The organism is Mycolicibacterium sp. XJ1819, assembly GCF_053483675.1.
The window spans coordinates 1-57,211 of the sequence record NZ_JBEFST010000006.1; the positions used below are offsets into that span (position 1 = coordinate 1).

The 57,211-nt window shown below is 66.9% G+C and carries 53 protein-coding genes and 3 pseudogenes (1 of these 56 cut by a window edge); 32 read left to right on the forward strand and 24 right to left on the reverse strand.

Translation table 11 applies throughout. The features are described from left to right. Positions 1 to 1,205: NAD(P)/FAD-dependent oxidoreductase (locus ABQE89_RS07675; protein WP_448415929.1), on the reverse strand; the 1,205-nt coding region annotated here is incomplete at its 3' end. Between the two features lie 592 nt (positions 1,206 to 1,797). Between ABQE89_RS07675 and ABQE89_RS07680 the strand changes: the two genes are divergently transcribed. Next, a complete protein-coding gene (locus ABQE89_RS07680) occupies positions 1,798 to 3,045 on the forward strand; it encodes a hypothetical protein (protein WP_448415712.1) in 1,248 nt (415 codons plus the stop codon). Here the strand turns inward: ABQE89_RS07680 and ABQE89_RS07685 are convergent. Further along, complete coding sequence (locus tag ABQE89_RS07685; protein ID WP_448415713.1) at positions 3,042 to 3,962, reverse strand: NAD(P)H-dependent flavin oxidoreductase; 921 nt, start codon at positions 3,960 to 3,962, stop codon at positions 3,042 to 3,044. The genes ABQE89_RS07680 and ABQE89_RS07685 overlap by 4 nt on opposite strands. Positions 3,963 to 4,034: 72 nt before the next feature. On the opposite strand from ABQE89_RS07685, the gene ABQE89_RS07690 reads away from it, so the two are divergent. Next, positions 4,035 to 5,069: an aromatic ring-hydroxylating dioxygenase subunit alpha gene (locus tag ABQE89_RS07690; protein ID WP_448415714.1), complete on the forward strand. Its 1,035-nt coding sequence runs from the start codon at positions 4,035 to 4,037 to the stop codon at positions 5,067 to 5,069. Between the two features lie 59 nt (positions 5,070 to 5,128). Further along, positions 5,129 to 6,154, forward strand: coding sequence for an NAD(P)H-dependent amine dehydrogenase family protein (locus ABQE89_RS07695; protein WP_448415930.1), 1,026 nt, complete (start codon positions 5,129 to 5,131; stop codon positions 6,152 to 6,154). Between the two features lie 4 nt (positions 6,155 to 6,158). Here ABQE89_RS07695 and ABQE89_RS07700 read toward each other — a convergent pair whose 3' ends face one another. Then, positions 6,159 to 7,376, reverse strand: a complete 1,218-nt coding sequence (locus ABQE89_RS07700; RefSeq protein ID WP_448415715.1) for a cytochrome P450 — start codon at positions 7,374 to 7,376, stop codon at positions 6,159 to 6,161. A gap of 155 nt (positions 7,377 to 7,531) precedes the next feature. On the opposite strand from ABQE89_RS07700, the gene ABQE89_RS07705 reads away from it, so the two are divergent. Both ABQE89_RS07705 and ABQE89_RS07710 read left to right on the forward strand, forming a co-directional pair. Beyond that, on the forward strand, positions 7,532 to 8,137 hold the full coding sequence (locus tag ABQE89_RS07705) for a TetR/AcrR family transcriptional regulator (RefSeq protein WP_448415716.1): 606 nt from the start codon (positions 7,532 to 7,534) through the stop codon (positions 8,135 to 8,137). Further along, positions 8,134 to 8,754, forward strand: a complete 621-nt coding sequence (locus tag ABQE89_RS07710) for a TetR/AcrR family transcriptional regulator (RefSeq protein WP_448415717.1) — start codon at positions 8,134 to 8,136, stop codon at positions 8,752 to 8,754. Before ABQE89_RS07705 ends, ABQE89_RS07710 begins: the two co-directional genes overlap by 4 nt. A 10-nt stretch (positions 8,755 to 8,764) precedes the next feature. On the opposite strand, the gene ABQE89_RS07715 is transcribed toward ABQE89_RS07710, so the two are convergent. The 4 genes from ABQE89_RS07715 to ABQE89_RS07730 are packed head-to-tail and all read right to left on the reverse strand — an operon-like array spanning position 8,765 to position 12,569. Further along, on the reverse strand, positions 8,765 to 9,901 hold the full coding sequence (locus ABQE89_RS07715) for an acyl-CoA dehydrogenase family protein (RefSeq protein ID WP_448415718.1): 1,137 nt from the start codon (positions 9,899 to 9,901) through the stop codon (positions 8,765 to 8,767). Between the two features lie 13 nt (positions 9,902 to 9,914). Then, positions 9,915 to 11,153 (reverse strand): acyl-CoA dehydrogenase family protein, encoded by a 1,239-nt coding sequence (locus ABQE89_RS07720; RefSeq protein WP_448415719.1) that lies wholly within the window; start codon positions 11,151 to 11,153, stop codon positions 9,915 to 9,917. 42 nt (positions 11,154 to 11,195) lie between these two features. Beyond that, entirely contained in the window at positions 11,196 to 11,882 is a 687-nt protein-coding gene (locus tag ABQE89_RS07725; RefSeq protein WP_448415720.1) for a ScbR family autoregulator-binding transcription factor, read from the reverse strand. An 18-nt stretch (positions 11,883 to 11,900) separates the two neighbouring features. Further along, positions 11,901 to 12,569: a TetR family transcriptional regulator gene (locus ABQE89_RS07730; RefSeq protein ID WP_448415721.1), complete on the reverse strand. Its 669-nt coding sequence runs from the start codon at positions 12,567 to 12,569 to the stop codon at positions 11,901 to 11,903. A 518-nt stretch (positions 12,570 to 13,087) separates the two neighbouring features. Between ABQE89_RS07730 and ABQE89_RS07735 the strand changes: the two genes are divergently transcribed. From ABQE89_RS07735 to ABQE89_RS07745, 3 genes are read left to right on the forward strand one after another with little or no spacing between them, the layout of a single operon-like run. Beyond that, positions 13,088 to 13,981 (forward strand): FAD-dependent oxidoreductase, encoded by an 894-nt coding sequence (locus ABQE89_RS07735; RefSeq protein ID WP_448415931.1) that lies wholly within the window; start codon positions 13,088 to 13,090, stop codon positions 13,979 to 13,981. 19 nt (positions 13,982 to 14,000) lie between these two features. Then, complete coding sequence (gene purU / locus ABQE89_RS07740; RefSeq protein ID WP_448415722.1) at positions 14,001 to 14,897, forward strand: formyltetrahydrofolate deformylase; 897 nt, start codon at positions 14,001 to 14,003, stop codon at positions 14,895 to 14,897. 9 nt (positions 14,898 to 14,906) lie between these two features. Continuing rightward, complete coding sequence (locus tag ABQE89_RS07745) at positions 14,907 to 15,359, forward strand: MaoC family dehydratase (RefSeq protein ID WP_448415723.1); 453 nt, start codon at positions 14,907 to 14,909, stop codon at positions 15,357 to 15,359. Positions 15,360 to 15,366: 7 nt separating this feature from the next. On the opposite strand, the gene ABQE89_RS07750 is transcribed toward ABQE89_RS07745, so the two are convergent. Beyond that, positions 15,367 to 16,188 carry a mycofactocin-coupled SDR family oxidoreductase gene (locus ABQE89_RS07750; RefSeq protein WP_448415724.1) on the reverse strand — a complete coding sequence of 274 codons (822 nt, stop codon included), beginning with the start codon at positions 16,186 to 16,188 and terminating at the stop codon, positions 15,367 to 15,369. Then, the gene (locus ABQE89_RS07755) at positions 16,185 to 17,357 is read right to left on the reverse strand and encodes an acyl-CoA dehydrogenase family protein (RefSeq protein ID WP_448415725.1); all 1,173 of its coding nucleotides are present in this window, start codon (positions 17,355 to 17,357) and stop codon (positions 16,185 to 16,187) included. Before ABQE89_RS07755 ends, ABQE89_RS07750 begins: the two co-directional genes overlap by 4 nt. A 135-nt stretch (positions 17,358 to 17,492) precedes the next feature. Here ABQE89_RS07755 and fabG point away from each other — a divergent pair, with 135 nt between their 5' ends. From fabG to ABQE89_RS07775, 4 genes are all read left to right on the forward strand, one after another. Further along, entirely contained in the window at positions 17,493 to 18,233 is a 741-nt protein-coding gene (fabG, locus tag ABQE89_RS07760; RefSeq protein ID WP_448415726.1) for a 3-oxoacyl-ACP reductase FabG, read from the forward strand. Between the two features lie 85 nt (positions 18,234 to 18,318). Then, the gene (locus tag ABQE89_RS07765; protein WP_448415727.1) at positions 18,319 to 19,533 is read left to right on the forward strand and encodes an acetyl-CoA C-acetyltransferase; all 1,215 of its coding nucleotides are present in this window, start codon (positions 18,319 to 18,321) and stop codon (positions 19,531 to 19,533) included. Further along, a complete protein-coding gene (locus ABQE89_RS07770; protein WP_448415728.1) occupies positions 19,530 to 20,723 on the forward strand; it encodes an acyl-CoA dehydrogenase family protein in 1,194 nt (397 codons plus the stop codon). The genes ABQE89_RS07765 and ABQE89_RS07770 overlap by 4 nt, the downstream gene beginning before the upstream one ends. Before the next feature lie 3 nt (positions 20,724 to 20,726). Then, the gene (locus ABQE89_RS07775; RefSeq protein ID WP_448415729.1) at positions 20,727 to 21,404 is read left to right on the forward strand and encodes a GntR family transcriptional regulator; all 678 of its coding nucleotides are present in this window, start codon (positions 20,727 to 20,729) and stop codon (positions 21,402 to 21,404) included. On the opposite strand, the gene ABQE89_RS07780 is transcribed toward ABQE89_RS07775, so the two are convergent. From ABQE89_RS07780 to ABQE89_RS07800, 5 genes are read right to left on the reverse strand one after another with little or no spacing between them, the layout of a single operon-like run. Beyond that, positions 21,401 to 22,885 (reverse strand): class I adenylate-forming enzyme family protein, encoded by a 1,485-nt coding sequence (locus ABQE89_RS07780; protein WP_448415730.1) that lies wholly within the window; start codon positions 22,883 to 22,885, stop codon positions 21,401 to 21,403. The genes ABQE89_RS07775 and ABQE89_RS07780 overlap by 4 nt on opposite strands. After that, positions 22,878 to 24,395, reverse strand: a complete 1,518-nt coding sequence (locus ABQE89_RS07785) for a class I adenylate-forming enzyme family protein (RefSeq protein ID WP_448415731.1) — start codon at positions 24,393 to 24,395, stop codon at positions 22,878 to 22,880. The genes ABQE89_RS07780 and ABQE89_RS07785 overlap by 8 nt, the downstream gene beginning before the upstream one ends. Next, complete coding sequence (locus ABQE89_RS07790; RefSeq protein WP_448415732.1) at positions 24,388 to 25,854, reverse strand: class I adenylate-forming enzyme family protein; 1,467 nt, start codon at positions 25,852 to 25,854, stop codon at positions 24,388 to 24,390. Before ABQE89_RS07790 ends, ABQE89_RS07785 begins: the two co-directional genes overlap by 8 nt. Then, positions 25,854 to 26,645, reverse strand: a complete 792-nt coding sequence (locus ABQE89_RS07795; RefSeq protein ID WP_448415733.1) for an enoyl-CoA hydratase/isomerase family protein — start codon at positions 26,643 to 26,645, stop codon at positions 25,854 to 25,856. The genes ABQE89_RS07790 and ABQE89_RS07795 overlap by 1 nt, the downstream gene beginning before the upstream one ends. Beyond that, on the reverse strand, positions 26,642 to 27,445 hold the full coding sequence (locus ABQE89_RS07800) for an enoyl-CoA hydratase/isomerase family protein (RefSeq protein ID WP_448415734.1): 804 nt from the start codon (positions 27,443 to 27,445) through the stop codon (positions 26,642 to 26,644). Before ABQE89_RS07800 ends, ABQE89_RS07795 begins: the two co-directional genes overlap by 4 nt. A gap of 179 nt (positions 27,446 to 27,624) precedes the next feature. On the opposite strand from ABQE89_RS07800, the gene ABQE89_RS07805 reads away from it, so the two are divergent. From ABQE89_RS07805 to ABQE89_RS07820, 4 genes are all read left to right on the forward strand, one after another. After that, entirely contained in the window at positions 27,625 to 28,281 is a 657-nt protein-coding gene (locus ABQE89_RS07805; RefSeq protein WP_448415735.1) for a hotdog family protein, read from the forward strand. Next, positions 28,278 to 29,057, forward strand: a complete 780-nt coding sequence (locus ABQE89_RS07810; RefSeq protein WP_448415736.1) for a FadR/GntR family transcriptional regulator — start codon at positions 28,278 to 28,280, stop codon at positions 29,055 to 29,057. The genes ABQE89_RS07805 and ABQE89_RS07810 overlap by 4 nt, the downstream gene beginning before the upstream one ends. A 10-nt stretch (positions 29,058 to 29,067) precedes the next feature. Further along, on the forward strand, positions 29,068 to 29,946 hold the full coding sequence (locus ABQE89_RS07815; RefSeq protein WP_448415737.1) for an enoyl-CoA hydratase/isomerase family protein: 879 nt from the start codon (positions 29,068 to 29,070) through the stop codon (positions 29,944 to 29,946). Between the two features lie 74 nt (positions 29,947 to 30,020). After that, positions 30,021 to 31,196, forward strand: a complete 1,176-nt coding sequence (locus ABQE89_RS07820) for a thiolase family protein (protein ID WP_448415738.1) — start codon at positions 30,021 to 30,023, stop codon at positions 31,194 to 31,196. 66 nt (positions 31,197 to 31,262) lie between these two features. Here the strand turns inward: ABQE89_RS07820 and ABQE89_RS07825 are convergent, their stop codons facing one another. Then, positions 31,263 to 31,988 (reverse strand): TetR/AcrR family transcriptional regulator, encoded by a 726-nt coding sequence (locus ABQE89_RS07825; RefSeq protein WP_448415739.1) that lies wholly within the window; start codon positions 31,986 to 31,988, stop codon positions 31,263 to 31,265. Positions 31,989 to 32,185: 197 nt separating this feature from the next. On the opposite strand from ABQE89_RS07825, the gene ABQE89_RS07830 reads away from it, so the two are divergent. Genes ABQE89_RS07830 through ABQE89_RS07840 form a run of 3 tightly spaced genes read left to right on the forward strand, consistent with a single transcriptional unit; the run spans position 32,186 to position 34,783 of the window. Continuing rightward, the gene (locus ABQE89_RS07830) at positions 32,186 to 32,947 is read left to right on the forward strand and encodes a crotonase/enoyl-CoA hydratase family protein (protein WP_448415740.1); all 762 of its coding nucleotides are present in this window, start codon (positions 32,186 to 32,188) and stop codon (positions 32,945 to 32,947) included. A gap of 1 nt (position 32,948) precedes the next feature. Beyond that, complete coding sequence (locus tag ABQE89_RS07835) at positions 32,949 to 33,746, forward strand: SDR family NAD(P)-dependent oxidoreductase (RefSeq protein ID WP_448415741.1); 798 nt, start codon at positions 32,949 to 32,951, stop codon at positions 33,744 to 33,746. Positions 33,747 to 33,778: 32 nt separating this feature from the next. After that, entirely contained in the window at positions 33,779 to 34,783 is a 1,005-nt protein-coding gene (locus tag ABQE89_RS07840; protein WP_448415742.1) for a dihydrodipicolinate synthase family protein, read from the forward strand. Between the two features lie 63 nt (positions 34,784 to 34,846). Here the strand turns inward: ABQE89_RS07840 and ABQE89_RS07845 are convergent, their stop codons facing one another. Continuing rightward, complete coding sequence (locus ABQE89_RS07845) at positions 34,847 to 36,292, reverse strand: hypothetical protein (RefSeq protein ID WP_448415743.1); 1,446 nt, start codon at positions 36,290 to 36,292, stop codon at positions 34,847 to 34,849. A 309-nt stretch (positions 36,293 to 36,601) separates the two neighbouring features. Here ABQE89_RS07845 and ABQE89_RS07850 point away from each other — a divergent pair, with 309 nt between their 5' ends. The 7 genes from ABQE89_RS07850 to ABQE89_RS07880 are packed head-to-tail and all read left to right on the forward strand — an operon-like array spanning position 36,602 to position 44,450. Continuing rightward, entirely contained in the window at positions 36,602 to 37,450 is an 849-nt protein-coding gene (locus tag ABQE89_RS07850) for an enoyl-CoA hydratase (RefSeq protein ID WP_448415744.1), read from the forward strand. 13 nt (positions 37,451 to 37,463) lie between these two features. Beyond that, positions 37,464 to 38,663, forward strand: a complete 1,200-nt coding sequence (locus ABQE89_RS07855; protein ID WP_448415745.1) for an amidohydrolase family protein — start codon at positions 37,464 to 37,466, stop codon at positions 38,661 to 38,663. A gap of 2 nt (positions 38,664 to 38,665) precedes the next feature. Further along, positions 38,666 to 40,279 (forward strand): acyl-CoA synthetase, encoded by a 1,614-nt coding sequence (locus ABQE89_RS07860; RefSeq protein WP_448415746.1) that lies wholly within the window; start codon positions 38,666 to 38,668, stop codon positions 40,277 to 40,279. Between the two features lie 2 nt (positions 40,280 to 40,281). Further along, entirely contained in the window at positions 40,282 to 41,106 is an 825-nt protein-coding gene (locus ABQE89_RS07865) for an amidohydrolase family protein (protein WP_448415932.1), read from the forward strand. Between the two features lie 3 nt (positions 41,107 to 41,109). Further along, positions 41,110 to 42,153, forward strand: coding sequence for an acyl-CoA dehydrogenase family protein (locus ABQE89_RS07870; RefSeq protein WP_448415747.1), 1,044 nt, complete (start codon positions 41,110 to 41,112; stop codon positions 42,151 to 42,153). Next, entirely contained in the window at positions 42,153 to 43,361 is a 1,209-nt protein-coding gene (locus tag ABQE89_RS07875) for an acyl-CoA dehydrogenase family protein (protein ID WP_448415748.1), read from the forward strand. The genes ABQE89_RS07870 and ABQE89_RS07875 overlap by 1 nt, the downstream gene beginning before the upstream one ends. A 54-nt stretch (positions 43,362 to 43,415) precedes the next feature. Then, the gene (locus ABQE89_RS07880; RefSeq protein WP_448415749.1) at positions 43,416 to 44,450 is read left to right on the forward strand and encodes an NAD-dependent epimerase/dehydratase family protein; all 1,035 of its coding nucleotides are present in this window, start codon (positions 43,416 to 43,418) and stop codon (positions 44,448 to 44,450) included. A gap of 12 nt (positions 44,451 to 44,462) precedes the next feature. Here ABQE89_RS07880 and ABQE89_RS07885 read toward each other — a convergent pair whose 3' ends face one another. Together ABQE89_RS07885 and ABQE89_RS07890 are read right to left on the reverse strand one after the other, a co-directional pair. After that, on the reverse strand, positions 44,463 to 45,287 hold the full coding sequence (locus tag ABQE89_RS07885) for an alpha/beta fold hydrolase (RefSeq protein WP_448415750.1): 825 nt from the start codon (positions 45,285 to 45,287) through the stop codon (positions 44,463 to 44,465). An 80-nt stretch (positions 45,288 to 45,367) separates the two neighbouring features. Beyond that, positions 45,368 to 46,123, reverse strand: coding sequence for a FadR/GntR family transcriptional regulator (locus tag ABQE89_RS07890; protein ID WP_448415751.1), 756 nt, complete (start codon positions 46,121 to 46,123; stop codon positions 45,368 to 45,370). An 86-nt stretch (positions 46,124 to 46,209) separates the two neighbouring features. Here ABQE89_RS07890 and ABQE89_RS07895 point away from each other — a divergent pair, with 86 nt between their 5' ends. Genes ABQE89_RS07895 through ABQE89_RS07915 form a run of 5 tightly spaced genes read left to right on the forward strand, consistent with a single transcriptional unit; the run spans position 46,210 to position 51,435 of the window. Further along, positions 46,210 to 47,424 (forward strand): cytochrome P450, encoded by a 1,215-nt coding sequence (locus ABQE89_RS07895; RefSeq protein ID WP_448415752.1) that lies wholly within the window; start codon positions 46,210 to 46,212, stop codon positions 47,422 to 47,424. Continuing rightward, positions 47,421 to 48,479: an NAD(P)H-dependent amine dehydrogenase family protein gene (locus ABQE89_RS07900; protein ID WP_448415753.1), complete on the forward strand. Its 1,059-nt coding sequence runs from the start codon at positions 47,421 to 47,423 to the stop codon at positions 48,477 to 48,479. Before ABQE89_RS07895 ends, ABQE89_RS07900 begins: the two co-directional genes overlap by 4 nt. After that, positions 48,463 to 49,587, forward strand: a complete 1,125-nt coding sequence (locus ABQE89_RS07905) for an ABC transporter substrate-binding protein (RefSeq protein WP_448415754.1) — start codon at positions 48,463 to 48,465, stop codon at positions 49,585 to 49,587. Before ABQE89_RS07900 ends, ABQE89_RS07905 begins: the two co-directional genes overlap by 17 nt. Next, a complete protein-coding gene (locus ABQE89_RS07910) occupies positions 49,584 to 50,666 on the forward strand; it encodes an NAD(P)H-dependent amine dehydrogenase family protein (protein ID WP_448415755.1) in 1,083 nt (360 codons plus the stop codon). The genes ABQE89_RS07905 and ABQE89_RS07910 overlap by 4 nt, the downstream gene beginning before the upstream one ends. After that, the gene (locus ABQE89_RS07915) at positions 50,659 to 51,435 is read left to right on the forward strand and encodes an SDR family NAD(P)-dependent oxidoreductase (RefSeq protein ID WP_448415756.1); all 777 of its coding nucleotides are present in this window, start codon (positions 50,659 to 50,661) and stop codon (positions 51,433 to 51,435) included. Before ABQE89_RS07910 ends, ABQE89_RS07915 begins: the two co-directional genes overlap by 8 nt. Positions 51,436 to 51,540: 105 nt before the next feature. Here the strand turns inward: ABQE89_RS07915 and ABQE89_RS07920 are convergent, their stop codons facing one another. The 3 genes and pseudogenes from ABQE89_RS07920 to ABQE89_RS07930 form a co-directional block, all read right to left on the reverse strand. Beyond that, positions 51,541 to 52,686: a thiolase family protein gene (locus tag ABQE89_RS07920; RefSeq protein WP_448415933.1), complete on the reverse strand. Its 1,146-nt coding sequence runs from the start codon at positions 52,684 to 52,686 to the stop codon at positions 51,541 to 51,543. Positions 52,687 to 52,909: 223 nt separating this feature from the next. Further along, a pseudogene (locus tag ABQE89_RS07925) lies at positions 52,910 to 53,032 on the reverse strand (CoA transferase); the annotation flags it as partial. A gap of 14 nt (positions 53,033 to 53,046) precedes the next feature. Next, entirely contained in the window at positions 53,047 to 54,270 is a 1,224-nt protein-coding gene (locus tag ABQE89_RS07930; RefSeq protein WP_448415757.1) for a cytochrome P450, read from the reverse strand. A gap of 48 nt (positions 54,271 to 54,318) precedes the next feature. On the opposite strand from ABQE89_RS07930, the pseudogene ABQE89_RS07935 reads away from it, so the two are divergent. Further along, positions 54,319 to 54,735: pseudogene (locus ABQE89_RS07935) on the forward strand (coniferyl aldehyde dehydrogenase); the annotation flags it as partial. On the opposite strand, the gene ABQE89_RS07940 reads toward ABQE89_RS07935, so the two are convergent. From ABQE89_RS07940 to ABQE89_RS07950, 3 genes and pseudogenes are all read right to left on the reverse strand, one after another. Then, the gene (locus ABQE89_RS07940; protein ID WP_448415758.1) at positions 54,696 to 56,351 is read right to left on the reverse strand and encodes a medium-chain acyl-CoA ligase Mig; all 1,656 of its coding nucleotides are present in this window, start codon (positions 56,349 to 56,351) and stop codon (positions 54,696 to 54,698) included. The pseudogene ABQE89_RS07935 and the gene ABQE89_RS07940 sit on opposite strands and share 40 nt — an antisense overlap. An 8-nt stretch (positions 56,352 to 56,359) precedes the next feature. Then, a pseudogene (locus ABQE89_RS07945) lies at positions 56,360 to 56,975 on the reverse strand (PaaI family thioesterase). Next, positions 56,972 to 57,211 carry the end of an aromatic ring-hydroxylating oxygenase subunit alpha gene (locus tag ABQE89_RS07950; protein ID WP_448415759.1) on the reverse strand. Its footprint extends 759 nt past the window's final position, so only the last 240 of its 999 coding nucleotides appear in the window; its start codon lies beyond the right edge, outside the window; the stop codon is at positions 56,972 to 56,974. Before ABQE89_RS07950 ends, ABQE89_RS07945 begins: the two are co-directional and overlap by 4 nt.

A 57,211-nucleotide genomic window follows, 5' to 3' on the forward strand; every position in this document is an offset into this window, starting at 1 on the left:
GCAGCCTGCAACTGCGGTGGGGCCGCGGCGAGCAGCGCAGCCCGGTCTCCGTTGAGCGGGGGATAAATGCGCTCGCGGTTGATCACCTGTTTCGTCGCCTTGGCCGCCGCGCCGGCGCTCACCACCCGGCGATCCCAGCCCTGCGTGTAGACCGCGCCCGCCGGCCCGAGATCGAGAACCGTGACATACCAAGGGATTCGCAACCGCAGCATAGGAGCGCCGAACAAGTCGCTGATCACGTTGTAGCCGGCATAGCGGCCCATCGGTCTGCCGTGCTGACACGACATCACCGACAGATGCTCGTCGTCCATCCTCGCCGCGGCCACATCGCCGGCGGCGAACACCCCCGCAACCCCCTGCACCCGGAGAAAGTCGTCGACCGGCAGCCGCCCGAGCCGATCACACGGCACACCGAGTTGTGCCGTCAACGGGTTCGCCCGCATTCCCGCGCACCACACCACCGTCCGCGTCGGCACCACCTCACCCGACGACAGCGTCACGCTCGCAGCATCCACCGCGGTCACCCCGACCCCGGTCATGGTGTCAACGCCGTTCTGCGCCAACGCCTTCTCGATCACGGGTCGAGCCGACGAGCCCATGTCGGATCCGACGTGTGGATTGTGGTCGACGAGCAGCACTCTCGGGCTCGCCGAAGGTCCCAGCGCGGCCGCAAGCATCGCCGGCAGCTCGCAAGCCGTCTCGATCCCCGTGAGGCCCGCGCCGACGACGACCGCGGTCGCCGCTGCCGCATCCGCCCCGTGCGCTGCCAGATCGGCGATGTGCGCCTGCAGTCGCGTCGCACCGTCGTAGGTGTCGACGTCGTAACCGAACTCCGCCAGCCCAGGAAGATCCGGCTTGACCACCCTGCTCCCGACCGCCAGCACCAGGCGGTCGTAGCCCAGCCTCGCGCCGTCGGCGGTGCTCACCGTCGCCGCCGATGCGTCGATTTCGGTGACCTCGGCACTCAACTGGCCGACGCCTGCGGGAGCGAGCAGATCCCGCAACGGAATTCGACAGGCGCTGAGGTCAGCCTCGTAGTTGCGGACCCGAACATCGTGAAACGGCTGCCGACTGACGACGCTGACGTCGACCTCGCCTTCGGGCACGCCGAGTTCGTCGCGCCGCCGAGCGGCGCCCAACGCCGCCCACAGCCCGGCGAACCCCGACCCGAGCACCACGACACGTTTGGGTGACGGCACCGCCATATCGTCGCGCGGCACGGGAACGCAGACAAGCCGTAATTAACTGTTACGTCAATCACTTTCGGCCCACGGTCCGGCGCAGCAGCCGACCGCCTCGTCGGAGTCGCCAAGCGGCAATCGTGGCTACGCTCGACCCATTGGCGGACGCGGACTTGCCCATCGACATTGGATCAATTTGCTAAATCCTCATGTCAATGAATGGCGCGAAAGTGGGCGGCTTTCCTAACATTGCTTTTCGCCTGTGCAGCGCGTGATCGGATGGCGCCGATAAAGGTGACTAAATGAGGGCGCCTCGCATCGAAAGTTTGCCAAGCTAGACATCAAGGTCAAGACGCTCCCAGAGGGGTCCGACCAGCGGAGGCCCCGGAGCTAATGTCGTGGTAGCGGGTGGCCGACCGCCGAGGTCAACGACACCGCCACGGCTGCACCGCATTGCGGTGGAATGCGGTGTGCGCCCGAATATTTATCGCAGCAGTTTTGGGTGCTTTTCGCCCGGACTGTGCGACAATCGTCCCTGACTATCTACCGGCTGTTCCTTGTCGGATGGAGGGGAATCATCGTCACCACGCCTTGGCGCTTTGCAGTGGGTGCCGTCATGCTGTCCACCGGGCTTCTGATCGGCGCAGGGGCGGGCATCGCACTCGCCGACGACGACGGTGTGTCATCAGCCAAGAGCCAAGGTGTCGACGGGACCGCTGCCGGGCCGACTGGCACCGCCACCCCAACCGGCACCCCCCAACCGACGACCGTGCCGGCATCCGGGCAGCGCGCGACGACCGCCACCGGTACCACCCAGGCACAAGGGGCGGCCTCCACCGAGTCGACGGCATCCGCGCAACCCAACGACAGCGACCTCGCCGACACATTGGCTGCAGATACGGCCGCTGCCGAAGGCGCGGGCGCCTCGCCGACGAACACGACGGTCGCCCCCACCGGTTCGGCGTTGACGCCGACCTCGAACTCGTCGGGGTCCACGCCGACTGCCACGACACCGCCCGCGGGTTCCACCACACCGGGGACCGGCGCCGTGGCACCGATGGCGAAGCCGACCCCCGGCCCAGTGATGAAGGCTCTCGAGCCGGTGCGTACCGCGATGGCCAGGCTCGCCAACACCATGCAGACCGTGCCGTCGACGTTCGTGGCACTGCCGACGTCGCCGACGCCGATCACCGACGTCATCGAATCGGTCCAGCAGATGTTGACCTCGGTCGCCGGGGCGGGCACCGCGCTGGGGCACCTGCCCTCGGATCTGTACACCTTGTTCGGCATCGAGGAGACCACCCCGCACTTGATCGGCACCAGCGGCGCCATGCACGTCGCACTGCCGGCGCCCGACGATGCCGCCCCGCTGTTCGGGCCTCAGGCCTCGCAGGTGCCACAGCTGCCGGCGGTCGGTGACGCGCCGCTGTTCGGCCAGTTGATCCAGGCGCCCACGCTCGGATCTGTCGCCGCGACCCCGCTGCACCGCGCGATCGTGCTGTCCGGGACCGCGCCGTTGGCGCCCGCGAGCGTCAAGCCGGCCACCGCGAAGTCGCTGCTCGATCACGTGGTCAGCGCGGTGCTCGTCCCCGCTTCGCTGACGGCGCTGGCCGCTCTGGCACTGCCCGGCGTCGCCGGTCTGCTGATCGTCTGCGCGGCCGGTGTTCGGGTGGGATATCGACAGGCCAAAGCCGCGTTCACGATGCGTTCGACGGGGATCGCCCGCTTCGCCGGTTCCGGGCCGATGGGCGTGGTGCGTTCCGGCGCACTGATCTCGCTGCACCCGCGAGCCTCGCGCGACCGTCATCGCGCTCGCACGGCGCAGGCGTCCACGTCCGCGCGCCACCTCGAGCGCGTCGCCTAGCTTCGGCAGCGGGCCCGCGCGGCCTCCAGCACGTCCTCGATCTCGGTCCACGTCCTGCGTACGATCTCCGATACCGGCAGCAACTCTGCGATCCGCGCCGCCACCTGACCGGTGTTGGCGACGCTGGCCTCCATATCGCCGGCGAAATACAACTCGGTGACCCTGTCGAGCAGCTTGGCGTTGGGGTCGTCGGCGGCAAGGCGCGCCGCCAGGCCCGTTCTCAGAACGCGCATCGTCGGGTTGCCTGGAAGGTCCAGAAGCACGGTGCCCGCGTCGTTGGCGGCGACGATCGCCTCCTTGAAGTTGGTGTGCACCAGCGATTCCCGGCTGGCCAGCATCCGGGTGCCCATCTGAACACCCTCGGCGCCCAACACCACTGACGCCGCCGCCGACTGTGCGTCGCAGATGCCGCCTGCGGCGATGATCGGCAGGTCCACCCCGGCGGACACCAGCGGAAGCAACACCATCGTCGAGGCGCCCAGCGCAGCCTTGAAGCCGCCGCCTTCCACGCCCTCGACGACCAGGGCGTCGACCCCGGCGTCGAGCGCCTTGTGGGCCGCCCGCAGGGAGCCGACGACATGCACAACGGTCATCCCGGCCTCGTGCAGCCGGGCGGTGAACAGCGCCGGATCACCCGCGGAGGTGAACACGTGTTGCACCCCGGCCCCGGCCAGCACGTCGACGATGGAGGGGTCGTTCTTCCAGCCCTGAATCATCAGGTTCGCGCCGACGGGACAATCGGTGAGCTCGCGCACGCGGTGCAGATCGGCGCGGCCCTCGGGGGTCAGCGTCTCGATCACGCCCAGACCGCCGGCCTCCGAAACGGCCGCGGCAAGTTCGGCGCGGGCGATGTAGGTCATCGGCGCCTGGACGATCGGATAGTCGATTCCGAGGAGAGCTTGGATGCGATTGGCCACGGCTCATTAAACCGTTCCCTACTAACATTGAGTGCTCTATGATTTTGGGCAGCCGCACCGAGAGGGGCACAGATGGCCAAGCCGCCGTTGTCGATGAAGCCGACCGGTTGGTTCCAGGTCGCGTGGTCTGACGAGATCAAGGTCGGCGACGTGCGCCGGATGACGTACTTCGACCGAGAGCTGATCGCCTGGCGCGCGCAGTCGGGACGGCTGACCGTGATGGACGCCTACTGCGAACACCTGGGCGCTCATCTGGGTTTCGGGGGACACGTGGAGGGCGAGGTGATCCAGTGCCCCTTCCACGGCTGGCAGTGGAACCACGAGGGCCGCAACGTGTGCATCCCCTACCAGGACCGGCCCAACCGCGGTCGTCGCATCACCACGTTCCCGGTGGTGGAACGCAATGAGTCCGTGTACATCTGGCACGACGTCGAAGGCCGCGACCCGTTCTTCGAGGCGCCCGACGTGTTCGCGGCCTTCGGTGACGGCAGCAGCGCCGAGGCCTACTACCCGCAGCAGCGGTTCTATCGCGAGACCCTGGAGATGCACCCGCAGTACGTCCTGGAGAACGGTGTCGACTTCGCCCACTTCAAATTCGTGCACCAGACGCCGATCGTGCCGGTGTTCACCCGACACGACTTCGACGACGCGGTCTCCTACGTCGACTTCACCATCACCTTCGAAGGCGACGACGACCAGCGCATCGAGGACGTCAAGAGCGGGGTCGAGGCCATCAACGGCGGTCTGGGGATCGCGGTGACCAAGAGTTGGGGGATGGTCGACAATCGCACGATCTCGGCGGTCACCCCGGTCGACGAGGGCACCTCCGATGTGCGGTTCATGGTCTACATCGGGCGTCGACCCGGCGACGACTCACCACGGGCCGAGGCGAAGGCGCGCGAGTTCGGCCAGGAGGTGATCCGCCAGTTCGCCCAGGATGTGCAGATCTGGCAGCACCAGCGGTACTCCGATCCGCCCGCCCTGGCGGCCGCCGAGCATGCTGGGTTCACCGCAATCCGTAACTGGGCCAAGAGATTTTACCCCGACGGCCTCGGTGGCAGCGCCGCCGAACTCCAATCCGCTTCTGAGAGAGGGCGAAACAGTTGAGCGCAAACGGTAAGCCGGTCCGCGTGTTCCAGGTGGCGACGGGCAACGTCGGGCGGGAGATGATCAAGCGGATCGCCGACCGGCCCGATCTCGAACTGATCGGCCTGCACTGCTACTCGCCGGAGAAGGTCGGCAGGGACGCGGGGGAGATCGCCGGGCTGGCGCCCAACGGGGTGACAGCCACCGGCACGGTCGAGGAGATCATCGCTGCCAAACCCGATGTGCTGACCTTCCACGGTGTCTTCCCCGACGAGGACCTCTACGTCAAGGTTCTCGAAGCGGGCATCAACATCGTCACCACTGCCGACTGGATCACCGGCTGGCACCGCGACCACAACCATCCTCACCCCTCCGGCCGCCCGGTCTCGCAATTGCTGCAGGAAGCCTGCAAGAGAGGTGGATCCACGTTCTACGGCACCGGAATGAACCCCGGGCTCAACCAGATCCTCGGCGTGGTGTGTTCGGCCGACGTCGCCGAGATCGAGAACGTCACGACCATCGAGTCGGTGGACGTCTCCTGCCACCACTCCAAGGACACCTGGATCGAGGTGGGCTACGGCCGCCCTGTCGATGATCCCGAAATTCCCGGCATGCTCGAGAAGTACACCCGCGTGTTCGCCGACAGCGTGCTGCTGATGGCCGACTGCTTCGACGTGAAACTCGACGAGGTCAAGTTCAGCTACGAACTCGGCGCGTGCACCAAGGACGTCGACCTCGGCTGGTACCAGCTGCCCAAGGGCTCCCTTGGCGGCAACTACATCAAATACCAGGGCATGGTCGACGGTGTTCCCAGGATCGAGACGCACCTGGAGTGGCAGATGACCCCGCACACCGACCCGCACTGGGATATCAAGGGCTGCTACATCACTCAGATCAAGGGCGATCCGTGCGTCTACAACAAGCACATGATCTTCCCCAAACCCGGTGTGGACCTGTCGGATCCGGCCAGCTTCGCGTCGATCGGCATGACCGTGACCGGAATGCCTGCACTCAGCGCCATCCGGTCGGTGGTCGAAGCCCCGGCGGGCATTCTGACCAGCGCCGACCTACCCCTGCGCGGCCTTGCCGGCCGTTTCAAGTTCTAGTGGCTCAGGCGAGGTTCAGCTCGAGCCGTTCCAGCCTGCGCACCAGCAGGCTCGGCAGCCACGGGCCGACTTCGGCGGCCTCGATCCAGGTTGTCTGTCGCAGAAGCAGTTCGAAGACCACCCTGGCCTCCAGTCGGGCTAGCGCGGCCCCCACGCAGAAGTGCGCGCCCTTTCCGAAACTGAGATGGCCCTTGCCGGCCCCGCGGTCCAATCGAAACTCGTTGGGCCGCGGAAAATGTGAACCGTCCCGGTTGGCCGATCCCCACAGCAGGAGAAGCCGCGAATCGGCGGTCACGTCCACGCCACACAGCGTCGTGTCGTTGAGCACATGACGGTAGTGGCTGCGGAACGGCGACTCGAAGCGCAGCACCTCTTCGAGGAATGCGCCGAGCAACTCGGGGTTCTCGCGGAGTTGTCGTTGAATCTCGGGACGCGTCGCGAGGATGTGCGCCGCCGAACCGAGCAGCGATGCGGTGCTCTCGCCGCCGGCACTGAACAGCGTGATCATCATGGCCAGCGCCGCGATGTCGCTGATTTCGCCCGCGGCACATGCGGCGGCGAGGTCGCTGAGCAGGTCGTCCTTCGGATCGTCGAGGGCCCGTTGGAAATGCTCGGCCACATAACCCGACAGCTCCATCACCGTGACCCCCGCGGCGGTGAGTTCGTCTTGGTCGGCGAGGCCCTCGACCACCTTGGTGCTCGCGTAGCCCCACTGCATCAGCTGTTCGGCGTCCGGATCGGGCACCCCGATCAACCGGGTCACCACCATCATCGGCAACCGGTTGGCCATCTCCGACATCCACTCGACCGTCCCGTCCGGCCCGGCGTCGTCCCAAAGTCGCTGCGCGGTGTCGAGGACGAACTGTCGCAACGCGGTCACTCGCCGCGCACTCAGATGGGGCAGCAACAGCTTGCGGTGCACGGCGTGCGAGGGGTCGTCGGCCGTCGCCAGCGCCTGCATGTCCCCGCCGAGTTCGCCCATCACGAACGGCACGATCCGGCCGTCGCGATAGGTCATCGTCGCCGTCAGATTCGACGAGAAGTCCTGCGGCCGGGCCACCACGTCGGTGATGGCGTCCCAGTCGCACACGGCATAGAAATCCGAGTCGCCGATGCGGTGCACCGGACCCGCGGCACGCATCCGGTCGTACAGCGGATACGGGTCCTGGATGTAGCGGTCGTCGAACAACTCGATTCCGACGCCCGTGGTTGTCACCGTCATGTCTTCAGGGTCAGCGGTGGGCAGGCGTCGCGTCAACGGGGCGGCCAAAGATTGATATCCGCTGGTCAGCGGTGCCCACGCCGGTCGTCTCACCCGGGTCGGCCGACCTGCGTCGATGTTGAGATGACTTTCGGAAAACGTCTCACGGTGAGAACATGAGCGCGACGGTCTCGGAGGGGGCGGTGCACATGCCCGACGACTGGCTGGTCGGTGGCGACCGGCGCACGGCCGGCGCCGAACGGATCTATGCCGCGGCCGCCGACCTCATCGCCAGGGAGGGCTGGGATGCCTTCGACGTGGACGCGGTGGCCAAGCGCGTGCATTGTTCGCGTGCGACGGTCTACCGGCACGCGGGCGGCAAGTCCGAGATCCGTGACGCGGTGGTGGTGCGCGCGGCCGCGCGGATCGTGTCGGCGGTGGAGCAGGCGGTTGACGGGCTGACCGGCGCCGAACGCGTGGTGACCGCGATCATGGTGGCACTGGACCAGATTCGGCGTGATCCACTGAGCCACCTGACCATCAACTCCCTTGGCGGATCGCAGCCGATCGCATGGCTGACCGAATCCCCGGCGGTGGCCCGGTTCGCAGTCGACCTCAACGGGCTCACCGAGGACGACACCGATGCCGCGGAGTGGATCCTGCGCGTGGTGATGGCGATGCTGCACTGGCCCGTCCACGACGCCGAGGTCGAGCGCCGAATGGTGGAACGCTTCGTCGCCCCCGCGTTCGACGCGCGAAGCCGGCACGGGTCGCGGCCATGACCGCCAACGTCACGCCACGCCGGCCGGTGAGCGGGAAACAGGAGCGCGCGGACCGCACCAGGGCAATGGTGATCGAGGAGACCGTGCGTTGCGTTCTGGAGGAGGGTTTCGGCGCCGCGAGCGCCAAGCACATCACTGAGCGCGCCGGCGTGACGTGGGGCGTCATCCAGTATCACTTCGGCGATCGCGACGGCCTGCTGATGGCCGTCGTCGACAAGGGTTTCAGCGAGCTGCTCGCCACGCTGGGGGAGGTGGAGCCGAAGCTGAGCTCGGTGTCCGGCCGCGCCAGAACCGAGCTCGTCGTCAACGCCGTCGCAGACGCGTTCCTGAGCCCGACATCCATTGCCGCCCTTGAGATCCTGATCGCCACCCGCGCCAGTCGGGCCGACGTCGAGCAACGCCACCTGCTGGGGCTGTTCTCGACGCTCACCGATCTCGGCCGCTACGTCGCCGAGGGGCTAGATCCCGAGTCCGCCGATGCGGTGGGCAATCTCATCTGGACCACGTTGATGGGTGCGATGGTGGCCAAGATGGCGGTGCCCGGTCCCGTCGACGTCAGCCGCGAACTGCGGGCCCTGACCGATGCGATCACCGCCTACCTTGCGATTTCGGCGTGATGGGTCGCGGCTAGCGCGACTGACCACTCCCAAATCCCAGGCTGGCGTAGCGGGTCAGGTGGTAGTCAGTGGAGCCGAACTCGTACTGCAGCGCGGTCAGCCGCTTGAAATAGTGGCCGATCGCCAATTCCTCGGTCATGCCCATACCGCCGTGCAACTGCACCGCCTCCTGGCCGACCAGTCGCGCCGCGCGCCCGACGGTGGCCTTGGCCGCCGACACCGCCCGCGCCCGCACGTCGGGTTCGGCCTCGATGTTGAGCACCGCGAGGTAGACCGCGGCGACGGATTGCTCGACCTCCATGTACATGTCGACCATGCGATGCTGCAGCGCCTGGAAGCTGCCGATCGGCTGGCCGAACTGATGACGTTGCTTGGCGTATTCGACGGTGTCGGCCAAGACTTTTCGCATGCAGCCGACCGCTTCGGCACAGACCGCGGCGGCGCCTTCGTCGCGGGCCGCTGCGATCGACTCCCATGCACCGCCCTCCTCACCGAGCAGGGCCTGCTCCGGTAGCCGCAGCCCGTCGAAGACGATGTCGGCGGCCCGCCGATCGTCCACGGTCCGATACGGGTGCATCACCACGCCGGAGTCGCCGGCCCGGTCGACGACGAACAGCGACAGCCCGTTGTCGGTACGGGCGGTCACCAACAGGTGCGTCGCCAGCGGTGCGCTCATCGCGACGATCTTCGACCCGCTCAGGATCCATCCGTCCGCGTCGCGCTCGGCGGTGGTCGCCACGTCCTGCCAACGGTCACCGGATGCCGGTTCGGCCGCCGCCAACGCGACGATCGCGGTGCCCTCGACGATCTTCTCCAGCAGGCTTGCGGCAACTGCGCCGCCGGCGCGGCGCAGCAGTCCGCCTGCCACCACCACCGTGTCGACGTAGGGTTCGATCACCAGCGCGTGACCCAGCGCCTCGGCGATGACCATGATCTCGACCGGGCCGCCGCCGATCCCGCCGACGTCCTCGGGCAGCGCGGCGCCCAGGATGCCGAGTTCGGTGGCGAACCCACGCCAGATGTCGGGTTGCCACCCGGCGCCGGTCTTGGCCGCGGCGCGGCTGGTTTCGAGTCGGTATCTGCTCGACAGGAACTTGGTCAGCCCGTCGCGTAGCAGTTCCTGTTCCTTGCTCAGGTTGAAGTCCACCTGAAGTCCCCCATCAGAGTCCGAGGGCCGCTTTGGCCAAGATGTTCCGCTGAATCTCGTTGCTACCGGCGTAAATCGAGCCGGCCCGGTCGTTGAGGTAGCGCAACGGGGCCACCGCCTGCCACGGTTCGCCGCTGACGTAGCCGTCGGCGGGTGGTTCGTACTCCGCCACTGGTCCGCCGGGGAAGGTGGCGTGCGGCTGATACACCCGCCCGCGCGGCCCGGCCGCCTCCATCGCCAGTTCGGTGAGCGTCTGGCTCAGCTCGGTCGCGAGCACCTTGAGCATCGACGACGCCACGCCGGGGTTCTTCCCCTCGGCCACCGTCGCGAGCACCCGGTACTCGAGGATCTCCAGCACCTCGGTGCGGATGCGCGCGTCGGCCAACCGGTGCGCGAACGCCGGGTCGTCGAGCAGGGCACCGCCGCCGGGGCCCGGTTGCTCGGCCGCGACGGTGGCGATCTCCTGAGCCAACACCTGAAGTGCGGGTGACGATGCGCCGCCGCCGCGTTCGAACTCCAGCAGATACTTCGCGACGGTCCAGCCGTCGTCGATCTCGCCGAGCACGTTGGTCTTGGGCACCCGCACCTCGTCGAAGAAGACCTGGTTCTGCACCTCTTCACCGGAGGTCATCACCAGCGGGCGGATCTCGATACCCGGGGTGGCCATGTCGATGAGCAGGAAGGTGATGCCCTGCTGCTTCTTACCGGTCTTCGACGTCCGCACGAGCGCGAACATCCAATTCGCCTCGCGCGCATGGGTGGTCCAGATCTTGCTGCCGGTACAGATGAGGTCGCCGGCCGATTCGTCGACGACGGCCGCCATCGACAGTGCCGCCAGATCGGAGCCCGCCTCCGGTTCCGAGTAGCCCTGACAGAAGAACACCTCGCCGGTCAGGATCCGCGGAAGAAAGTAGTCCTTCTGTTCGTCGGTGCCGAACGCGATCAGCGCATGGGCGACCATCCGGATGCCCATCGGCGACAACGACGGCGCGCCGGCCAACTGGGACTCACGGCTGAAGATGTAGTGCTGGGTCAGGGTCCAATCGCACCCGCCATATTCGACCGGCCATGCGGGTGCCGCCCAACCGCGCTCGTGCAGGATGCGCTGCCACTTGATGCTGGCGTCGTGATCGGCGTACACGCTGGTCATCAGCCGGCCGGCCCGATGCAATTCCGGCGTGAGCTTCTCGTCTAGGAAAGTGCGCACTTCGTCGCGGAACGCCAGATCGGCGTCCGACCACGTCATGTCCATGGGCGATCCCCTGTCTGCAAGCTATCAAGACAGTAAACCTAGTTAGTTAAGTGGACGAACCGGGGTCGGAATCGGCGTGGACGACGGTGGCGCGTAGCGCAGGGATTCACGGGCCAGGTACTCGCGGAAGTACGGCAACGAGGCGGTGGTCACGACGGCGGGCAGCAGCACCTCCCACATCCGGGTGACCCGCCGCAGCACGTCGGCTCCCGAGGACGTCGCGTCGGACAGCAACTCGACTCCGATGACCGCCCCCAGGACCGTCTCGCCGACCGCTCGTGGATCGAGATCACGGTGCAGATCGCCCTCTTCGACCGCGGTCGCGGCGCGCGCCGACATCTCGTCGAGCCAACAGGTGTATGCGCGTGCAGCGGTGTTGTTGAAGCCGGCGAGCGTGCGCATCAACTGCACGGCGACGCGGGCCGTCAAGTCGGCGTTGAAGGCGTCCACGACGACGAACGAACCGTGCAGCAGGGTTTCGAACGCCGGCGACGACGATCCGTCGACGTTGCGGAAGGCGTGGAACAGGTTGGCGTTGCCCTCCTCGATGATCGCGCTGGCCAGCGACTCCTTCGAGTCGAAGTGGTAGTACAGCGCGCCCTTGGTCATTTGCGCGCGATCGATGATGAGGTTCAAACCCGCAGAGGCATAACCGATTTCAGAGAAGATCTGCACTGCCGAGTTGACGATGTGGCGCCGGGTGGCCTGTGCTCGGGATCGGCGCGCCACGGTGGGCATGCTAATCGATCAGCCGCTCAGCGGTGTGGCGTTCTTGATCGCGACCGCGGTGCGTCGCTTGATGAACTCGCCGAGGTAGGCCATCCGGTCGTCGGCGACAAACCCCGGAAGCGCCAGCGACCATGACTTCTCGAGGTCGCGGAGGAACCGCTCGGGTTTCCACAGGCTGCTGGTCTGCCGGATGCCCATGTACATCGCGACCAGTAGGTGAGCGACGTCCTCGGGGTCGAGATGGGTGGGGATGTCGCCGTCGTCGACGGCCTTGCGGGCGATCGACGTGTAGGCCGCCACCCATCTGCGCAGCACCTCGGACTGCATACCGTCCACGCGCCCGATCGACTCGATCAGGTTGAACCCCGCGCGGGTCGACTCGTCGCCGAGGTCGTCGGTGGCGATGCGAAGCGAGATGTCGATGAGGGCCTCAAGGCCGGTGAGCTTGCGCGCCAGCAGTGCCTCGATCGCCGCCTGGGCCTCGACGCTGCGTTGTTCGACGATGGCCGCGGCCAACTGGTGCTTGGAGCGGAAGTGGAAGTACATCGCACCCTTCGTCACCTCGGCGTCGTTGAGGATGTCGTCGAGGCTGACCCGGTTGTAGGAACGGTGAGCGAATTGGCGTGCGGCCGCGCGCAGGATCTGCGCCCGGGTGAGCTCGGGTCGTCGGTCTAATTGTTCGGTCAAGGCGCGGCACCGTTCTGCGGATAATCGTGTTTGCCGTAAATTAGCCATTTTCGCGATTCTTTCATTCGCGACACGCGGGGGTGCGATTAATCCAGGACGCCCGCCGGCAAATAAAGCGCAATCAATTTTCGATCAAGTAAATTAATTTCTCGCATTTCTTCGTTCTCGCCGGGGGTCAGGCCGCCGGTCTGCCGTCATCTCCCCAACATCCAAAAGGTATGTAAAGTACCCGATGTGATGACCGTCGGTCCGCTCGATACCGCGAAGCACTCGACGGTGCCGCCGACGGCGTCGCGCAGAGGTATTCACGGTGCGCACTGTCGTGGAGCAACGCTGAATGGTAGTTTCATCCCTGTTGCCATGGTCCGCGATGGCAAACCCCCTCAAATCCCTACGCGGACTGTGGCAACTTTGCTTGAGGGGGACAATTACGTCATATTGATAGGTCAACGGCATCGCGCGTGGCGGTGCTCGATACGGCCCGCGGCCGAATAGCAATACCGAGGTAGTTAACGGTGATGTGGGACCGAGAAGTCGACATGGTGTGCACCGGCTCCGGAGCGGCGGGGCTGGCCACCTCGGTAGCCGCGCGAGCGCTCGGAGGTGACGTGTTCGTCGCCGGGTCCCGGGCCGCCGCGGCAGATGCACTGGACTCCTGGTTGGGACTTGACGTTTCGGACCGCGAAACGTGTGAGTATTTCGCCGCGCTCGCCAGCGACCTGGAACCGATACGTTATGCGGGCGATCCCGGCGTGCCGATTTCTGTCGTGCACGCGACGACCGCCGAGAGGCGCGGCACGGTTGCGCCATTTGTCGGATCGCGCCTCGGCCAGTGGGCGGCACGCTGCATCTCGTCGCCGTACGGATTTCTCTACACCCGCGTTTCGGACTGGCGCACCGCCACGGCGCACACCGCCGACGGCGAACTGATCGAAGTCGCCGATCTCGGCGCGATCTCACCTGACCCGTCAGACCTCGGCGGCTCGCTTCTCGCCTGGCTCACGTCCCAGGCGGACGATCACGACATCGACATCGAGCCGGACTGCGCGCTGCAGCGCATCGTGTTCGAGGAAGGCTGTGCCGTCGGCGCCGTCTTCGACACCCCGGACGGAACGTTGGCGATCGGCGCCAGGCACGGCGTGGCCGTCGTCGGCCCGGCCGCCGACCTCGTCACCGCGGTGCCGGCCCCGGTCGCCAGCGGCGACGCGGCGCTGCGGGTCTGCCTGGTCAGTCGGCATGCCAGCCGGTTCGGTCGCGTCGAACTGCTGGCCTCCGAACCGCTGACCCAGTCGGCGGCATCGAGCTGTGAAACGGGAAACCGCGCGCTGCGGGTCAACCTGCACGAGACGCATGCCGAGTCGCCGGTGTGGCGCTGCGGAAAACTGCCCGGGTATCCGCCGCCAACCAGCTAGGTATGACAATCTGACTCAGGTGGAGAACCAATACCCGCAAGCGGGTCGGGGGGACCTCCCGGTCAAGGACATCGGCAGACTGTTGTTGCGTTGCGCGGACCGTTCGGGTCTGGTCGCCGCGGTCAGCGCTTTTCTCGCCGACGCCGGTGCCAACATCGTCTCCCTAGACCAGCACGCGACCCAGCCGTCGGGCGGCACCTTCATGCAGCGCACGATCTTTCACCTGCCCGGGCTGGCGGCCGCCCGCGACGGCCTCGAGCGCGATTTCGCCGACCGGGTGGCCTCGAAGTTCGACATGGATTTCCGGCTCACCGAGGCCGCCAAGCCCAAACGGGTCGCGATCATGGCGTCCAAGGAGGATCACTGCCTGCTGGATCTGCTCTGGCGCAACCGCCGCGGTGAGCTCGACATGTCGGTGGTGATGGTGGTCGCCAACCACGCCGACCTCGCCGATCAGGTGCGCGCGTTCTCGGTGCCGTTCATCCACGTGCCCGCGACCAAGGACAACCGGGAGGAAGCCGAGAGCCGCCAACTCGACCTGTTGCGCGGCAACGTCGACCTGGTGGTACTGGCACGCTACATGCAGATCCTCACCCCGCGGTTCCTCGCCGAGGTGGGCTGCCCGCTGATCAACATCCACCACTCGTTTCTGCCCGCGTTCATCGGCGCCGCCCCGTACCGGCGGGCCAAGGAGCGCGGCGTCAAGCTCGTCGGCGCCACCGCCCACTACGTCACCGAGGACCTCGACGAGGGACCGATCATCGAACAGGACGTGGTGCGGGTGGACCACCGCCAGACGGTGGCCGACCTGGTCCGCCTGGGCGCCGACGTCGAGCGCCTCGTATTGTCGCGGGCGGTGCTGTGGCACTGTGAGGACCGGATCATCCGATACGGCAACCAGACCGTGGTGTTCTAGGAGGAGACAGTGAAGACGTTCGACGGGATCGACGAGTTGGCCTCGGCGGAGGGCAGCCAGCTCGGACCGACCGAGTGGTTGGAGATCACCCAGGAACGGGTGAACCTGTTCGCCGACGCCACCGAGGACCACCAGTGGATTCACGTCGACCCGGAGCGTGCGGCCAACGGCCCGTTCGGCGGGACGATCGCCCACGGCCTGCTCACGCTGTCGCTGCTGCCACATTTCTCTCACCAGCTCTATACGGTGAAGAACGTCGCGATGGCGATCAACTACGGCTACAACAAGGTTCGCTTCATCACGCCGGTGAAGGTGGGCTCCAAGATCCGCGCCCGCGCCGAGATCTCCAAGGTCGACAAACTCGACGGCGCCGTGCAGGTCACCATGACGACGACGGTCGAGATCGAGGGCTCCGAGAAGCCCGCCGCGGTCGCGGAGTCGATCGCCCGCTTCATGGGCTGACGCGCAACTAGTACTGCGTCGAGCCCTGGTCGATCGAAAGCGCGGTCGCCGTCACGTATTTGGAGTCGTCGCAGGCCAGCCAGCACACCGCGTCGGCGACGTCCTCGGGTTCGAGCACCCAGGTGGGCAGAAACGGCGTCATCATGTTGGCCAGCGTGGGGTTGGTCTCCAGTGCCCTGCCGATCGCGTTGATCATCTCGCCCGAACCCATCGGGGTGTTGACCGGACCGGGATGCACGCTGTTGACGCGGATGTTGTGCCTGCCCAGTTCGGCGGCCAGTGCGCGGGCCATCCCGGTGATGGCGTGCTTGCTGGCCGTGTAGTGCACCATGAACGGCTGCAGCTTGACGCCTGCGGCCGAACTGATCAGGATGATCGACCCGCCGCGGCCCCCGTCGATGATCTTCTGCGCACCCGCGATGACCGTGTTCCAGGTGCCGGTGACGTTGATGTCCATGACATCACGCCAGTCGTCGGCGGTGATCTCGTTCCACACCTGCGGCGGGGAAATGCCCGCGTTGGCGACGATGACGTCGAGTCGGCCGAACGCGGAAACCCCGTCGGCGACGGCCTTTTCGAGTCCCTCGGCATCGCGGGTGTCGACCACCGATGCGAGAATCCGTCGACCGGTGGCCTCCACCAACCGCGCGGTCTCGTCGAGGTCGTCGGGGGTCGCCGAGTCATACGGCACGCACGCGGGCAGCTTGCCGGCGATGTCGACGGCGATGACGTCCGCGCCCTCGGCGGCCATCCGGACGGCATGTGCTCGCCCCTGCCCTCTGGCCGCCCCGGTGACGAAGGCCACCCTGCCGTCGAGTCGACCGCTCACGCTCGCTCCTTCTGTGCTGCCTTGACCAGATTGGACCCGATGATGATGCGTTGGATCTCGCTGGTGCCCTCATAGAGCCGAAGAAGCCGGACGTCGCGGTAGATCCGCTCGACGGGAACCTCGCGCATGTAGCCGCTGCCGCCGTGGATCTGCACGGCCAGATCCGCGACCTGGCCGACCATTTCGGTGCAGTACAGCTTCGCCGCCGACGGCGCGATCCTGCGGTCCGCACCGCTGACCCACAGGCGCGCGGCGTCGCGTACCAGTGCGCGACCGGCAAGCACTCCCGTCTGCTGATCGGCGATCATCGCCTGCACGAGTTGGAATTGGCCGATGGGCGTTCCGCCCTGGGTGGCGGTCGCGGCATAGCTGACCGACTCGTCGAGGGCGCGTTGGGCGGTGCCCACCGCCAGCGCGGCGATGTGAACCCGCCCGCGCGCCAACGACGTCATCGCCGCCCGGTAGCCGTTGTCCTCGCTGCCGCCGACCAGCGCAGAGTCGGGCACCCGGACGTCGTCGAGGGTGACGTCGGCGGTCCAGGCGCCCTCCTGGCCCATCTTGGCGTCCTTGGCGCCGACCGTGACCCCGGCGGCGTCGGCGGGCACCAGGAACACGGCGATACCCGCCCCGTCGGCGTCGGCCGGGCGGGAGCGGGCGAACACCACGAACAGATCGGCCACCGGCGCGTTGGTGATGAACCGCTTCTGCCCGTTGATGATCCAGTCGGAGCCGTCGCGAACGGCCTTGGTGCGCAGCCCCGCCGGATTCGATCCCGCGCCGGGTTCGGTCAGCGCGAACGACGCGACGACGTCGCCGGAGGCGATTCCCGGTAGCCAGCGCTTCTTCTGTTCGTCGGTGCCGAACCCGACGAGCACCTGCCCGGCGATGCCGTTGTTGGTGCCGAACATCGACCGCAGCGCCAGCGATGTGTAGCCCAGCTCCATCGCCAACTCGACGTCCTGGGCGAGGTTCAGGCCCAGCCCGCCCCACTGCTGCGGGATCGCGTAGCCGAACAGGCCCATCCTCTTGGTCTGCTCGCGCAGGTCGTCGGGCACCCGGTCGTCGGCCAGGATCTCCTGCTCGCGCGGCACGACGGCGCTGCGCACGAAGTCACGGGTCTGGGCCAGGATCTGGGCGAAGTCGTCGTCGCTGACTTCGGCGGTGGTCATCAGCTGTGCTCCTCGTCCGGGCTGGGGTGCGCCGTTGGCTCGGACGGCCCAACGACTCGACGGATCATATATGAAATATGATGTTGCTCCGTTGGGGCCCTCGCCGGGCCGCCGCCATTCAAGAGGGGTGATCAGGTGTCGTTGCTGAGCGGGCAGACCGCAGTCGTCACCGGAGGCGCGCAGGGCCTCGGGTACGCGATCGCGGAGGGGTTCATCGCCGAGGGCGCGCGTGTGGTGTTGGGCGATCTGGACCTGGCTGCCACCGAGGCGGCCGCCAAGCAACTGGGCGGCACGGACGTCGCACTGGCGGTGCGCTGCGATGTGACCAAGGCCGACGACGTCGACGCGTTGGTCAGCGCCGCGGTCACGACATTCGGTGGTCTGGACATCATGGTGAACAACGCCGGCATCACCCGCGACGCCACCCTGCGCAAGATGACCGAGGAGCAGTTCGACCAGGTGATCGCCGTGCATCTCAAGGGCACCTGGAACGGCACCAAGGCGGCCGCGGCGATCATGCGCGAGAACAAGCGCGGGGCGATCGTCAACATGTCGTCGATCTCGGGCAAGGTCGGACTGATCGGGCAGACCAACTACTCGGCGGCCAAGGCCGGCATCGTCGGGATGACGAAGGCCGCCGCCAAGGAACTCGCCCACCTGGGCGTGCGGGTCAACGCGATCCAGCCGGGGCTGATCCGGTCGGCGATGACCGAGGCGATGCCGCAACGCATCTGGGACGAGAAGCTGGCCGAGGTGCCGATGGGTCGGGCCGGTGAACCAGCCGAGGTCGCCAACGTCGCGCTGTTTCTGGCCAGCGATCTGTCGTCGTACATGACCGGAACGGTCCTCGAGGTCACCGGGGGGCGGCACATATGAGTCCACACCGAGAAGGACGAAATGGTGCGATTCACTCGCACTTTCTCGCCCGTTTGTCCGTTTCGGCGAAAGGGGGGATGAGCTGATGCGCGATGTGGTGATCTGTGAGCCCGTGCGCACGCCGATCGGCCGCTACGGCGGAATGTTCAAATCGCTGACGGCTGTCGACCTCGGCGTCGCGGCGCTCAAAGGGCTACTCGATCGAACCAAAATCGACCCCACCGCAGTGCAAGACGTGATCCTGGGCCACTGCTACCCCAGCAGTGAGGCGCCCGCGATCGGCCGTGTGGTGGCGCTGGACGCCGGTCTGCCCGTCAGCGTGCCCGGCATGCAGGTCGACCGGCGGTGCGGTTCGGGCCTGCAATCGGTGATCCAGGCCTGCCTGCAGGTGGGCAGCGGCGACAGCGACGTCGTGGTAGCGGGTGGCGCCGAGAGCATGAGCAACGTCGTGTTCTATTCGACCGATATGCGTTGGGGCGGTGCGCGATCCGGGGTGAAGGTGCACGACGGGCTGGCCCGCGGCCGCACCACCGCGGGAGGGCGGCACTATCCGGTGCCCGGCGGCATGATCGAGACCGCCGAGAACCTGCGCTGCCAGTACGGCATCTCCCGTCAGGAACAGGACGAGTTGGCGGTGGCCTCGCACCAGCGAGCGATCGCGGCCCAGAAGAACGGCATCCTGGCCGACGAGATCATCCCGGTCGCGGTGCCCACCCGTGACGGCGAAACCCTCATCGACACCGACGAACATCCGCGCGCGGACACCTCGGTCGAATCGCTCGCCAGACTGAAACCGATCATGGGCAAGGACGATCCGGAGGCCACGGTCACCGCGGGCAACGCCAGCGGCCAGAACGACGCCGCATCGATGTGCATCGTCACCACCCCGGAAAAGGCCGCACAGCTCGGGCTGACCCCGTTGGTGCGGCTCGTCTCCTGGGCGTCGGCGGGGGTGGCGCCCAACGTCATGGGCATCGGACCGGTCCCGGCGACCGAGGCGGCGCTGGCCAAGGCGGGGCTGACGCTCGGCGACATCGACCTGATCGAGCTCAACGAGGCGTTCGCCGCGCAGGCGCTCGCGGTGATGAGGGAATGGAACTTCACCGCAGAGGATCTGGACCGGACCAACGTGCACGGCTCGGGCATCTCGCTGGGCCACCCCGTCAGCGCCACGGGCGGGCGGATGCTGGCCACGCTGGCACGCGAACTCAACCGCCGCCAGGTCCGCTACGGCCTGGAGACCATGTGTATCGGCGGCGGGCAGGGTCTGGCCGCGGTGTTCGAGAGGGTCGGCTCGTGACCAGACTGGCTCAGACGCTCGGGTTGACCGAGTTTCAGACCGAAATCGTCGCCAACGTACGGCAGTTCGTCGACAAGGAGATCATCCCCGCGGCCCAGGAACTCGAGCATGCCGACGCCTACCCGCAGGCGATCGTCGACCAGATGCGCGAGATGGGCCTGTTCGGGCTGATGATCCCGGAGGAGTACGGCGGGCTGGGGGAGTCGTTGCTGACCTACGCGCTGTGCGTGGAGGAGCTCGCCCGCGGCTGGATGAGCATCTCCGGAGTCATCAACACGCATTTCATCGTCGCCTACATGCTGCGTCAGCACGGTACCGACGCGCAGAAGCAGCACTACCTACCGCGGATGGCGACCGGTGAGACCCGTGGCGCATTCTCGATGTCCGAACCCGAACTGGGCTCCGACGTCGCCGCCATCCGCACCAGGGCCAACCGCAACCCGGACGGGACATACACCATCGACGGGCAGAAGATGTGGTTGACCAACGGCGGCAGTTCGACGTTGGTCGCCGCGTTGGTGCGCACCGACGAGGGCGCCGACAGGCCGCACCGCAACCTGACCGCATTCCTCGTCGAAAAGCCCACCGGCTTCGGTGAAGTGGTGCCGGGGCTGACGATCCCGGGCAAGATCGACAAGCTCGGGTACAAAGGGATCGACACCACCGAACTGATCTTCGACGGTTACGTCGCGCAGGCCGACGACATCCTCGGCGAAGCCCCCGGCCAGGGCTTCTATCAGATGATGGACGGCATCGAGGTGGGCCGCGTCAATGTGTCGGCCAGGGCCTGCGGCGTGGGTATCCGGGCCTTCGAACTCGCCGTGCGCTACGCGCAGCAGCGCCACACCTTCGGCAAGCCGATCGCCGAGCACCAGGCCATCGCGTTCCAATTGGCCGAGATGGCAACCAAAGTGGAGGCCGCGCATCTGATGATGGTCAATGCCGCACGGCTCAAGGACTCCGGCGAGCGCAACGACGTCGCGGCGGGGATGGCGAAGTTCCTGGCCAGCGAATTCTGCTCGGAAGTCACCCAGCAGAGTTTCCGGATCCACGGCGGCTACGGGTATTCCAAGGAGTACGAGATCGAGCGGTTGATGCGCGACGCTCCCTTCCTGCTCATCGGGGAGGGCACCAGCGAGATCCAGAAGAACATCATCAGCAAGCGACTGCTCGCCGACTACCGGATCTGATCCGTGACGGGTCCCGAGACTTCTCAGTTCCTGGCTCGGCCCCAATTGGCCGAGGACGTGGCACGTTTCGTGCGCAAACGGATCTTCGACGGCACCTATGCCGCCGGCGAGTACGTCCGCCTCGACCAGCTGGCCGCGGAACTGGGGATCAGCGTCACTCCGGTCCGGGAGGCGTTGTTCGAGTTGAGGGCCGAGGGGCTGCTCGCCCAGCAACCGCGGCGTGGCTTCGTGGTGCTGCCGGTGACCGGTCGTGACCTGACCGATGTCTCTGACGTACAGGCCCACATCGGGGGTGAACTCGCCGCGCGGGCCGCCGCCAACATCACCGACGAGCAACTGCGCGAACTTGCGCGGATCCAGTCGCAGTTGGAGGACGCCTACGCCGCCGACGACGACGAGCGCGCCGTGCAGTTGAACCACGAGTTCCACCGTGCGATCAACGTCGCCGCCCACTCACCCAAGCTCGCCCAGTTGATGTCGCAGATCACCCGATACGCCCCAGAATCGGTGTTCCCCACCATCACCGGGTGGCCGGAGAAGTCGAACAAGCACCACCGCAGGCTGCTGGCCGCGCTGGAGAAGCGCGACGAGGACCTCGCCCGCACGGCGATGTCGCAGCATCTGGCCGCCGGGGCCAAACCGTTGATCGACCACCTCACCGCCTGCGGTGTGATCAGTTAGCCGCCCAGCAGGGCGCGCAGCCCGCCCACGTCGACCTTGCCGGTGGCCCTGCAGGGGATGTCGTCGACGGAGTCCACGACCCGCCACACCGTCGGCACCTTGAACGCGCTGAGCCGTTGGCTGGCGGCGGCCCGCAGCACCTCCACGTCCAATTGCGACACCACCGCGGCACCGACCGCGCCGGTGACCTCGGTGACGAATGCGCTGTGCACACCGTCGATGGTGCGCAGCGCCTGTTCGACCTCGCTGGGGTAGACGGTCGCCCCGCTGACCTTGAACATGTCGTCGACGCGGCCGTGGTAGAACATGAACCCGTCGCGGTCGAGATGACCGAGATCGCCGGTGGGATAGTAGCCCTCGGGGGTGAAGACGTCCTCGCGTCGACGCCGGCAGATGCCGCGCATGACGTGCGGACCGCGGATCTGGATCTCGCCCACCTCACCGGCCGGCAGCGGTTCGCCGCTCTGCGGGTCGACGATCCGCACCGAGATGCCGTCGAACGGCCTGCCGCAACTGCCCCATGCCGATCGTGGCATGTCGGTGTCGGCCCGATAGCCGCAGTACGGTCCGAACGACTCGGTCATCCCGAACAGGTTGGCCCGCGCCCCGGGTTCGGACCGCTGCTCGGGCGGCAGCAGTGCCTGCATGCTGCCCTGCCGTAGCGTCGACAGATCCGCTGCCACCGCGACGTTTTCCCGCGCCAGTGCCTGGGCCTGGTCGGGCCAGCCGCGGAACAGGGTCACCCGTTCGCGCTCCAGCAGGCGCAGGGTGGTCTGCGGGCTGGGGATCGCCTCGGTCACCAACGTGGCGCCCGCCGTCAACGCCGAGAGCACGCCGCCGGCCAGCCCGCCGACCCAGAAGAACGGCATCGGCAGGTACAGGCGCGTGTCGGCGTCGATGCACCGCGCGGCCTGCCCGGACCGCACGGCGCCCAGCGCATTGCCGTGCGAATGGATGACGCCCTTCGGCGGCCCGCTGCTGCCGGAGGTGAAGACGATCGCCAGGGTGTCGCTGGGCGTGACGGCACCGGTGATGGCACCCACCGGCACCGACGCATCACCGTCAGGCAGCCGGTCGGAACGCCAGACATCGCGCAGTGCAGGAAGTTCGGAGCGCATCGACGCTATCTCGTCGAGATACCGGTGCCCACGGAACTCCTCGACGGCGACCAGATACCGCACCGAGGCCGTTCGCAGTGCTGCGGCGAGCTCGGGCGGCTGCAGCAGTGTGCTCAGCGGCACCAGCACCGCGCCGATGCGGGTGAGCGCCACCGCGATCTGCACCCACTGCACACGGTTGGGCATGAGCAGGCCCACGCGGGTGCCTTTGCCGACTCCCGCCGCCACGAACGCCGCCGCCAGATCGCGGGTGGTGGCATCGAGTTCGGCATAGGAGATCCGGGTGTCGGGGTCGATCACCGCGGGCTTGGCCCCGTCGACCTCGGCGCGCAACCTGACCAGTGCGTCGACGGTGTCAGTCATCGAACACCTCGGCCAGGCGCTTCAAATCGACCTTGCCGCTGGACATCACCGGGATACGGGTCGCGGGGACGGCGACGAAGCGGCGTGGAACCTTGTACGACGACAACTCGTCTCTCAAGCGCGTGCGCAGCGCGTCTTCGTCGAATTCGTCGTCGTCCTCCAGCGCGATGACCGCCGCGACGAGCTGACCGCGTTGTGCGTCGGGCAGCCCGATCACGTGAGCCGCCATCCCGCCGGTGACCTTGGCGATCGCCTTCTCCACTTCGGCGGGTGCCACGTTGGCGCCCGCGGTCTTGATCATCGCGCCGCGTCGGCCGATGTAGTAGACGAAGCCGTCGTCGTCGGTGCGCACGAGGTCTCCGGTGTGAAACCAGCCATCGGGGTCGAAACACTGCTCTCGGCTGAGCTTGTAATAGCGTTCCATCAGATACGGTCCGCGGATGCAGAATTCGCCGACCTCACCGGCGATGACCGGTCGGCCGGTGTCGGGGTCGATGACCTTGGTGTCGAAGCCGGGCGACGGTTTGCCGAACGAACCGCGCCGGTGTTCCGGTTGGTCGGATTGGTCTTCGCTGATCGTGATCACGCTGCCTGATTCGGTCATACCGAGCATGGTGTGGCGCAGTTCGGGGTCGGCGGGCCGCACCTCCGGCGCCATGATCGGGTAGAGGTTGCCGCGGCGGATGGCGGACAGATCACGGTCGGCGAGGCTCGGGTGGCGCGCCAGGTGGGCGATGGTGGCCACGAAACCGTTTGTTACCGTGGGCTTTTCGGCTTCGAGCAGGTCCAGTGTTTCGCCGGCGTCGGTGGCGTTGGAGCACACCAACGTGCCACCGGCCAGAAACATGGCCAGGATGGCGTACGCGAGGCCCCCGATCCAGAAGAACGGGGAGTTGCTGAACAACCTGTCCTGTTCGGTCAGAGTCCGGATCTCGTTGAGCTCTATCTGGTGTGCGAGAAGCGACGAGTGCGTGTGGACCACGCCCTTGGGCGCACTCGTCGAACCGGAGGTGTACACGATTGCCAGCCAGTCACTGGGATCGACGTCGTCTTCGAGCGCGGTGAGCAGCGCTTCGTCGACAGTGTTCGGGGGCCTCGCGTCGAGAAGGACGTGACGCAGCAGCGGCACCGTGGCGCGTTCGATGTCGGCCAGTCGCCGGACGTAGTCGTGGGCGCGGTAGGCACGGGTGCCCAACAGGATTTCGACGTCGGCGTGCGCGAGTTGCCTCGCCATCTCCGGCGCGGTCGCGAACGTCGAGAAGGGTACGACGACCGCGCCGATGCGTGCCGCGGCCAGCATCGCGACGACGAAGTCCGGCCCGTTGGGATAGAGGATGCCCACGTGTGTGCCCTTGCCGGCGCCGAGGGCGATCAGACCGCGGGCCAGTAGAGCCGATCGCCGGTCGGCATCGGCGTAGGTGAGCCGGTCGGAATCGCACACCAGCAGCGGGTGGTCGCCGCGACGGCGCGATTGCTCGCGCAGCACCGCACCGACGGTCGGTTCAGCCATGGCCGACGGCACCACTGAAGAACTCCCGGATCGCACCGAGGTCCGGCTTGCCCGACGGGGTGCGCGGAATGCGGTCGACGACCGCGATTTCGGTCGGCACCTCGTAACGCGCCAGTCGGGTGCGCAGATGCTCGGTGAGCGTGTCGGTGTCTGTGCCGGTGTCGCCGCGCAGTTCGACCATGGCGACCGGCGTCTCGCCGAGCCGCTCGTCGCGGCGGCCCACCACCGCGGCGCTCTGCACGGCCGGATGACTCTCCAACGCCGAGCATACGTCGTCGGGCATCACCTTGAATCCGCCCCGGATGATCGCCTGATCGGCGCGGCCGAGGATCCACAGGAACCCGTCGGCGTCGATGCGTCCCAGATCGGTAGTTCTCATCCAGTCCGCCGAAGGGCCGAGTTGACCGGGTTTGACCTCGAGCAGCCCGGGCTGGTCGGGACCGAGCGGGTCGCCGTTGTCGTCGACGACCCGCAGCGCTGCACCGAGGGTGGCCCGGCCCACGCTGCCGCGCTTGGTGTTCCAGTACTTCTGATAGTCGCCCAGCGTCCAGCCCGCGACTCCACCGCCGAACTCCGTGGCTGCGTAGGACGTGAGCACCGGGATGCCGAACTTCGCGGTGAACGCGTCGGCGTCGTCGGCGGACAGCGGCGCGGTCCCAGAGGTGACGGCCCGGATGCTCTGCAGGTCCTCGGCGCTCAGATCCGAATGCAGCACCGTGCGCAACGCCGCCGGCACCAGCGAGACCGCCTGTGGCCGGTGCCGTCGCACCGCGTCGGCCCAGGAGCCCAGCTCGAAGCGGTCGAGCAGCGCGAACGACCTGGCCTCGCAGACGCACTGCAGCACCCGGTACACGCCGCCGATGTGTACCAGCGGGGCGTTGACGATCGCGACCCCGCGGCGCAGCTGTGTCGGTCCGGGCGCGGCCGCGAAGTCCCGCCCGATCACACTGCAGGCCAGCATGTCGTAGGTGAGGTCGATTCGCTTGGGCGGGCCGGTCGTTCCACTGGTCAGCATCCGTACGGCGACCCCGACCCGTGCGGTGTCGTCGGCCGGCCGCGGGGCCGCGGTGACCGTCGGCGCATCGGCCAGGCCGCGAATCGCCGCCGTGGCCGTCGAGGACGTCGGCCCCACCAGCGACAGATCCGTACTGTCGCCGATGACCAGCGGCAACCGAAGAGTTCCGAGGTCGGCCCGGACGCGGTCCTCGCCTCTGGCCGGATTCACGACGACGACGGTGCCGCCCGCCATGAAGACCCCGAGGAACGCCGCGACGTGGGCGGGTGTGTTGCGCAGCAGGATTGCGACTTGACCGGTGCTTCCCGGTAGCTCGGCGACTTGTCGGGCCAGGCCCGCGATCTCGCCCCAGGTGTGCCAGCGGCCCTCGAATTCGACGGCGCGCGCACCGGGTTGCAGGCCCAGTACGTCGACGATGCGGTCCGACAGCGGATGGTCTGCCATCAGCGGATCCTCGGCTCGGCTGTGCCGACGTCGGTGCGCGCGGCGAGTTCGGCCTGCCCGATCGGATTTCCGAGCCGGGTGTAGATCAGGTTCTGTTCGAGTGCGGCGCGGTACGGCTTCTCCAGTGACTCCCAGATGGCCTTGACCGTGCCCTGGGTGGCCGACGGGGGTTTGGCCGCGATCGTGGTGGCGATGTCGTGGGCGCGCGACCAGAGCCGGTCGGCGTCGACGACCTCCGAGACCAGTCCGATACGCAACGCGGTCTGTGCGCTGACGCGTTCGTCGTTGCCCATCAACGCGATCCGCAAGGCCTCGGCCAGCCCGACACGGCGCATCATCCCGATCGGCTCGAGGGCACAGACCAGCCCCGCGGTGACATGCGAGTCGAAGAACGTGGCGTCCTGCGAGCAGATCACCACGTCGGCTTCGTTGACAAAGTAGAACGCACCCGCGGTGCACATCCCCTGTACCGCGCACACCACCGGCTTCCACGTCTTCTGCCATTTCGGGCTCAACTTCTCGCCGGGATCCTCGTGGTTCCAGACGTTCTCGGGCTGCCCGTAGGGGGTCTTGATGTCCAGACCCACGCTGAAGGCCCGGTCGCCGGCCGCCCGCAACACCACCGCGTGCACGGTGTCGTCGAACTTGACCGCCTGCCAGGCTTCGGCCATCTCATCGCACATGGTGCGGTTGAACGCGTTGAGCGCGGCGGGCCGGTTCAGCGTGATCGTGGCGACGTGGGCGGTGGCGTCCACGTCGAGCAGGATCGTCTCGAAACTCTGCGCGGTCATCTGCACTGCCAGTTCGGTGGCCGCTTTTCCATGAACGCCTTGGGGCCCTCCAGCGCGTCCTCGGTGCGGATCACCCGCTCGCGGAACGTCTCGGCAAGGATCTCGGCCTCCTGCAACGGAAGGTCCAGCGTCTTGTGGATGGCCAGCCTAGTGCCCCGAACCGCCAGCGGCGCATTGGAGTTCACGATGTCGGCGATCTCGTGCGCGCGCTCGAGGAGCCGGTCGTGCTCGACGACCTCGCTGATCATCCCCAGCTCGTAGGCGCGTTGGGCGCTCATTCGCTCGTGTCTGCCCGTCAGCGCCATGCGCAACGCGATGTTGCGCGGCAGCACGCGGGCCAGCCGGACCATCTCCCGGCCCGCCACCAAACCGATGCTCACATGCGGGTCGAAGAAGGTGGCCTGGTCGGAGGCGATCGCGATGTCGCCGGTGGTGATCCAGTCCAGGCCGGCGCCGCAGCACAACCCGTTGACCGCGGCCAGCACAGGTTTGGCCATCCGGCGAAACGGGGGAGTGCCCTCCTGGGGCGCCTCCCACTGCTCGTAGGTGGACAGGTAGGGCCGCTCGTAGATGACCCGGCCGTCTTCGGGGATCACGCCGACGTCGGCCCCGGTGCAGAACGCGCGGCCGGTGCCGGTGACGACGAGAATCCAGACGTCGTCGTCGTTTTCGGCCTCCTCATAGGCCGCACGCAGTTCGCCGATCATATGGGGGCTCAACGCGTTGAGCGCCTTGGGCCGGTTCAGCGTGATGGTGGCGGTGTGCCCGTCGGTGTCGTAGGTGATGTCGTCATAGGACATGGCAGATCCCTTCGTCGGCAACGTGCGGGGTGTCGCCCCCTCGGGACATCGTCAATTGGCCGTCGGTCACCGTCGGATCCACCGTTCCTGTGCTCTATGGTCAGGCATACAGTAGTGCTATCTTGTACAAGTTAGCAAGGAAAGTGCACGGACCGAACAGGTGTCGAGGAAGGCAAGTCATGGCCGAGGGCGCACCCCGATTCGGCGAGCAGCCGCTTGCGCAGACCGTCGCCGCAGCCGGTGCCATGCGTCGTCTGACCGGTCTGCTGTTGGCCATGGAGCAGGACCATCCCGCCGTCGATGCGATGCTCGAGCAGTTCGGCCGGTGGGAAGCCGAGCTCACCGCCGCACAGCCGGCTGATCTCACTCCCCGCATCGGCCCGGAAAGCACGCCGGCGCAACGTGTTTATCTGGACCACGCCTTCGACATCGGCGCGTACAACCCGTGCTTTCCCGAATACACCTTCGACCGCCTCGACGCCGACACGGCGTCGGGGCGGGTGACCTTTCCGCTGCCGTTCGAGGGGCCGCCGGGACTGGTCAACGGCGGGTTCCTCGCGGTGTTCTTCGACTGTGTCACCCAACACCACAGCTGCGCTTCGGGGCGCACCGGCAAGACGCGTTCGCTCACGGTGAGCTTCCGCAGGCCGACACCGATACTGGTCGAACTCGGCTTCGACATCGTGCGGGTGGAATCCGACGGGCGGGTGACGTCGACGGCGCGGCTGCTGCACGGTGACGATGTGCTGTGCACAGGGGAGTTCAGCACGTCGGCCTCCCCGCCGGACAAGTTGAGCGTCTTCGACTTCGGTGCCCGGCGAATCAGCGGCCGATGACCAGCGTGCAGCGCGTCCGGCAGCCGAGGGTGGCCGAGATCGTGGCGGCGCGCCTGCGCGACGACATCCTGTCGGGCCGAATCAAGGAGGGCGACGTGCTGCCCCCGCAGGACGATCTGCTCGCCGAGTTCGGGGTGAGCCCGCCCGCGCTGCGCGAGGCGATCCACCTGCTGGAGACCGACGGTTTGATCTCGGTGCGGCGCGGCAACGTGGGCGGCGCGGTCGTTCACCCCCCGTCGGCCGAACGCACCGCTCACATGATCAGCATGGTGTTGCAGACGCGAGCGGCGACACCGGCCGACGTCAGCGGGGCGCTGATGCACCTGGAGCCGATCTGCGCGGGCATGTGCGCGGCCCGCGATGATCGGATGACCGAGGTGGTGCCATACCTCGAGGACGAGATCGCCAGGCAGACCGAGGAATTCGATAACCTGTCGCAGTACGTTCCGAATGCCAGGCGTTTTCACGAGGCGATCGTGTCGCGGTGCGGAAACGAACCGATGATCCTTCTCATCGGATCGCTGGAACTGATCTGGTCGGCGCACGAGTCGTCGGTGTGGAGCGACGAGACCAACACCGCTGATCCGATGAACCACCAGACGATGCGCGCGGCGCTGCGCGACCACCAGCGATTGCTGAGCGCCATCCGGGACGGTAACGAGGCGCGGGCGGTGCGGCTGGCCCAAGACCACCTGGCCGCCGCGCGTCGGAACACGCTTGCCGTCGGCTCGGACAAAACCATTGAAGCCAAGTTGATTTCGAACGCCGAGCACTGAGGAACTGATGATGACAACTCCCGCTGACGACCGTGTGCTGTTCGATGTCGACCACGACAAGCGCATCGCGACCATCACGTTGAACAACCCCCGCCAGCGCAATTCCTACGACGCGGCGATGCGCGAGACCATCGGTCGTCATCTCGACCAGGTGGCCGACGACGACGACATCACCGTGGTGCTGCTGCGCGGCGCGGAGGGTGTGTTCAGCACCGGTGCCGATATGAACAACGCCTACGGCTGGTACGGCGACAAGGACTCCGCGCAGGCGAAGAGTAGGCCCAGCCAGCGTCGACGCCTCGCGGTGGACCGCAAATCGTTTGGCTTCTACCACAATTTCATGGGCTTCCCGAAGGTCACGGTGGGCGAAATCAGTGGTTACGCGCTGGGCGGTGGGTTCGAGATGGCGTTGATGACCGATATCTCGGTGATCGCGCGCACCACCAAGATCGGCATGCCGGCCACCCGGTTCCTCGGCCCCGCACTGGGCAGCCTGCACATGTTCTTCCACCGGCTCGGGCCGGTGGTGGCGCGCCGGTTGCTGTTGACCGGCGACATCATCGAGGCCGGCGAGCTCGAGCATCTCGGCGTGTTCACCGACACCTGCGATGCCGGCTCGGTCACCGCCAGGGCGCGGTACTGGGCGGAGAAGGTGGCGAAGATGCCCGCCGACGGCGTCGTCATCGCCAAGGAGGCGTTCCGGCTCGTCGAACAGAGCCAGGCCTACCAGGGCGAAGAGGTGGCCAGCTACCTCTTTCACGCCTACGGCACGAACCTGCAGTTCGCCGAGGGCGAGTTCAACTTCGTCAAGACCCGCGCCCAACACGGCACCAAGGAGGCGTTCCGGCTGCGTGACGAGCATTTCCACGTACCCGAACCCGAGCTATGAGCTGAGCGGTCGCTAGGTATACAGTACGTGTTAGTTTTGTAACGTCGTCAACGTCGAATCCCGAGGTGGAGAACATGCCCACACCCGTCATCGTCGGTGCTGCCAGGACCGCCATCGGCCGGTCCTTCAAGGGCACGCTGGTCAACACTCCGCCGGAGACGCTGATCACCACCATCCTGCCCGAGGTGATCCGCCGCTCGGGGGTCGACCCGAAGGACATCGACGACCTGATCTTCGCCGAATCGAATTACGGCGGCGGCGATCTCGCCCGCTATGCGGCCGACGCCACCGGCTTGCAGGACGTGCCCGGCCAGTCGGTGAACCGGCACTGCGCGGGCAGTCTCACCGCGATCGGCAACGCGGCCGCCCAGATCGGCTCCGGCATGGAGCGGGTGCTGGTCGCCGGCGGGGTGCAGTCGTTGTCGATGACGCCGGTGGTCAACTGGCGCATTCCCGGCCCGGAGTTGAAGTTCGAGGAGCGGTGGATGACCCCCACCCACGTCGAGACCCCGGACGCGCCGACCCGCGACATGTCGATCACCGTCGGCTGGAACACCGCGCAGTCGGTCGGCATCACCCGCGAGGAGATGGACGAATGGGCCGCGCGGTCGCATCAGCGCGCGATCGCCGCCATCGACGCGGGCAAGTTCGTCGACGAGATCGTGCCGCTGAAGGTGCAGCAGTTCGACGGTTCGGTGATCGACTTCAGCGTCGACGAGCATCCCCGCCGCGACACCACCGCCGAGAAATTGGCGGGACTCAAGCCACTGCACCCGGAGATCGAAGGCTTCTCGATCACGGCGGGCAACAGCAGCGGGACCAATGACGCCGCGGCCGCGGTCGCGCTGGTCGACAGCGATTATGCCGATGCCGAGAAGCTGACGAAGCTGGCCACCGTGAAGGCTTGGGCCGCAGCGGGTGTCGCACCCCGCGACTGCGGACTGGGCGCGGTGAAGGTGATCGGCAAGGTGCTCGACCGCGCGGGCCTGAAGGCCTCGGACGTCACGCTGTGGGAGATCAACGAGGCGTTCGCCTCGGTGCCGATTGCCGCATGCCGCGAGTACGGCCTCGACGAGGAGCTGGTGAACTTCTCCGGAAGTGGCTGCAGCCTCGGCCATCCCATCTCGGCATCGGGTGCACGGATGGTCACCACGCTGATCTACGAGCTGCAGCGCCGTGGTGGCGGCATCGGGGTGGCCGCGATGTGCGCGGGCGGCGGCATGGGCGGCGCCGTCGTCATCGAGGTCTGATTACGGGCGATTTGGGCGTGGCTGGTCGCGGTGGGCGCGACTGACCACGCCGAAATCGCAAGGTTTTCAGCGTTTGCGCGGTTTGGGCTTGCCCTGTTCGAGCAGCCTTTCGGCGTGATCGAGGATGCATTCCAGCACGAACTCGAAGTTGTTCTCGTCGGCCGCGCCGATGTGGTGACCCTTCTGATTGGCCTGGGCGAGCAGCGGCGTGGTCTCGGCGTCGATGGTCATCGTGTCCTCGATGTCGCTGGGCCCGCCGTCGCCGGTGGCCTGGTTCTTCTCCCGAAGTCGCTGCAACACCACCGACCCGCGCACGTGCACCGACACCGCCGAGTAGGTGTCGAACGCGTCCTCCGGCGACAGCCCCGCCTCGACCAGGCTGGCGATCGCCTTCTCCACCTCCTGCACGCCCACCCTCGCCGCGCGCGGGCTGAGTGCGGAGCGGATCAAAATCAGGTCGCACAGAATCGGATTGCCCAGAAACGTCTTTCGCATCGTGTGGGCATGGTTGCGTAAAGTCTGACGCCAATCCTTGGCCTCGACATAGGGAGTCGCGAACACGTACTGGCGCAGTGCGCGGTCCGTCATCGCATTGAGCAGGTCGTCCTTCTTGCGGAAGTACCAGTAGATGCTCGTCACCCCGACGCCGAGATGCTTGCCGAGCAGCGGCATGGACAGGTTGTCGATACCGACGTCTTCGGCGAGTTCGAACGCGCCCTTGATGATGTCGTCGGGGTTGATGGACCCGCGTTCGCGTCGCTGACGCTTCTCAGCGGTCGGTTGCCTCGCCACGAAGGGCACCTCCATGAAGTCGACTGCGCGCGCAGGCCCTTGCGCGCGGGGGAGCGGACCCGAATGTACCGTCAGCGGCCGGGTGATCTGCGTTTACGCAGCTGGGTCGCCGTTGAGCGCCTTCGGTCCTGGTGTTCCGCTCTTCTACTGTAAGACCTATAGTAAGTCTTTCTAACGCAACTGGCGAAGGGTGAAGGGTGGCCGACGAAATTCTCACCGGGCGGCGCGGACGCGTGCTCGTCATCACGATCAACCGACCCGATGCGCGCAACGCGGTGAACCTCGCGGTCAGCCAGGGGTTGGCCGACGCCGTCGACGAACTCGACGGCGATCAGAACCTGTCGGCGGCGGTGCTCACCGGCGCGGGTGGCAACTTCTGCGCCGGGATGGACCTCAAGGCGTTCGCCGCCGGAGAAGTGGTCGCGATCCCGGGCCGGGGGATCGGGTTCACCGAGCGACCGCCGAAGAAGCCGCTCATCTCGGCTGTCGAGGGCTACGCCCTGGCCGGCGGCACCGAAGTCGTGCTGGCCACAGACCTGGTGGTGGCGTCACGGTCGGCCAAGTTCGGTATCCCGGAGGTCAAGCGCGGCCTGGTGGCCGCCGGCGGCGGGCTGCTGCGACTGCACAAGCGCATCCCGTACCAGAAGGCGCTCGAACTGGCGCTGACCGGCGACAGCTTCACCGCCGAGCAGGCAGAGGCGTGGGGCTTCGTCAACGTCCTCACCGAACCGGGCGAAGCCCTCACGGGGGCAATCGAATTGGCGGAGCGAATCTCTGCGAACGGGCCGTTGGCGGTGGCGACCACCAAGGAGATTTTCACCAAGTCGGTGGAATGGAGTGAGGACGAGATGTGGCAGAAGCAGCTCGAATACATCATCCCGGTGTTCTCGTCCAACGACGCCAAGGAGGGCGCGATCGCGTTCGCCGAGAAGCGCGCCCCGAACTGGACCGGCACCTGAGATGGACCTCGGATTCAAGGACGCGGCCGCGGTCGTCGTCGGGGGCGGGCGGGGGATGGGGCTTGCCGCCGCTCGATGCTTCGCCGACGACGGTGCGCGGGTGGCAGTCATCGGCCGCACACAGGCGCTACTCGACGAGGCCGCAACGGATCTGGCCCGCCGGGGAAGCCCCGACGCGGTCGGGTTGGTGGCCGACATCACCGACGCCGAGCAGGTGGCGAGCGTATTCGACCAGCTCGGTCAGCGGTGGAACGGTGAGTTCAACGCACTCGTCAACGCCGTCGGCCCCGAGGTTGTCGGCACCTTCGAAGACCTGACCGACGAGCAGTGGCGCGCCGCGTTCGACGGCGGGCTGATGGGCATGGTGCACTGCGTCCGGTCGGCCCTGCCGTTGCTGCGCAAGGCCGAATGGGCGCGCATCGTGAATCTGTCGGCTCACTCGACGCAACGGCAGAGCGTCATCCTGCCCGCCTACACCGCCGCCAAGGCGGCGTTGACCAGCGTCTCGAAGAATCTGTCGCTGCTGCTGGCCAAGGACGAGATCATGGTCAACGTGGTCTCGCCCGGCAGCATCGCCTCAGAGGCGCTGACCGGCTGGGCCGCATCGGTCGGAGTGGACGGCACCGATCCCTACGCGTTGATGTCGGCCATCGACGAGCACTTCGGCCATCCGGCGCACCTCCCGCGTGCCGGGCTGCCCGAGGAGATCGGGCCCGTGGTCGCGTTCCTCGCGTCGCGGCGCAATTCCTACATGACGGGAGCCAACGTGAACGTCGACGGAGGCAGTGACTTCACCTGAGCACCTTCGCTCTACCGAGGAGGCGAACGACAATGGCGACGGCCAACGAGGCGCGTGAATGGGCCCGAAGCACGCTGCGCGGTATCGGCAATTCGCTCTACACGCCGTTCTGCGGTACGGACGGCGACGACATCGACTGGGACGCCTACCGCACGTTGGTGCGGTACTGCGTCGGCGAACTGCGCCACCCGATGCTGTGGTGCACCAGTGGCATCGCGGAGTTCTGGTCGCTGACGATGGACGAACGAAAGCGCCTGCTGGAGGTCGCGATCGAAGAGGGTCGCGCCGCCAATCCCGATGTCGTGGTGCAGGCATGCACCGCCGCGATGGCGGCCAAGGACTGTCTGGAGTTGACGTTGCACGCTCAGGACGTGGGCGCCGACATCGTCTACATCCAAACGCCGATGATGGAGGCCCACGGCGGCGAAGGCGTGCTGAAATTCTTCCGATACATCGCCGACCGCAGCGATATCGCGCTGGGAATGTTCAACTCGCCGTCCTCGGGCTACGTGCTGAGCCCACAGGAGAGCGCCCGCATCTACCAGGAGATCCCGGCGGTCTGCGCGACCAAGGAGGGGGCGTTTCGGCCCGCCGCCAGCAGACTGTTGCATGACCTGGCACCGGACCTGACGATCTGGGAATGCGACACCACGGTGTATCGCGCGGGCTGGTTACGCGCCGGGGTGGTGGGACCGGCCCAACTCGGTACCTCCGGGTATCTGTACGAAACCCCGGACAGGCCAGTCTTTTCCGAATACTGGGAGTTGATCTGGAGTGACCGCCTGGTCGAGGCGATGGATCACGCTGAGAAATCGGGCCTCGACCAGTTCGGCGTGGACATCCATTCGGGGTTCACCTGCTACCCCGGCCGGCCCGACTACTTCACGCACTGGGGCGGTGCGTTCAAATACGCCGCGTCGGTGCTGGGCCTGCCGATCGGCGCGTACCCGCATTCGCGCCCACCTCAGGCCGAGTTGCCGCCGGAGGCCAAGGCGCGAATAGAGGCCGCCTATCGGCGGTTCGGCCTTCTCGGCTGAGTGCCGGAACGTCGATGGGCCCCCTCGTCGCCGAGGGGGCCCATCACGTCTTGCGTCAGCGTGTTAGTTGTTGGCGCCGTCGCCACCGCCGGCGTTGTCGGTACTGGCCGACGGACCATCGGAGTCGTCACCGGTGGTGCCGGGGGTCTCGCCACCTTCGGCCGGCGTTGCGCCGTCAGCGCCGCCGGGGGTGACTGTGGTGCCGCCGTCACCGGCATCGTCACCGTCGAGATCGTTGTCGGCGTCGGTGTCGAGGTCGATGTCGAGGTCGAGGTCGTTGGAGTCGAGATCGTCGCCGCCGCCGAGCTCGCCGCCGCCGAGCTCGCCGCCGCTGTCGCCGTCGCCGAGGCCGTCGCCCTCACCCAGTCCATCCGAGGGTACGATCCCCGAATCGTCGGGCACAAACGACTTTTCGTTATCGGTCGACGTCTTCTGGAACTTCACCGCGATGGCGTTCTCTCCGGTCGGAATCTCGAGCGGTCCCGGTGCGGTCTCCTCGGTGGTGGTGAAGGTGTCCGCAGTGACCGGTGGGGCGAGCGCACCCGCGATCGCATTGGGGATCTGGACGAGGAAGAAGTTGACGAACCCCAGTTCGTGGAAGATGCCCGGGAACTGTTGATTCGGTGAACTGGGGTAGTCGATCGGGAAGCCGGGCACGTAGCCGTTGAGGAAGGCGTTGACGTACTTGGCGGGCAGGTCCATCAATTCGCTTACCGCCGTGTCGAGTTCGCCCGCCTGAATCGCGGCTCTGGTGAGGTCGAGAACCTCCATGAACTGAATGGTCGAGGTGACCTGAGCGGTCAGCAGCGCACGGCCCAGGTTGCCGGCGGTGCCGCGAGTCAGCAGGGCGTCAAACACCCGCGCGATCGGTTCGGCGCCAATGGATTCGAAGAAATCGCCGGGAATCGCGAATGCGTCGAGCAGCGTCTGCCGCGATTCGCCGAGCACGTTGACCAGGAACCAGACGTTGAGCACGCCGAAGGCCTCGACGAACTCGGCTTTGCTCAGCCAGCCCAACGACTCCGCCAGCGCCGTCGGAAGCGTGGTGAGCCCCCTTTCCTGCGCGGTCAACAGGTCGGTCAGCGCCGCGGTGATGGTGCCGCCGTAGGTGGACGGGAAGTTCAGCAGGGCCGTGGGCAGGGCCAGCGGGTTGGTGGCGTTCTGCGTGACGAACTCGAGAAGTTCGTTGTAGAGCGCGGGATTGGTCAGTGCCAGGCCGAGTCCGGTCTGCGCCCCCGAGATGTCGCCGCTTAGCGCGGTCAGGCTGGTCAAGGTGTTGTTCAGGGCGTGCTGCCAGGCGGTGAGGGGGTTGGCGAGCGCCGACAGCTCGACAGCGGCGGCACGGACCTCCGGCATGGCGGGGGTGGGGGCCACCGGGTTGACGGCGAGTGCCCCGGCGCTGGCCATCGCGACGCCGGCCACCATGAACTTGGTGCGGCGGGAGGTCGACGTGGAGCGGTCCGACCCTCGGTCGAATTCCGTCGAGTCTGCGCGGACGGCTAGTGGCACGATTTCTCCTTGAATGCGGTGATGATTGCGGTGAGGTTGCCTGTGCGGCGACTGAACATTAGCTGAGGGTTACCTAAGAAACAATAGGTATGCCTTTCCTCACAACAGCCTCGGGCTCCGGTCGGTGGTGTTCGACGGCGGGCCCGGGTCCGCGGGCACTTCGCTGACGGCCGTGAGCACGCGGGCATCCGTTCACTCCGCGGATTCGCCGACCCGCAGGCCTGCGGGTCGATCCCAGCGGAAGGCGCTACCGATAGGTGTACAGTATGTCCATACACCGAGCGTGAGCCGCCTGAGGAGGACTGACGGGTGAGCGTTGACGACCGTGTCGCACAACCCGTTGCGTCCACCCGTGATGTTCCGGTGCGCTACGAAGTCCACGACACCGGCGTCGCGGTGGTGACCCTGAACCGACCCGAGCGCATGAACGGCTGGGGCGGCGGGCTGGCCACGGCGTTTCATGCCCGGATCGACGACGCGGAGGCCGACCCCGCCGTCCGGGCGATCGTGGTCACCGGCTCGGGGCGGGCCTTCTGCGCCGGCGCGGACATGGGCGACCTGAGCGCGATCAGCGCGACCACCGTCGACGCCGCTTCCGACACCGATGTCAGCGCGCTGGTCGGCGAGCGCCATCCGCATTTCCTGGCCACCTTGCGCAAACCCGTCGTCGCCGCCATCAACGGCGCGTGCGCGGGCATGGGACTGACCCTGGCGCTGGCCTGCGATGTCCGGTTCGCGGCCGAGGGCGCGAAATTCACCACGTCGTTTGCGCGGCGCGGGCTGATCGCCGAGTACGGCATCTCGTGGATCCTGCCGCGGGTGGTCGGCCACGGTGTCGCACTCGACCTGCTGCTCTCGGGCCGGGTCTTCCTCGCCGACGAGGCCGCGCGCCTGGGGCTCGTCAACGACGTGCTGGCCGCCGACGACCTGCTGCCGCGGGCGATCGCCTACGCCGAGGACATCGCGATCAATTGCGCGCCCAGTTCTCTGGCGGTGATCAAGCAGCAGGTGTACGCAGACACTATGCGGGATGTGTTCGAGGCCAGCGCGGTCGCGGAGAAGCTCATGCACGAGTCCATGCAGCGAGCCGACTTCATCGAAGGCATCACCAGCTTCTTCGAGAAACGCCCGCCGAACTTTCCGCCTCTGAGCCTCTGAAAGGACAGCAACGATGACCCTGGGGTACCGACCCGTCGACGTCGACAACCACTACTACGAACCGCTGGACGCCTTCACCCGGCACCTGCCAAAGGAATTCAAGCGCCGCGGCGTGCAGATGGTCACCCACGGCAAACGCACGCTGGCGGTCATCGGCGATCGGGTCAACCACTTCATCCCCAACCCCACCTTCGACCCGATCATCGTGCCCGGATGTCTGGATCTGTTGTTCCGCGGCGAGATCCCCGAGGGCGTCGACCCGGCGTCGCTGATGCAGGTCGAACGGCTCGCCGAGCATCCCGAGTACCAGAACCGCGACGCGCGCGTGGACGTGATGAACCGCCAGGGCCTCGAGACGGTGTTCATGCTGCCCACATTTGCCTGCGGAGTGGAGGAAGCGCTCAAGGACGACATCGACGCCACCATGGCCTCGGTGCGCGCGTTCAACCTCTGGCTTGACGAGGACTGGGGCTTCGATCGGCCCGATCGTCGGATCATCTCCGCGCCGATCATCTCGTTGGCCGATCCCGAGAAGGCCGTCGACGAAGTCGAATTCGTGTTGGCCCGCGGCGCCAAGATGGTGCTGGTGCGCCCCGCGCCGGTGCCGGGCCGGATCAAGCCCCGGTCGCTGGGCGATCCCAGCCACGACCCGGTGTGGGCGCGGTTGGCCGAAGCCGGCGTGCCGGTGGGCTTCCACCTCAGCGACAGCGGATATCTGGCCATCGCCGCGCTGTGGGGCGGCAAGTCGACGTTCGAGGGGTTCGGCGCGAAGGATCCGCTGGACCAGGTGCTGCTCGACGACCGTGCCATCCACGACACGATGGCCTCGATGATCGTGCACGGGGTGTTCACTCGGCATCCCAAACTGAAGGTGGCCAGCATCGAGAACGGGTCCTACTTTGTGCACCGGCTGGTCAAGCGGCTCAAGAAGGCCGCCAACAACCAGCCCAGGCACTTCGCCGAGGACCCGGTCGAGCAGTTGCGCAACCACGTGTGGATCGCGCCCTACTACGAGGATGACCTGCCTGAACTGGCGGAGGTCATCGGCATCGACAAGATCCTCTTCGGTTCGGACTGGCCGCACGGCGAAGGCCTCGAGACGCCGGTGGCATTCCTCGAGGAACTCAAAGGCTTCAGCGACGAGGAGATTCGGAAGGTCATGCGGGACAACGCCTTGGACTTGCTGGGCGTGAACGTGCCGGCCGGCGCCTAGTGATGCGCGAGTGGACCATCGGGTCGGTCTTCGACGCGATCGCCGAGGCGGTTCCGGACCGGTTGATGACCGTGTGCGGCGCCCGTCGTAGCACCTTCGCCGAGTCGGCCGACCGGACCCGCAGGCTCGCGAACTACCTTGCGTCGCACGGCCTGGGTGCCCACCGCGAACGCGCCGAACTGCAGAACTGGGAATGCGGTCAGGATCGCGTCGCGCTGATCATGCACAACGATCTCTACCCCGACATGGTGATCGGATGTCTGAAGGCGCGCACCGTCCCGGTGAACGTCAATTACAACTACGCGCCGCGGGAGATCGCCGACCTTCTCGCCTACCTGCGGCCGCGGGCCGTCATCTACCACCGTTCGTTCGGGCCGAAACTGGCCGAGGTGCTGCCCGGCTCAACCGCGGACCTGCTGATCGCCGTCGACGACGACACTTCGGTCGCGCAACTGTCCGGGTCGATCGGCCTCGAAGACGCGCTCGCGCAGGGGGACTCCGATCGCGACATCTCGCCCTCGCCCGATGACGTGATGATGGTGTGCACCGGGGGGACCACCGGGCGCCCCAAAGGCGTGATGTGGCGGCAGAGCGACACCTACGTCGTGTCGATGAACGGCGCCGACCACGAGGCCGCGACCGAAATCCACGCCAAGGTGCGAAACGGCGGGCAGCCGTGGTTCGCGGTGTCGCCGCTGATGCACGCCGCAGGCATGTGGACCGCGTTCGCCGCGCTGCTCAACGGATTACCTGTGGTGCTGTATGAACGGACCAGCTTCGACCCTCGCGCGGTGTTGCAGACCGCCGAGCGTGAGAAGGTCGGTTTGATGACGATGGTCGGCGACGCCTATGCCGGGCCGCTGGTCGACGAGCTGCGCAGCGGGTCCTACGACCTGTCGTCGCTGTTCGCGATCGGCACCGGGGGAGCGGCGACCAATGTCAAACACCAACGCGCGCTGCTGGATCTCCTGCCGCAGATCACCCTGATCAACGGATACGGTTCATCCGAAACCGGCAACGTGGGCTTCGGCCGAAGTCAGCGCGGCGCGGAGAAGGACACCTTCGAGTTGCGGGAGGGCGCGCTGGTGCTGTCCGAGGACTACACCCGGTTTCTGCGGCCCGGCGAAACCGAAGTCGGCTTCGTCGCGCGCGCCGGGCGGATTCCGCTGGGCTACTTCGACGACGAGGCGGCGACCCGCAAGACCTTCCCCGTCGTCGACGGGCAGCGGGTGGTCATCTCCGGCGACCGCGGATCGTTGGCGTCCGACGGCACGCTGCGGTTGTTCGGGCGAGACTCGTTGGTGGTCAACACCGGAGGAGAAAAGGTGTTCGTCGAGGAGGTCGAAGAGGTGCTGCGCGCACATCCGGCGGTGTCCGACGCGCTGGTGGTCGGGCGGCCCAGCGAGCGGTGGGGTGAGGAGCTCGTCGCATTGGTCGCCCTGCAACCCGGCGAGCCGCCCACCCAGGAGGTGCTGCACGCCGCGTGCACATCGCAGCTGGCCAGGTTCAAGGCGCCCAAGGCATTCCTCGTCGTCGACGAAGTCCGGCGCCTCGGGAACGGAAAGCCGGACTATCGCTGGGCCAAAGCCGCCGCCGCGCAACGGGTGAACGCATGACGATCAAGGCCATCGACTGTCTGGTCAACGTGCATTTCGGCGAAACCGAGCAGCAGCCGACATGGATGCAGAAGGTGCGCGACGACTACTTCAAGGGTCCGCAGTCGATGTTCGCGCCGGTCGAACGGTCCGAATTACTCGACGAGATGGACGAGCAGGGTGTCGCCAAGGCGATCCTGATGGACAGCATCGCCAAACCGTCGACAACGGCACGCAAGTTCGTCGAAGCCAGGCCGGATCGGTTCGCGCTGGCGGTCGGCGGCGTCAACCTGTTGCGGCCGATGCCGTCGTTGCGTGAGCTGACCGCGGTGGTCGGCGACCTTCCCGTGGCGTACGCCGCGGTGGGGCCGAGCTTCTGGGGCGACGGCCAGTACCCGCCAAGCGATGCCGTGTATTACCCGCTCTACACCAAGTGCGCAGAACTGGGTCTGCCGCTGTGCGTGAACACCGGAATCCCGGGCCCGCCGATCCCCGGCGAGGTGCAGAACCCCATTCACCTCGACCGCGTCTGTGTGCGTTTCCCCGAGCTCAAACTGTGCATGATCCACGGGGCGGACCCGTGGTGGGACATCGCGATCCGGCTGCTGATCAAGTACGAAAACCTGCGGCTGATGACGTCGGCGTGGTCGCCGAAACGCCTGCCGGACAGTCTGTTGCACTACATGCGCACCCGCGGGCCGGACAAGGTGATCTATGCCTCGGACTGGCCGGTGCTCAAGATGCGCCGCGTCGTGCCCGAAGCGCAGGCCCTCGATCTGCCCGCCGAGGTTCTCCAGAACTACCTCTACAACAATGCAAACGAATTCTTCTTCGGACAGGAGAGTTGACGAATGGATCGCTACGAGCTGCGGCGGCTGGACTACAGCCTGACCGAGGATCACGAAGCCGTTCGTGACGCATACCGGGACTTCTTCAAGACCCACTGTCCCATCGAGACCGTGCGCGCGGCCGAGGCCACCGGGTTCGACAAGAGCCTGTGGGAGCGGCTGTGCGCCACGGGCGCCACCAGCATGGCGGTGCCCGAGACCAGCGGCGGTGACGGGGCCACGCTCGTCGACTTGACGCTGGTCGCCGAGGAGGTCGGCCGGTCACTGGCCCCGGTGCCCTGGGTGGACCAGGTGGTAGCGGCCCGGCTGCTCGGCAGGCTGGGCGAGGTGGATCCGGACGTCGTCAGCGGCAAGCAGATCGCCGCGCTGGACCCGCGACTCGACAACGTCTCCGGGGTGCGCCTGATCCCCACCGGGTCGGTCGCCGACCATATCGTCGTGCGCGACGGCGACGAGGTGGTGCGCTTGACGTTCGCGACGCGTCCGGCCAAGGTCGACAACATCGGCAGGCTTCCGATGGCGTGGGTCGACCCGGCTGCCGCGGACAGCCGCACAGTGCTCGGTGCCGGCCCGGGGGCGCTATCGGAATACCAACGCGCGCTTGATGAATGGCGACTGCTGCAGTCCGCCGCGTTGGTCGGCCTGGTGGAGGAGACGATGACCATCGCCGCGGAGTTCGCCAAGACGCGCTACACACTCGGCGTGCCGATCGCGACGCTGCAGGCCATCTCGCACCCGTTGGCCAACATCGCGATCACCGTTGCGGGTGGGCGGAACCTTGCCCGCCGCGCGGCATGGTTTCTGGACAACGAACCCGACGAGCGCCCGGAACTGGCGCCCTCGGCGTTCGTCTTCATGGCCGAGGAGGCGTCGAAGGCCGCCACGATGGCCGTGCACGTCCAGGGCGGTCTCGGGGTTTCGGCGGAGGCGGCCGCGACGGCGTATCTGGTGCGCGCCCGCGGTTGGTCGCTGGCGGGTGGCGATCCGGGCGTCACGGCCAAGTACATCGCCGAGATCGTGGCGGCGCGCGAAAGCGAGGCCAGCTAGTGGACTTCTCACGGGTCGAACTGTCCGACGACGATCGGGCCTTTCAGGAGCAGTCGCGCGCGCTGCTGCGTGAGCTGGTCACCGAGGACGTCCTGCGTCGCGACCGCGAGACCGGCGACAACTTCGACGAAGGCGTGCATTTGGCGCTCGGCGCGGGCGGTTACCTCGAGCGCGAGTGGAAACCCGAGTCCGAGGGCGGATTCAGCCGGGTGCGACGGCGGATCTGGGAGCTGGAGAAAAGGCGCGCCCATGTGCCGTGGGTGACGTGGGGCACCACGTCGATGATCGCCCGCTCGGTGCAGAAATTCGGTTCGCCCGAGTTGCGGGCCGAGGTGATGCCGGGCGTCTTCAGCGGGCATGTCCGGCTCTGTCTGGGCTACACCGAGCCCGAAGGTGGCTCCGACGTCGCGACCTGTAAGACCCGTGCGGTGCGCGACGGTGACAGCTGGGTCATCAACGGCTCGAAGATGTTCACCACCGGCGCCCACAACTGCCAGTATGTCTTTCTGATCACCAACACCGATCCAGGCGCCCCGAAGCACAAGAGCCTGACCATGTTCCTGGTTCCGCTCGACACGCCCGGCATCGAGATCCAGGGCATCCGAACCGTCGACGGGGACCGTACCAACATCGTCTACTACACCGATGTGCGCGTCGACGACAAGTACCGTCTCGGCGACGTGAACGACGGCTGGACGGTGGTGCGCGAACCGCTCAACGTCGAGCACGGTGCGGTCGCCGCGGCGCCCGACGGCCTGCAGGACGTCGCGATCATGATGCACCAGGCCAGTTTCATGGCAACCGCCGCGGACACCGCGGCCGCCAAGGTGGCCGAGCGGGATCGGTCCGGCCGCCGGTTGATCGACGACGGCGCCGTGGCCTACCGGCTGGGTCGCAGCATCGCCCGGATGGAGGCCTCGCTGAGCGCACCGAGCATCTTCGGCAGGGTGGCGCTCGCGCAGACCATGCGCGATATCTCGCCCGACCTGATGGACCTGCTCGGCACCGCTTCATCGCTGTCTGCGGGCGCCGACGGCGCCGCCGACGACGGTGCGGCCGAGTACGTTTACCGGTTTGCGCCCCTGGTCGGCATCTACGGTGGCACGCTCGAGGTGTTCCGGAACATGATCGCGCAGTACGTCCTTGGTCTCGGCAAACAACAACCTGTCGCGAGCGGGCACAAACCTGCCCCGAGCGTGCGTGTCTGAGGCCGACGCGCCGCGAGATCTTCGAAGTTCACGCACGCTCGTCCGAAGGAGAACATGAGCAATCCGTCCGCGCGCCCTCGGCGCAGATCCCTGGTGTTGGGCGCCAGCGGCTTCGTCGGCTCGCACGTCGTGCGCAAGCTCGTCGAACGCGGCGACGACGTGCGGGTGTACCTGCGCAAGTCCAGCCGCACCACGGGGATCGACGACCTCGACGTCGCGCGGTGCTACGGCGATCTCTCCGACGAAGACGCGTTGCGGGCGGCGATGTCGGATCGCGACCTGGTCTTCTACTGCATCGTCGACACCCGGTTCTATCTACGCGATCCCGCCCCGCTGTTCGAGACCAACGTCACCGGCCTGCGCCGGGTGCTCGACATCGCCGTCGACGCCGACCTGGACCGGTTCGTGTTCTGCAGCACCATCGGAACCATCGCGCTCGGTGACGGCCGCACACCGGTCAACGAGGACATGCCGTTCGATTGGAACGGCAAGGGCGGGCCCTACATCGAGTCGCGTCGCGCGGCCGAAGACATGGTGCTGCGCTACGCGCGCGAGCGCGGACTTCCCGCCGTCGCTTTGTGTGTGTCCAATCCGTACGGTTCGCGCGACTGGCAGCCGTCGCAGGGCATGATGGTGAAATACGCTGCGCTGGGCAAGATCCCGGTATACGTCAACGGGGTGTTCACCGAGGTCGTCGGCGTCGAGGACGTGGCGGAGGCCTTCCTGCTGGCCGGCGAGCGTGGCCGGGTCGGTGAGCGTTACATCGTGTCCGAGTCCTACATGTCCATGCGGGAGATGTTCGAGACCGCCGCAGGCGCGGTCGGGGCCAAGCCGCCTCGCATCGGAGTGCCGCTGGCGGTGCTCTACGCATTCGGCGGGATGCTGTCGGCGGCAAGCCGGGTGCTGCGACGCGATATGCCGATGAACATCAACGGTGTTCGGCTGCTGCACATCATGGCGCCGGCCGACCACAGCAAGGCCACCCGCGAGCTGGGATGGCAGCCCAGGCCGACCGCGGATGCGATCCGGGAGGCCGCGCGGTTCCACGTCGAGAACGACGGACGCGTGGGCAGCCGGATGCTGCCCTGAGCGCGCCGCCGGTTAGGACCGGATGAACTCGAGCAGGTCGGCGTTGATGGTGTCGGCGTGCGTCGTCGGCATCCCGTGCGGATAGCCGGGATACGTCTTGAGGCTGCCGTCGGATAGTAACGCCGCCGACCGCGGTCCGGCGTTGTCGTAGGGCACGACCTGATCGTCGTCACCATGCATGACCAGCACCGGAATGCTGATCGCCTGGAGATCTTCGGTGAAATCGGTCTGTGAGAACGCGACGATGCCGTCGTAATGCGCCTTGGCGGCGCCCATCATGCCTTGGCGCCACCAGTTTTGGATGACCGCCTCGGACGGTTCGACACCGGGCCGGTTGTAGCCGTAGAACGGGCCCGATGCCACCGCCCGGTAGAACTCCGACCGATTGGCCGCCAGCTGGGCCTGAAAGTCATCGAAGACCTCCTTGGGCTGGCCGCCGGGATTGGCGTCGGTCTTGACCATCAGCGGCGGCACCGCGCTGATCAGCACGGCCTTGGCGGCCCGGCCCTGGCCGTGGCGGGCCAGATAGCGCACCACCTCTCCGCCGCCCGTGGAGTGCCCGACATGCACCGCATCGCGCAGGTCCAGTTGCTCGACCACCGCGGCCAGGTCGTCGGCGTAGTGATCCATGTCGTGGCCGTATCCGACCTGTGTCGATCTGCCGTGCCCGCGGCGGTCATGGGCGATGACGCGATAGCCCCGCTCCACGAAGAACAACATCTGGGTGTCCCAGTCGTCGGCCGACAGTGGCCAGCCGTGACTGAACACGACGGGTTGGCCCGAACCCCAGTCCCTGACGAAGATCTCCACGCCGTCGCCAGTGGTGATGGTCGGCATACCAGCCCCTTCCGAAAAGTCGATGCGATCCGCGCAGTCGCCTACATCATCCCCCGCCGTGACATGTCGCGGCCACCGTCCTATCGCATGAGGTCGACCATGGTCGTGTCGCAGGCCCGCAGCATCTTGCGCGACAGATGGTCCATGTGTGCCCGCCAGTGTTTCTCGGCGCCGTCGGCGTCGGCGGCGCTGAGCAGCTCGAGCAGGCGCAGCTGCGAGCGTAGATCCCGGCGGCGGGTGGCCACGGCGGTGAGATTCTCGTCGGCGCGGCTGACGGCGATCAGCGCGTTGGCGAGGATCTCGTTGAGCGTTCCCGCGACGACGATCAGTGTCTTGTTGCCGGCCAGCGCCACGAGCGTTTCGTGAAATGCGTGATTCGCCAGGCCGAATGCGTCGTGGTCGTCGATCAACTCCCGTTCCCGGTCGACGAGCGACTGCAGTTGGGCGATGGCGGCCCGACGCCCGCGTCTGCGGGCCGCGATGGCTCGTGCCGCAGGAGGTTCGAGCAGGTAGCGCGCCTCGAAGACGTCGGCCAACGAGACGTTCTGTGAGCGCAGCAGCATCGCGGCGGTTCGCGCGGTCATTCGTTGGTCGGGTGCGCGCACGAACACGCCGCCGTGAACGCCGCGCACCACCTCGATCAGCCCTTCAGTCTCCAGAATCCGCAGCCCCTCGCGCAGCGAGGGACGAGATACCTTGAACTGCGCCACGAGGTCGGGTTCGCGCCCCAACGCAGTGCCGTTGGACAACTCGCCGCTGATGATCCGCGAACGCAGTTCGGCCGCAATCTGTTCGGGCTTCTCACCCGTGACAGTTCCGCGGTGGGCTGCGGTCACAGGAACTCCGACTTCATTCGCGAAAGATATAGATATTTCCAACCTAACATGTTCGAATACCCGTAGATATATCCGAAGGGAAACCGGTGAGCCAGACGACGACTCCGCGCGCGGACGCACCCGTCGAGAAATTCCAGTTCGTCAGCGAGGGTCGAACGCCGGACCTCGAGGCGACGACCCCGCAGCCGACCAATCACGCGCTGGCGCAGCAGGGTGTGGTCGCCATGGGGGGCCATGTCATGGTCAACAACCGCGATCTGGTCAACGCCACGCTGGGCGCTCCGGAGATCTTCTCCTCGGCCGATTTGGTCGAGCAGGGCAACACCAGACCGCTGATCCCCCTCGGGATCGACCCGCCCGATCACGCCAAGTACCGCAGGCTGCTCGACCCGATGTTCTCGCCGCGAAAGATGGACGCCCAGGAAGCCGACATCGCCGAGCGCGTCAACATGTTCATCGACACCTTCATCGAACGCGGATCGTGCAATTTCACCACCGAGTTCGCCGAACTGTTCCCCTCCTCGGTGTTTCTGGGCCTGATGGGCCTGCCGTGGGAAGAACTCGACACCCTGGTGCAGATGCGCGACGGCCTGCTGCACCCGGGCACCGACGACTCGACGCTGGACGAGAAACTCGAGATCCAGCGCCGCACAGCGCAACGGGTCTACCAGTATTTCGACGCCGTGCTCGACGAGCGGACCGCCGAACCGCGCGACGACCTGCTCACCGAACTGACCCGCTCCGACTGCGACGGCGAGCCGCTGTCGCGCGACGACATGCTCTCGATCTGTTTCGTGCTGCTCACCGCCGGTCTCGACACGGTGACCGACACCCTGACCTGTTTCTGGGCTCACCTGGCCCAGAATCCGGAGAACAGAAGGCAGATCGCCGCCGACCCGGACGTCATTGCGCGAGCGGTAGAAGAGCTCCTGCGGTGGGAAACCCCGGTGCCGTGGGTCGTGCGCTGGGCCAGGGAGCAACGCCAATTCGGCGAGCACATGTTGGCAGCGGGTCATCACGTGCTCGTCAACCTCAGTGCGGCCAACGTCGACCCCGCGGTGTTCCCCAACCCGCTGCAGGTCGACTTCGACCGTCGCGGCAACCGCCACCTAGCATTCGGCGGCGGCCCGCACCGCTGCCTGGGGTCGCACCTCGCACGTCGCGAACTTCGCATCGCCCTGCGGGAATGGCATCGACGCATTCCCGAGTACACGCTGAGTCCCGGGTACGAGGTGCGCTACCGTCCGCCGCTGCGCTTCGTGCCCGACCTCCAGCTCTCGTGGGCGTCGGCCGACGCATGACGCCCACCAAGGTGGTGCAGTGGGCCACCGGAGCGACGGGAAGCCTTGCGCTGCGGGCGGTCATCGACGCCGACGACCTCGAACTGGTCGGTGTGCGAGTCTACGAGCCGGCGAAGGTGGGCAGGGACGCCGGCGAACTCGTCGGCGGGCAGCCCACCGGCGTGGCGGCGACCGACAGCAGGGACGACGTGCTGGCCGCGGGCGCAGATGTGGTGCTCTACATGGGCAACGCCGAGAAGCACCCAGACGAATGCCTTGCCGATGTCGTCGAGCTGTTGGCCTCCGGCGCCGACGTCATCGCCACCGGTAGCTCGTTCGTCGACACCTACGCGGTCGACGCGGCACGGGGGCGCACGATCGATGCGGCATGTAGAACCGGCGGCAGTTCGTTTCTCGGTGTGGGCTTGTTTCCCGGCTTCTGGGGCGAGGTGTTCGCACCCGTGTTGTCTCGACTGTCGTATCGGTGCGACGAGATCGTGGTGCGCGAACTGCTGTCCTATGCCGGGTATCCCAGTCGAGACATGCTCGTCGACGTGATGGGCTACGGTCTGCCCCCGGATTCGCAGGTCCCGTTCCTGAGCGATCCGGCCCGCGCAGGCGGGGCGTTTCTGGGAACGGCGTCGGTCATCGCCAAGGCGCTCGGCGCGAATGTGGTGAGCAGTAAATCATTTCGTGAGACAGCTGTCACCGACGAAGACCTCCACGTTGCGGCGGGCACCATCGGGTCGGGCACGGTCGGCGCGATGAAGCTGGGGGTGCGTGCCGACTGCGGCGACTTCGCGATCGTCGTCGAGCACGTCACGTGGATGAGCCCCGAGGTGGCGCCCGAGTGGACCGGTGCCGAGGGGTACGAGATCGAGTTCGGCGGGGCGCCTACCCTCCGATGCAACCTCGTGTTGGGAACGCGAGGCGAAGACCACACTGAGATGGGTTGTCTGGCAACAGCCATGCACGCGGTACACGCCATCCCGGTGGTGCGAAACGCACCACCGGGAGTTCTCGACCTCGCCGACGTGCCCGGATTCGTAGGAGATGTCCATGGGTTCAGCAAGTGACGTGACACCGGCTCGGATCGGGCTGCTCTTCGACTACTTGGACGAGGAGGGCGGTTACGACGAGAACATCCTGCCGGTGTTGCAACTGGTGGCCGACGAGTTCCTCGAGCAGGGCATCCTGGAGCGTCCGGTCGAATTCGTCGTCCGCGCCGTGCAGGGCCTGCCCAAGGGTTCGTTTCGCGCCGTTCGCAACGCGTTCTTCGAGTTGGTCGAGGAAGATGCGCAGGTGATCTTCGGCCCATGGGTCTCCGAGAACGGCGCGGTCCTGGGCCGTTACGTGGACGACCTCGCCGAGGTTCCGTGCATCACGATGGCGGCCACCGAAACCATGCTGGGCGAATGGGTTTTCGGGCTGCCCAACGGTTCGATGGAGGAAGAACCGATCATCATGGCGACGGTCGCGGCACTCGACGGCTGCCGCACGGTGGGCATCGCCTTCGAGGATTCGCTGATCGGTGCCGAGTACCTGCGGACCACCAGGGTGGCGTGCGCGGAAGCGGGGCTGACCATCACCAAGGAGGTCCCGATCCCGCAGGTGCAGACCGAGAAGCGAACGGCCATGGCGGCGTTGGCCGCCGACAATCCCGACGGCCTGATCCACGTCGGGTTCGGTCTCGGCATCCCCGGGATGAACGACGCGCTGCAGGAGGTCGGTTGGACGCCGCCGCGCTACACCACCACCGCGTTCGAGTTCGCCTCGACCAACGCGTGGTGGCGTGAGCAACTGGCTGGTTGGACCGGGCTGGACCAGTACGACGAACGCAACCAGACAGGACAACAGTTCCTGGACCGCTTCGAGGCCCGGCACGGCCGACGGCCCGAATACTTCTTTCCGGTGTACTGCTATGACGTCGGTAGGCTGATGATGTTGGCGCTGGCCGGCGCCAGACCGCTGACCGGCCTGGGGGTCAAGCAGGCGCTGGAGAAGATCAAGATGATTCCCGCGGCGTCCGGTGCGCCGGGTACCCGCATGCGCTTCGGCAGGTACATCCGGCACGGATGGATGGGCAGCGAGTTCCTGGTGGCGCGACGGGTGCTGCCGGACGCCTCGGGCATCGTGCTGCACGGCACGGTCGAAGGACTGGTCGAATCACCGGCGCTGTCATGACGATCCGGGTGATCCAGTGGGCCACCGGTTCGGTCGGGATGGCGCAATTGCAGGAGATCATCGACCGCCCCGATCTCGAACTGGCGGGGCTCTACGTGTACTCGGCGTCGAAAGTCGGCGTGGACGCGGGCGAACTCGTCGGGCGGGGACCGACGGGCGTGCTGGCGACCAACGATGCGTCGACGATCCTGGCGACCGACGCCGACGTCGTGCTGCACGCCGCGAGCAAGGCCTTTCCCGACAACACCAACACCGACGACATCGTGGCGCTGCTCGCATCGGGCAAGAACGTCATCACCACCACGTCGTACAACCATCTGCCGACGTTCGGTGCCGACGCCGACGAACGGGTGCGTCGCGCCTGCGCCGAGGCGGGCACGCGATTTCACGCGGCGGGGGAGCACCCCGGCTTCATGTTCGAGCGGTTGGCGGCATCGGTCACCGCGTTGTCGCAGCGCGTCGACAAGATCACCGTGCAGGAATTCGTCGACTGCCGGGCAGTGTCGGCGCGCGAGATGCTGGTCGACCTGATGGGCATGGGTAAGCCCCCCGAGGAGATCTCGGTCGACTCGGCGATGTTCCGCGCCATTTCGGTTCAATACGAACAGTCGTTGGCCGCGACGGCCGATGTGCTCGGGCTGCGCGTCGACGAGATCCGCCGCGAGATCCAGACTGCCACCTTGCCCTACGACGTCGAGGTCTCCTGCGCCACGATTGCGGCGGGTTCGGTTGTCGGTCAGATTCTGTCCTGGACCGCCTACCGGGACGGCGATCCGGTCCTGGCCGCCGAGGAGTACTGGACCGTCAGCGACGACATCCCCGGCTGGAACATCGACCTGGACGGGCAGTTCCTCGTGCGCGTTCTCGTCGACGGCGCTCCGCCGGTGCGGGTGGAACTGACCATCGAAAACGATCCCACCGAACTCGACGGCGTCGCGGGTGGCCAACTCGCCGTGGCGATGACGGCCGTGCGGGCCATCCCATACGTGCTGGCGGCGCCGCCGGGTGTGGTGGTGCCGCAGGTTTTCGGCGCCTACCAGTGGCCGGAATCTTCGGCAGAGGTTGTGCAGCGTGCGTGATCCCCGTGAACTTTTCGACCTGACCGGCCGCGTCGCGGTCGTCACCGGATCGACACGACGGCTGGGACGCGCCATCGCCGAGGGTCTTTCGCGCATGGGCGCGTCGGTGGTGGTGACGAGCCGAAACCAGGGGCAATGTGATCAGGCCGCGCAGGAGATCAGCGGTGCGACCGGCGGGGCCGTCCGGGGACTGGCCTGCCATGTCGGTGACTGGGACGCGGTGCCGGCGTTCGTCGACGAGGTGGTCGACACCTTCGGCCGGATCGACGTTTTGGTGAACAACGCGGGTATCAACCCAGAGCCGCGGAGTGTCGGCACGGTGTCATTGGACCTCTGGCGCGACATCTTCAACGTCAACCTCGAGGGTGCCCTGCGGATGAGCCAGTGCGTGGCGCCGGTCATGCGCGACGGAGGCGGCGGCAGCATCGTCAACATCGGGACGATGGAAGCCTATGCGTGCACGCCGATCTCGGTGGCCTACGGCGCGTCCAAGGCGGCGCTTCGGCATTTGACGGTGGCGATGTCCAACGAATGGGCGGCGTGGAAGGTTCGGGTCAACATTCTCAGCCCCGGGCCCTTCGCGACCGAGATGATCACCGCTGTGGAGGAACACCAGCCGGGGGTGCTGGCGATGCTGGCGGGTTTGACTGCGCAGAAGCGGATCGCCGACGTCGACGAGATCGTCGGCCCGGTACTGTACCTCGCCAGCGACGCGTCCTCATTTGTCACCGGCGACGATCTCACGGTGAACGGCGGAATGCGCAAGTAGCCGTCGGCTTTCTCCGGCGAGCAGACGCAAAGGTGGCGCGACACGCCGTGTAACGCCTGACTTTGCGTCTGCTCGCGGGGAATAGGCGGTAAAAGGGGAGCGGGCTCAGGTTGTCAGGATCGTGGCCGCGGCGGTGCCCGGCGCGCCGTAGAGCTGAGCGAAGCCGACCTTCGGTTCGCCGGGGACCTGCCGGTCGCCGGCCTCGCCGCGCAACTGGCGCACCAACTCGTGGATCTGACGCAGTCCCGACGCCCCGATCGGTTCACCGTTGGCGATCAGCCCGCCGTCGGTGTTGACCGGCAAGGCGCCACCGATCTCGGTTGCGCCGTCGGCCAGCAGCTTCTCCTGTTCGCCGTCGGCGCAGAACCCGCACTCGGCCATGTGGATGATCTCCGCGCCGGCGTCGGTGTCCTGCAACTGGATCACGTCGACGTCTTGTGGTGCCACACCGGCCTTTTCGAACGCGGCGCGTGCCGCGTACACCGTGGGTGCCACGTCCTCCTCGACCGGGGCGAATGTCGTGTTCACCTCGTAGGCGCCGTAGCGGCGCGTGCGAACCTCCACCGCCCGCAGGTACACCGGTTTGGAGGTGTAGCGGTGGGCGAGATCCGCACGACACATGACCACCGCGGCGGCGCCCTCGTCGGGTGCGCAGAACATGTACTGGGTGAGCGGGTAGTTCAGCATCGCCGAGTTGAGGATCTGCTCCTCCGACATCGGCTTGCGCCGGAAAGCGTTCGGATTCAGGGCGCCGTTGCGGAAGTTCTTGGCGGCCACCTTCGCCAGCGTCTGCTGGGAGATGCCGTGGTCGTGCAGGTACTTGTTGGCCTTCATCCCGAAGAACTGGGTGGTGAGGTACTGGCCGTTCTCCGCGTACCAGGCGGGCATCCCCACCAGTGCCGGGTCCTCGGTGAACGCGCCACGGGGATGTTTGTCCAGGCCCACCGCGATGCCGATGTCGTAGTCGCCCAGTCGGATTCCGTCGGCGCAGGCCTTGGCGGCGCTGGCCGCCGTCGCGCAGGCGTTGAACACGTTGGTGAACGGGATGCCCGACAGCCCGACCATGCCCACGATGGCGTCCGGATTGGCGACCGTCCAACTGCCGCCGGTGGCGAACCCGACGTCATTCCATCCGACCCCCGCGTCGGCGACCGCGGCGAAAATGGCGTCGACGCCCATCTCCATCGCGGTCTTACCCTCGAAGCGACCGAACGGATGCAGACCGACTCCGATGATGGCGACGTCGTTCACCACGACAGTTCCTCCCTGGCCGGTGGGTGATCGGACGAAAAATCCATCCTAACTGTAACTCTTACAGTAGCCTAGTCGGCGTGGTCTCGGAGATCGCCGGTGCGTTCGCGATGAAACAGCGCCGCGGAGATCCGCCCGCGATGTTCATCCCGCCGATCGAGTCACCGAACGCCGGAATACCTTGCGTCAACGCCCTACCCAACGCCTCGGGGGCGAGTGCGTGCCGGGTGTAGCCGCGCACCGGGTGCTCGACCTTGATGACGTCTGCGCCCCAGTCGGCGAGGATGGCCCCCGCCGCGGGTACGAACGTGAACTGCGCGACTTCGAGAACGCGAACGCCCGCCATCACCTTGGGCAATTTCACCCCTTCTTGTCGTGGCTCTCGACGGGCTCGAACGTCACGGGCAGGGCAGTCGGAGAGCGGAAAGGCTGACCGTAGATGTGCGGGTTCTCGTCGGTGACGAGCGTGATGTTGCCGAGCCTGTCCAGCAGGCACTCGAGCGCCACCCGCGTCTCCATGCGGGCCAGATGCAGACCCATACAGGTGTGCTCACCGGCGGCAAAGGAGATGTGTGGCACTCGTTTACGGTGGATGTCGAAGTCCCCGGAGCGCTCCCAGCGCCGCTCGTCGCGGTTCGCCGATCCGATGCACACGTCGATCACCGCGCCCTTGGGAATCGCGACGCCGGCCAGTTCGGTGGCCTCGGTCGCGGAGCGCTGCACGGTGGTCAGCGGCGTCTCGAACCGCAGCCCCTCCTCGATGGCCGGTGCGAGGAGTTCCCGGTCGTTCTGCAGGGCCTGAAACTGGTCGGGGTGGGTCAGCAACAAGAACAGCAGGTTGCCCGACGACCGGTAGGTGGTTTCCAGCCCGGCGGGCAGCAGCAGTCGCAGGAAGGAGTAGATGGCCTCGTCAGTGAGCTTCTCGCCGTTGATCTCCGAGGTGACCAGGTCGCCGATGATGTCTTCGGTCGGCTGTGATCGGCGAAGTTCGATCTGCTCGAGGAAGTAGTCCTTCAGCGCGTCGGAGGCCTCGAACGCGCGCTTGTAGTTGATGTGGTAGCTGATCAATTCCACCGCGCGCTTGCGGAACCACGGCAGATCCTCTTCTGGCAGGCCCAACAGCCTGGAGATGACGCGGGTCGGGAACTCGAGGGTGAAGTCGCGCACCAGATCGCCGTGGCCGTCCTCGACGAACTCGTCGACCAGCGCGTTGACCACCGGCCGGACGATCTCTGGCTCCCAGCGCTGAAGCGACCTCGACTTGAACGCCGCGGAGACCAGGTTGCGATGGTCCCAGTGCTGTTTGCCCTCCATCGCCAGGATCGACGGGCCGATGAACAGCCCGATGGTCGAGTCGTAGATCTGGGAATTGAAGGCCCGCCCATCCCGGAACACCCTGTTGACCGCATCGAACGACACCGCGGCGTACATGTTTTCCGGCATCGCCTGCGGCGCCGTGGACCAGTCCATGACGCTGCCCTGGAACACGCCGCCCTCGCGCCGTTTCTGCGCGAACATCGGATACGGGTCGCGAAGGAGGTCGAAGGCCTCTTCGGAGGCGACGCCCTGAACGGGACTTTCCACCGGTTTCTCCAGCCGTTCGGTCGTTCCTGCGAGTAGTACTGTAAATCTTACAGTAGACTATCCTGGTCCGCTGACGATGAGTACGGGGCAACGCGATGCGCTCGTCCGGCACCCCTGCCGCTGGTCGCCTACCGGTTCGGGCCCGACGACGACTTGCGCCGCTTCGTGCGCACCACCCGCAGCTGCGGAGTGGCACGCAATGACTTTGCCGCTCAGATGATTCCGTCCAGTGCACCGTTCGGCGGCGTCGGCCGCAACGGGATGGGCGCCTACCACGGCAAGGCCGGCCTCGACGCGGTCAGCCACCACCGCACGGTCGTCGGCACGGATCTGCCGTTCACGATCACCGGCCGCGCCGCCCCGCCAGTCCGCGCGACCACCGCGCTCGGTCTGCGGATGGCGGGCAACCGGTCTGAGCGACGGGCTCAGGCCTCGCTGATCGCCTGCTCGCGCGCCCACCGGTAGTCGGCCTTGCCCGCCGGGCTGCGCACGATGTTCGGCCGGAACACGACGGCCTTGGGCAGTTTGTAGCGGGCGATCGACTTCGCGGCGTGGTCGATGAGCTCCGCAGTGTCGACCTCGGCGCCGTCGACGAGGGCCACCACCGCGACGACCTCCTGTCCCCAGCGCTCGCTGGGCCGGCCGGACACCACCACGTCGGCCACGGCGGGATGCGACAGCAGCGCGGTCTCGACCTCTTCGACGAAGATCTTCTCGCCGCCGGAGTTGATGGTCACCGAGTCGCGTCCGAGCAGTTCGATGGAGCCGTCGGCGAGGTGACGTGCGCGGTCGCCGGGAATCGCGTACCGCATGCCGTCGATGACCGGAAACGTCTTGGCGGTCTTGTCGGCGTCGCCCTTATAGCCCAACGGCACGTAGCCCCGCTGGGCCAGCCAGCCGATGCCGTCGTGGCCGGGCGCCAGGATCGCGGTGAGGTCTTCGGCGGCCACGAACGTGTCCGGTCCGGCGTTGAACGTGCCCGTCGACACCGCACCGGGGGCCGACATGTGGTTCATCTGGATCCCGGTTTCCGACGAGCCCACCCCGTCCATGACGATCAGGCCCGGTTTGACGTCGATCAGCCGTTGTTTGGCGGTGGGGGTGAGCAGCGCTCCACCGTTGGCCACCACGGCGAGCGAAGACAGGTCGGCTGAACCGCTTTCGATGGCGTCGGCGATCGGGCGCGCCATCGCGTCGCCGACCACCTGCACCGCCAGCACCTTCTCGCGCTCGATCGTGCGCACCACCTCGTCGGCGTCGAGTCGGTTCGGTGTCGCGGAGAACACCACGGTCTGCCCGGTGGTCATCGCGGTCATCACGCTCCACTGCGCGGCGCCGTGCATCAGTGGCGGCAGGGTCAGGATCTTGGTGCCGGGGTTCTCGGTGACCCGCTGCCCGATCTGCTCGTAGGAGGTGGCGAGTTCGCCGGTGGCCATGTTCCTGCCGCCGAACGACGTCATGAAGATGTCGTGCTGACGCCACAGCACGCCCTTGGGCATGCCCGTGGTGCCGCCGGTGTAGAGCACGTAGAGGTCGTCGGGTGACGGCTGCACCGGCGGCGGGTCGGCTGGGCCCGTCGACACGATGGGCTCGTAGTCGACCGCGCCGTGCACGAGGTCGTTGCCCGAATCGTCGGCGATCTGGATCAGCACCCGCAACCGCGGCAGATCCGGCAGCACCTCGTTGACCTGTTGGGCGAACGCCGCGTGGTAGATCAGTGCGGTGGCGCCGGAATCGGCGAGCAGGTAGGCCAGTTCGTTCTTGACGTAGCGGTAGTTGACGTTGAACGGCGCGACGCGGGCCCGCCAGGAACCGAGCATCGCCTCGATGTACTCGGGGCCGTTGTAGGCGTAGATGCCCAGTAGGTCCTGGCCCACCTCGTGGCCGGCCAGGTCAGCGCGTTCGGTGTGGCAGCCCAGACCGCGGCCGTGCAGGTAGGCCGCCAGCCGGTTGGAGCGCGCGACGACCGTGGCGTACGAGTAGCGCCGGTCGCCCTGGACGACGAAATCCCGGTCGCCGATGGCGGCCACCACGGTGTCGGCGGCACCCGGGACGGTGAACTGAGTTGGCGGTTCGGACATCTTGCCTCTCAGGGCTGGTGCGGGAGCAGTTTGATCATCAGACCATTGGCCTCGGATAGTACGTTGCCGTCGGCGTCGGTCATCACCGCCCTGATGAACAGTTTGCGCCCGTCGACGGAGTCGATCCACGCCCGCGCGAGAAGCGGTTCGTCGGTGGGGGTGACCTTGCGGTAGTCGACGTGAAGGTAGGCGGTGCGGCTGTCGGGTCGCCCCGCGGCGGACACGACCATGCCGAAGTGAAAGTCAATAGAACAGCGGTATCACCCCGCCGTGCACCGCACCGTTGCCACCGACGTGGAATCGGGTGAAGTGGCCCCGCATCGTCACCGCATCGGGGCCGGACTCGGTCACCTCCCACGGTGGCGCGAGGGGATGTCCGTGGCCCGGAAGGTTCAGGGCGCGGCCCGCCGGTGCGACGCCTGCGGGCGCCCTGTGCTCCTCCAGACGCGCGCAGACCTTTTCGAGCAGCGCGGCGGAGTCGTCCCGCACGCCGTCGTCGGGGTCGGTGGCCACGACGATGTCCTGCAGCCTGCGCATCGCGGTCATGAACCGCGCCAGCTGCGGTGTCGCCACCGTCGGTGTGACCCTGGCGAACTCGCGGATGTCGTCGTCGGCCCCGGTCATACCGTCGCGGGCACGTCGTAGAACTGCTGCGCCCACTTGCGCAGGGCCATATACGGTTTGGCGTCCACCTTCGACAGCGCCGGGTTCTCGATGTACTCCTGGTAGCGCCAGATCTCGAGGTCGTCCCACACCGTGCCGAGGAACTGGCGTTCGACCTGCTGCCGAACCTCCTCGGGTGGGACGTCGGAGGTGTCGCCGGGCAGGCGCGGCCACCAGATCGAATAGAACATATCCGA

Coding starts and splice junctions, on each gene's coding strand:
- ABQE89_RS07885 (WP_448415750.1), bottom strand. CDS start 45,287: ATGCCGACCATCACCACTGGCGACGGCGTGGAGATCTTCGTCAGGGAC.
- ABQE89_RS07805 (WP_448415735.1), top strand. CDS start 27,625: ATGGCCGAGGGCGCACCCCGATTCGGCGAGCAGCCGCTTGCGCAGACC.
- ABQE89_RS07870 (WP_448415747.1), top strand. CDS start 41,110: ATGGATCGCTACGAGCTGCGGCGGCTGGACTACAGCCTGACCGAGGAT.
- ABQE89_RS07820 (WP_448415738.1), top strand. CDS start 30,021: ATGCCCACACCCGTCATCGTCGGTGCTGCCAGGACCGCCATCGGCCGG.
- ABQE89_RS07695 (WP_448415930.1), top strand. CDS start 5,129: ATGATCAAGCGGATCGCCGACCGGCCCGATCTCGAACTGATCGGCCTG.
- ABQE89_RS07860 (WP_448415746.1), top strand. CDS start 38,666: ATGCGCGAGTGGACCATCGGGTCGGTCTTCGACGCGATCGCCGAGGCG.
- ABQE89_RS07795 (WP_448415733.1), bottom strand. CDS start 26,645: ATGACCGCGCAGAGTTTCGAGACGATCCTGCTCGACGTGGACGCCACC.
- ABQE89_RS07905 (WP_448415754.1), top strand. CDS start 48,463: ATGGGTTCAGCAAGTGACGTGACACCGGCTCGGATCGGGCTGCTCTTC.
- ABQE89_RS07815 (WP_448415737.1), top strand. CDS start 29,068: ATGACAACTCCCGCTGACGACCGTGTGCTGTTCGATGTCGACCACGAC.
- ABQE89_RS07755 (WP_448415725.1), bottom strand. CDS start 17,357: ATGACCACCGCCGAAGTCAGCGACGACGACTTCGCCCAGATCCTGGCC.
- ABQE89_RS07855 (WP_448415745.1), top strand. CDS start 37,464: ATGACCCTGGGGTACCGACCCGTCGACGTCGACAACCACTACTACGAA.
- ABQE89_RS07710 (WP_448415717.1), top strand. CDS start 8,134: ATGACCGCCAACGTCACGCCACGCCGGCCGGTGAGCGGGAAACAGGAG.
- ABQE89_RS07810 (WP_448415736.1), top strand. CDS start 28,278: ATGACCAGCGTGCAGCGCGTCCGGCAGCCGAGGGTGGCCGAGATCGTG.
- ABQE89_RS07835 (WP_448415741.1), top strand. CDS start 32,949: ATGGACCTCGGATTCAAGGACGCGGCCGCGGTCGTCGTCGGGGGCGGG.
- ABQE89_RS07720 (WP_448415719.1), bottom strand. CDS start 11,153: ATGGACATGACGTGGTCGGACGCCGATCTGGCGTTCCGCGACGAAGTG.
- ABQE89_RS07900 (WP_448415753.1), top strand. CDS start 47,421: ATGACGCCCACCAAGGTGGTGCAGTGGGCCACCGGAGCGACGGGAAGC.
- ABQE89_RS07735 (WP_448415931.1), top strand. CDS start 13,088: ATGTGGGACCGAGAAGTCGACATGGTGTGCACCGGCTCCGGAGCGGCG.
- ABQE89_RS07785 (WP_448415731.1), bottom strand. CDS start 24,395: ATGGCTGAACCGACCGTCGGTGCGGTGCTGCGCGAGCAATCGCGCCGT.
- ABQE89_RS07790 (WP_448415732.1), bottom strand. CDS start 25,854: ATGGCAGACCATCCGCTGTCGGACCGCATCGTCGACGTACTGGGCCTG.
- ABQE89_RS07780 (WP_448415730.1), bottom strand. CDS start 22,885: ATGACTGACACCGTCGACGCACTGGTCAGGTTGCGCGCCGAGGTCGAC.
- ABQE89_RS07940 (WP_448415758.1), bottom strand. CDS start 56,351: ATGTCCGAACCGCCAACTCAGTTCACCGTCCCGGGTGCCGCCGACACC.
- ABQE89_RS07840 (WP_448415742.1), top strand. CDS start 33,779: ATGGCGACGGCCAACGAGGCGCGTGAATGGGCCCGAAGCACGCTGCGC.
- ABQE89_RS07700 (WP_448415715.1), bottom strand. CDS start 7,376: ATGACGGTGACAACCACGGGCGTCGGAATCGAGTTGTTCGACGACCGC.
- ABQE89_RS07705 (WP_448415716.1), top strand. CDS start 7,532: ATGAGCGCGACGGTCTCGGAGGGGGCGGTGCACATGCCCGACGACTGG.
- ABQE89_RS07765 (WP_448415727.1), top strand. CDS start 18,319: ATGCGCGATGTGGTGATCTGTGAGCCCGTGCGCACGCCGATCGGCCGC.
- ABQE89_RS07880 (WP_448415749.1), top strand. CDS start 43,416: ATGAGCAATCCGTCCGCGCGCCCTCGGCGCAGATCCCTGGTGTTGGGC.
- ABQE89_RS07910 (WP_448415755.1), top strand. CDS start 49,584: ATGACGATCCGGGTGATCCAGTGGGCCACCGGTTCGGTCGGGATGGCG.
- ABQE89_RS07680 (WP_448415712.1), top strand. CDS start 1,798: ATGCTGTCCACCGGGCTTCTGATCGGCGCAGGGGCGGGCATCGCACTC.
- ABQE89_RS07690 (WP_448415714.1), top strand. CDS start 4,035: ATGGCCAAGCCGCCGTTGTCGATGAAGCCGACCGGTTGGTTCCAGGTC.
- ABQE89_RS07800 (WP_448415734.1), bottom strand. CDS start 27,445: ATGTCCTATGACGACATCACCTACGACACCGACGGGCACACCGCCACC.